This is a genomic window from Luteimonas rhizosphaericola, assembly GCF_029888045.1.
Lineage (GTDB): Bacteria > Pseudomonadota > Gammaproteobacteria > Xanthomonadales > Xanthomonadaceae > Luteimonas > Luteimonas rhizosphaericola.
Genome location: NZ_JARXRN010000025.1, coordinates 1 through 56,177, shown reverse-complemented (window position 1 = coordinate 56,177; position 56,177 = coordinate 1). Strand labels below are relative to the sequence as shown.

The following is a 56,177-nucleotide window of genomic DNA, read 5'->3' as shown; positions in this document are numbered from 1 at the left end:
CTCCCACTGCTCGGCCTGCGTGGGCTCCAGGCCCGGATTGCCGTCGGTGAAGCGGAACGAGCTCCAGCTGGCGGTGCGCTTGTAGGCCAGGTCGGTGAGCGCCGGGCGCATCAGGGTCTCGGAGGCCGCGGCGCGCAGCAGCAGGCCGTCGGCGAGTTCGGCGGTCGTGTTGAGCGACGGCAGCACGTTGGAATACCCGCCCGACTGCGACACCGGGTCCTCGGTGAAGCCCGGCGTGCCGTCGGGGTTCTGCACCGGGTGGTAGCCGAACGAAACCACCGAGGTGTCCACGTAGCGCAGGCCGGCGTTGAGCGAGACCGGCACCGGGCCGAGGTCGAAGGCGAAATCGGCCATCGCGTACACGCTCGTGGCCTCCTCGTCGACGCGGTAGTACTCGCCTTCCTGGAACGGGGTGGCGAAGCCGGGATAGCGGAAGGTGGCCCGCGCGTAGTCGTTGGAGACCTGGGCCCAGTCGAGCTCGCGCGCGCGGTAGTGGCCGCCGGGCACCAGCGATCCGATCGGACGCAGCTCGCTGTCGGCCAGGGTGCGCACGCCGGCCCACGAGGTGTCGCCCGGCCCCGGGCCGTGGATGTTGAGCACGCCGCGCTCGCGCTCCTTGGACTTGTCGGTGTGGCGCGCGCCGAACTGGATCGCGTGCAGCGCGGGCAGGAACGCCAGGTCCAGCGACCGGCGCGCGTTCACCTGCGCGGCGTACTTGTCGTCGCTGATCTGTTCGAGCGTGGTCTCGTAGGCCTCGAACAGGTAGCGTTCGGGCGCGTCGTACATGTCGATGGTGTCCGGATCGGCGCTGGGGATGGTCTCGCCGCCGGTGGCCGTCCAGCGCGTGCGCGAGGGCGCGTAGGCCACGTGCTTGAGGTTGGCGTAGTCGAGCCGCTTGTCGGCGCCCGAGTAGCCGGCCAGGGCATCGACGCTCCAGCGCTCGCCCATCCAGTCCATCGCCAGGCTGTACTGGCGGTAGTCGTTCTCGCCGATGCGCTCCTTGCTCAGGAACTCGTGCTGGGTCGCGGTGTAGGACACGTCGCGCAGCACCACGATGCCCTGCCCGGCCAGGGTGGTGTCGTCGTATTCGTGGACGGTGTCGAGCGTGCTGCGGCTGGAGGCCGAGTACGCGGCGGCGTCGTACTCGTCCTCGGTGGTGTCGTAGGCGCCGACCAGGGCGTCGAAGGTCAGGCTGAAACGGTTGCCGGGCCGGTATTGCAGCGAGGCGGTGGCGCCCCACTTCTCCTGTTCATTGAGAAACACGCGGTCGCCGACCTTGTCCTGGAACACGATCAGGTCGGTCTCGCCGGGATCGGTGCGGTCGGCGATGACCACGCCCGTGTCGCGCTCGAGCACCGCCTGCGCCTGCTCGCCGCGCTCGCCGGAGGCGCCGAGGAAGCGCGACAGCGGGCGGAAGTTGATGCCCGAGTTCGCGTCGGTGCGGTTGGTGCGCCTGCCGGCGGAGAACGACACCAGCGCGCCCCAGTCGCCGCGGGTGTCGCTGGCGAGGAACGAGGCCTTGGGATCGGTCTCGCCGGAGATGGAGTTGTGCGCGCCCTCGGCGGAGAGCACCAGCTTGCGCTCGCTGTAGTCGAACGGCCGCGCGGTCGAGATCTGCACCGAGCCGGCGATGCCGCCTTCCTCGTGCGCGGCGGTGGGCGACTTCTGCACCGTGACCTGCTGGATGATCTCGGAGGCGAAGATGTCGAACTCCACGTCGCGCCCGCCGCTGCCCGAGGCGGTGGCCAGGTCATTGATCGACACGTGGGTGTACTCGGACGGCAGCCCGCGCACGTTGACAGCCGTGCCCAGGCCCTTATTGCGCTCGATGGTCACGCCGGGCATGCGCTGCAGCGCCTCGGCCAGGTTCTGCTCGGGGAAATCGACCACGTCGGTGGCGACGATCGAATCGGAAAAGCCGATGTTGTCGCGCTTGAGGTCGACCGCCTGGTCGAGGCTGCGGCTGTAGCTGCCGCTCACGCGCACCGCGTCGAGCTCGGTCGCGGCCGCGGCGGCGGGCACCGCGTCCTGGGCCGCGGCCTGCAGCGGAACGCATGCCGCGCCCGCGGCCAGCAGGGCGGCGATCGCGCGGTTCAGGGGCGTGGGGCGAGGCGTGTGGGCGCGTGCACGCCGGGATGTCGGGCTCATGCGGGTCTCGTCGGGGAGGAAAGAAAGGCGCAGCGACACCCGGCCCGTGCCATGCAGGCCCGTTCGGTGCCACGTCGCAGGCGGGCAAGCCTAGGAGGTGAATGTGACGTCGAAGTTGCGTGACCGCTCGGCGACGCACGTGGACGCGCACGCTGTTGGCGTGTACGCGCAGGTGTATGCGGACGCGCCCGCGCGCGGTGCGTTTTGCCGGCCATCGCCGAACACGCGACAATGGCCCGCTGCCCCGCCGCCCCCGCGGCCACGGCCCCACCTCCGCTGCGCAGGAACCCGATGCCCATGTCCGACACGCCGAAGATCCTCTACACCCTGACCGACGAAGCGCCGTTCCTGGCCACCGCCTCGCTGCTGCCGATCGTGCAGGCGTTCGCCGGCGCGGCCGGGATCGCGGTGGAGACGCGCGACATCTCGCTGGCGGGCCGGATCCTGGCGCAGTTCCCCGACCGGCTCGGCGACGGCCAGCGCGTGGCCGACGACCTGGCCGAACTCGGCGAGCTGGCGAAGACGCCGGAGGCGAACATCATCAAGCTGCCCAACATCAGCGCCTCGGTGCCGCAGCTGAAGGCCGCGATCCGCGAACTGCAGTCGCAGGGCTACCCGCTGCCCGACTATCCCGACGAGCCGAAGGACGATGCCGAGCGCGAGCTGCGCGCGCGCTACGGCAAGGCGATGGGCAGCGCGGTCAACCCGGTGCTGCGCGAGGGCAATTCCGACCGCCGCGCGCCGAAGTCGGTCAAGGCCTACGCGCGCAAGCACCCGCACCGCATGGGCACGTGGTCGCCGGACTCGAAGTCGCACGTGGCGCACATGGACGACGGCGATTTCTACGGCAGCGAGCAGTCGGCCACGATGGCGCAGGCCGGCAGCCTGAAGATCGCGTTCACCGGCAACGACGGCAGCACCCAGGTGCTGAAGGACGCGGTGAAGGTGCAGGCCGGCGAGATCGTCGACGCCGCGCGCATGTCGCGCAAGGCGCTGGCCGCGTTCGTCGCGCGCGAGATCGCCGACGCCAGGGCGCGAGGCGTGCTGTTCTCGCTGCACCTGAAGGCGACGATGATGAAGGTCTCCGACCCGATCATGTTCGGCGTGGTGGTGGGCGAGTTCTACAAGGCCGCGCTCGCGAAGCACGCCGACGCGCTGGCGCGGGCCGGCTTCGATCCGAACAACGGCATCGGCGACCTGTACGCGCGCCTGGACTCGCTGCCCGAAGACGCGCAGGCCGCGATCCGCGCCGACCTCGACGCGGTGTACGCCGATGCGCCGGGCCTGGCGATGGTGAATTCCGACAAGGGCATCACCAACCTGCACGTCCCCAGCGACGTGATCGTCGACGCCTCGATGCCGGCGATGATCCGCGACGGCGGCGGCATGTGGAACGCGGAAGGCAAGCTGCAGGACGCCAAGGCGGTGATTCCGGACCGCTGCTACGCCGGCATCTACCAGGCCGTGATCGACGACTGCAGGGCCAACGGCGCGTTCGACCCGGCGAGCATGGGCAGCGTGCCCAACGTCGGCCTGATGGCGCAGAAGGCCGAGGAGTACGGCAGCCACGACAAGACCTTCCAGGCGCCGGGCGACGGCACCATCCGCGTCACCGACGACGCCGGCACGGTCGTGTTCGAGCACGCGGTGGAGGCCGGCGACATCTGGCGCATGTGCCAGACCAAGGACGCGCCGATTCGCGACTGGGTGAAGCTGGCCGTCGACCGCGCGCACCTGAGCGCCACGCCGGCGGTGTTCTGGCTGGACAAGGCACGCGCGCACGACGCGCAGGTGATCGCCAAGGTCGAGGCGTACCTGAAGGACCACACCACCACGTCGCTGGACATCCGCATCCTGCCGCCGGTGGAGGCGATGACGTTCTCGCTCGCGCGCATCCGCCGCGGCGAGGACACCATCAGCGTCACCGGCAACGTGCTGCGCGACTACCTGACCGACCTGTTCCCGATCATGGAGCTGGGCACCAGCGCCAAGATGCTCTCGATCGTGCCGCTGATGGCCGGCGGCGGCCTGTTCGAGACCGGCGCCGGCGGCAGCGCGCCCAAGCACGTGCAGCAGTTCCTGGAGGAGAACTACCTGCGCTGGGACTCGCTGGGCGAGTTCCTGGCGCTGGCCGCGTCGCTGGAGCACATCAGCCAGCGCTGGCTCAATTCCCAGGCCCCGACGCTGGCGAAGGCGCTGGACGAGGCCAACGCCCGCTTCCTGGACAACGACAAGTCGCCGGGACGCAAGCTCGGCACCATCGACAACCGCGGCAGCCATTTCTACCTGGCCCTGTACTGGGCGCAGGCGCTGGCGGCGCAGGACCAGGACGCGGCGCTGAAGGCGCGCTTCGCGCCGCTGGCCGAGGCGCTGGCCGGGCACGAGGCGGCGATCGTGGCCGAGCTCAACGGCGTGCAGGGGCGCGCGGTCGACATCGGGGGCTACTACCGGCCGGACGTGGCACGGGTGTCGGCGGCGATGCGGCCGAGCGCGACGTTCAACGAAGCGCTGGCGTCCCTGGCCGCGGGCTGAGGCCGCTCACCGCGCGAGGGCCGGGATTCTCTGCCGCCCTGGCGCGTGCCACGCACGGCGCCGGGGCCGCGACTCCGCACCCGGTCGCCGCATCGTGCGGCGGTCGCTCAGCGCCCGCGCAGCGGCAGGATCAGCGCAAGGGTGGCGCGCAGCCCGCGCCGCGGGCGATCGGCCGGGACGCCCTGCGCGATGTCCCTGCCCTGGGGGGACGGACCGCGACCGTCCGTCTCGACGGGTGCCCCGGCGAGCGATCGCGCCAGTCCGGGATCGGTGACGTGTCCCTGGTTGAACAGCAGTCCGGCGTAGATGTTCTTCATCGGGCACCTCCGACATGTCTTGAGTGCCTTGAAACATAGGCGCATGATCCGGGCCGAAAAAGCGAATCTTCCGCAACACAGGCTTGAAGGGATCTCAAGGCATGTCCCGTCCCCCGCTGCATGCGCTGCAGGGCTTCGTGGCCGCGGTCCGGCACGGCAACCTGACCCGCGCCGCCGAGTCGATGCACCTGACCGTCAGCGCGCTGAGCCACCAGATGCGCGCGCTGGAGCAGCGCCTGGGCTATCCCCTGCTGGTGCGCGGCGCGCGCGGCGTCACCGCGACGCCCGACGGCGAGCGGCTGCTGGAGCGCATCGGCCCGCACCTGGACGCGATCGCCGAAGCCCTGCACCCGTTCGCGGCGCCGCGCGGCAACGTGCTGTCGGTCAGCGCGCTGCCGTCGATGGCCTCGGCCTGGCTGGTGCCGCGGCTGTCCGGATTCCTGGCCGCCCACCCGACGATCGAGATCAACCTGCAGTCGACCGAGGCCGTGGCCGATTTCGTGCGCGACCCGGAGATCGACGCCGCCCTGCGCGTGGGCCGCGGCGAATGGCCGGGCACGATCGCCGAGCACCTGTTCGACGAATGGCTGGTGCCGATGGCCAACCCGGCGCTGGTCGAACGCATGGGCGGGGTGGACGCGGCGCCGTTGTCGCAGTGGCCGCTGGTGGGCGATCCGGACGGGCAGTGGAAGCGCTGGTTCGAACTGGTCGGGCAGCCGCCGCCGGCCCGCTACGTGGCCATGCTCGACGACACCGAAGCGCACCACCGCGCCGCGCTCGGGGGCGTGGGCGTGGCGCTGGGCCGGCTCACGCGCGCGCGCCTGCTGCTCGAATCGGGGCAGCTGGTGGCGCTGTCGCGGCAGCGGCTGCGGACCGCGGCCGGCCACTGGCTGGTGTATCCGGAACGCTCGCGGTCGCACGGCAGCTTCCAGGTGTTCCGCGAGTGGCTGCACGCGCAGGCGCGCGAGCACGCCAGGCACGTGGCCGCCGACGAGGCGTGACGCCGCGTGCGGCGGCGATGTGGCAGGCTTGGCGTCCCGTTTCCGCCCGGAGTCCACCATGCGCCGCTTCCAGACCGCTCCCCGCCTGTTGACCGCCTCCCTGCTCGCCCTGGCGCTGTCCGCCACCGGGCTGGCGGCCGTCGCCGACGACCACACCCCGGCAGCCGGCGCCGAAGCGGCCCAGCCGGACGCGGCGCTGGCCGCGGCGATCGCCGGCAACTGGCGCAGCGCCGAGCACCGCGCCCGCGACGCCTACCGCCACCCGGCCGAAACGCTGACCTTCTTCGGCCTCAAGCCCGGCCAGACCGTGGTCGAGGTCACCCCCGGCGGCGGCTGGTACACCGAGATCCTGGCGCCCTACCTGCGCGGCAACGGCACCTATGTCGCCGCGATCGTCGACCCGGCCGCGCTGCCCGAAGGCCGCGGCCGCGACTACCAGCAGCGCGGCAAGGACGCGCTGGCGAAGAAGTTCGAAGCCGCCCCGGCGCAGTTCGATGCCGCCACCACGGTCGCCTACGATCCGAAGGCGCCGGTGTTCGGTGCGCCCGGTTCGGCCGACCTGGTGGTGACCTTCCGCAACGTCCACAACTGGCGCGGCAGCGGCCAGGCCGAAGGCATGTTCAAGGGCTTCTTCGACGTGCTCAAGCCGGGCGGCGTGCTGGGCGTGGTCGAACATCGCGCGGCCACCGACGTGCCCGCCGACGACAAGTCGGGTTACGTCGGCGAGGCGCAGGTGATCGCGATGGCCGAGGCCGCCGGTTTCAGGCTGGACGCCAAGAGCGAGGTCAACGCCAACCCGAAGGACACCAAGGACCACCCCAACGGCGTGTGGACGCTGCCGCCGGGCAACAACCACGATCCGGAGGACGCGGCGAAGTACGCCGCCATCGGCGAAAGCGACCGCATGACGCTGCGGTTCGTGAAGTCGGCCGGCGAATGACCCGCAGGGCGACGGTCTGCCACCGCGCCCGCGGGTGATACGCGCTCCGTCGCCCGCTTTCGCTTCCGCTGCACCACCACGGGCGATGTCCCGTCCATCGCCCGCGTCCGGCCGGTTGACCGCCCGCGCACACGCGGGCGACGCACGGGTCGCGTCCGGCGCTCTTCGTGACCGCGCAGTGTGCGCCTGTCCAGTGGCGGCGGCAGATCGCCGCCAGCAGTCGTACGCGCACGTCGTGCGGGCCGCGCGCAACGCGACCGCAGCGGCCCTCGCTGTCATCCTTCTTCCATTGAGCGTCGGCACCCGCGCCGCCAGCCTGTCGTGCGCACAGCCGCAATCGCTCGCCGTCCTGACACCATGCTGATCGCCTTCAACAAGCCCTACGGCGTGCTGTGCCAGTTCACCGACCGCAGCACGCCGCCGCGGCCGACGCTGGCGGCGTTCGGGCTGCCGCCGCAGGTCTATCCCGCCGGGCGACTCGACCACGACAGCGAAGGCCTGCTGCTGCTGACCGACGACGGCGCGCTGGCGCACCGCATCACCGACCCGCGTCACAAGCTGCCCAAGACCTACCTGGTGCAGGTGGAAGGCACGCCGGCGCCGGCGCAGCTGGCGGCGCTGCGGCAGGGCGTGGCGCTGCGCGACGGCCCCACCCGCCCGGCCGAGGCCGAGGCGATCGATCCGCCCGACCTGTGGCCGCGCGATCCCCCGGTACGCATGCGCAAGACCGTGCCCGACGCCTGGCTACGGCTGCGCATCCGCGAAGGCCGCAACCGGCAGGTGCGGCGCATGACGGCCGCGGTCGGCCTGCCCACCCTGCGCCTGGTGCGGATCGCGATCGGCGCGCACACGCTCGACGCGCTCGCGCCGGGCGACTGGCGGCGGCTCGACGACGCCCGCGGGGAACCAGAGTGAACGCGCCGCGCCCGCCGCGGATTCCCGGGGCCTGAGCGGTCTGGTAACGTTTCCTGCCCAGGTTGCCACCGCCGGCAACGGGGATCCACGCAGGAACCGCCGGGGCGCATGCCGAACTCGAAACCCAATGCCGGGCGCGTGCTGGTCGTCGACGACCAGCCGTCCAACCTGCGCATCATCAGCGCACTGCTGTCCAGGCGGGGCTACTCGGTCTACACCGCCGACAGCGGCGAGGACGCGCTGCAGCGCCTGGAGAGCCAGCCCGCCGACCTGATGCTGCTGGACATGATGATGCCCGGCATGGACGGCTTCGACCTGCTGCAGGAAGTGCGCGAGAACCCGGCCTGGCGCGGCCTGCCGGTGGTGTTCCTGACCGCCGCGCACGATCGCGACCTGTTGCTGCGTGCGTTCGATTCGGGCGCGGTGGACTACGTGACCAAGCCGTTCATGCCGGAGGAACTGCTGGCACGGGTGCAGGCGCACATCGGCCTCAAGCTCACCCGCGACCGCCTGGAACGCGTCGCCCGCGAGCGCCAGGAGCTGGTGAACCTGGTCGCGCACGATCTCAAGAACCCGCTCACGAGCATCTTCTTCGCCAGCGACCTGCTGATCACCGGCCAGACGCGGGAGGACCGCGTGCCGCGCTACCTGCAGATGGTGCGCGACAGCGCCGAGGACGCGCTGGGCTACATCCGCCGCTACCTCGAGACCCAGGCCTCCGCACGCTCGCAGGCGCAGGCCGGGCCGGCGCGCGCGAGCCTGGGCGAACTGGTGCGCTGGGTGGAGCAGCGCTATGCGCTGCAGCTCGAGGACCGCGGCGCCCGGCTGCAGATCCTGGCGGTGTCGGAGGCGGACGTCGCGATCGATCCGCTGGTCCTGCGCCAGGTGTGCGAGAACCTGATCAGCAACGCGATCAAGTACGCGCCCGGCAGCGACATCGACCTGTCGGTGCAGGCCGGTGCGCCCGGCTTCCGCCAGGTGCGGGTGGAAGACCGCGGCCCGGGCATCCCGGCCGACCAGCAGTCCTCGCTGTTCAAGCCGTTCTTCCGCGCCAGCCCTGGCGACAGCGCGACCGATGCGGTGTCCACCGGCCTTGGCCTGTCGCTGGCACGCCAGATCGTCGGCGCACTGGGCGGCGAACTGCGCTACGAGGACCGCGAAGGCGGCGGCGCGAGCTTCGTGCTGGAACTGCCCGAAGCCTCGGCACCCGAAGCCTCGGCCACGGAACCCGAGGACACCGCCGGAACGGTGGCCTAAAAGCGGCGCGTCAGGCATCGCCCGCCGCGCCGCAGATCCTCAGCGGATTCGGATCCCGGTCCGCGCCGCGCTTGGCGGCCGGTCGCCCGTCATTCGTTGCCGCTGGTGCCTGCCTTGCTGCGCGTGCTGCGACGGGTGCCGGTTCCCGAGGTCTTGCGCGGTGCGCGTCGCGCGTCGATCCGGCGCGACTGGCCCTCGATCACCGCATCCTGGGCTTCCTGCTTGCGGCGGTGGCGGTTGACCGCATACCACGCCACGCCGGCCGCCGCCGCCGCCGCGACCAGCACCGCCGGATTGCGCCGCACCAGGGTGCCGACCACGCGCGTGCCGGCCTTGGCCGCACCCAGCGCCGCCCCGGTCTGCAGCCACTTGCCGGCGCTGCCGGGCAGCGAGGTCCGGAGGTTGTCGCCGACCTGGCCGACCAGGTCCATCATCTTGTCGGTGTACGAATCGAGTCTGCTCATGGTGGATCCTTGATGACCCCTGGGGCCTTGAGTCGCGAAGCGCAGTCTCTCCGCCGGGACGTCGTTACGCCGTGAGGAGCGGTTGCCGCGTCTCGAACCTTGGCGGATCATAGATGTGCCTACGGAGTTGCCATGATCCACGTTCTGAACAATGTGCTCGGCGCGGAGGAACTTCGGGCCATCAACGGTCTCCTGCCCGGCATCGGGTTCGCCGACGGACGCGTCACCAATACCGGTTCTAGCGTCAAACGCAACCTGCAGGCGCCGCAGGAGGATCCCGTCAATGCCCGCGTCGCGCAGATTGCGCGCGATGCACTTTTCCGACACCCGGAATTGCGGGTACTCGCGCAACCGCGCAGTGCGGCGCGAGCGACCGTCGTCCGTTACGAGCCGGGCATGACTTACGGGTGGCACGTCGACGAAGCCCTGTTCACCTCGACGCCGCCCATGCGCAGCGACCTGTCGTGCACGATCTTCCTCAGCCCGCGCGATGGGTACGACGGTGGCGAACTGGTCATTCAGCTCGGCGCACAGGAGCTGTCGTACAAGCTCGACCCCGGGCAGGCCATCCTGTATCCCTCGACCACGATCCACCAGGTGGCTCCGGTGACTCGGGGCGTACGCGTGGCCGCGATTACCTGGCTGCAGAGCTGGGTGGCGGACGCGCAGAAGCGCGAGTTGCTCGTGCAGCTCGAGGAAGCGCGCGCCCGGGCAGGCACGGCGGATCCTCGCCTGACGGTCCTGCTCGCATCGCTGAGGACCAACCTGTTCAGGATGTGGGCCGATACCTGACCGCCAGCGCTTTCGAACCTTCAGGCGGCACGGGACGCCGACGCGGCCCGCACCCAGCCGATGCCGCGTTCGATCTCGCCGGTGAACCTCGACATCGACAGACGCTGGTCGTGGAGCCTGTCTTCTATGCCGTAGGCATGTTCCCCGGCCTTTGCATACCGATTCCACCAGGACGAGGACATCGCGGAGTCGGTGGTCTCGTGGGCGAGACGGAGGTGGACGACAATACGCTCCAGCGTGTCGCGCGGCTGCTCCAGCATTCGCTCGAAATCGACACGCAGGGCGCGGCCATCGTGCCGGGCGATGTCCTCGAAGCGGACCTGTTCCGCCAGCCAGCCCATCGCACATGCTTCACCGGCCGACTGCGGCGATCGCAGCTGGGCGTCCGGCCAAGCCCGTCGCAGCAGTTGCCAGCGCTCGTCCGCGGCAGCAAGCGCATCTTTTACCGAAGCGGGTGACTTGAGCAGGGTCGCCAGGTACGGTCGGAGCGGCATGTCGAGCAGAACGATCCGATCGTCCGATCGCGTCGCCAGCAGCGGTCCGACCAGCGCGTTGCAGCTGCTTGTCGCCTTGACGAGGGTGGATCCGTGCGCGGCGACCGGCCTCGCCCAGAGTCGGGACAGCGCCTGGAGATACGGGCCCAGTCGATCTTCCGGACACGCGCCCACCACTGCGGCGGAAGCGAGGTCCCGAAGCGCGAGTGGCTCACGCAACACGTGCTGGACAGGCGATTCCAGCAGGCGCGAGAGGAGCGTGGAGCCACAGTGGCCGATGTGGAAGATCCAGTTCACCGGCAGGTCTGCGCATCGCAGGGACGCTTCTTCCGCGGCCTGCCACGGCACCCAGGCGCCAGCGGGACGACCTGCGCAGACACGTTCGTCGAGGAACGCCGCATCGGTCCTCTGCTGCGTCGACAGCCTGAGCAGCAACAGACGCCCCTCCGCAACGTCGAGCCGGAACGGCAGGTAATCGGGCTGCAGGAGAAGCTGGAGGTCGTCCGGCACGGGCAAAGTCGAGTTGGCGGTCGTGGCTGACCGTCACGTTCCAGGCATCGTAACGTGTCGCGATGGAAGGTGGTCGCTCGCGCCGCCGGGTTGGCGCCGCTGGCATCGCACACGGCGCGCCGGGAGCTCAGGTGCCGCGCGGTTTCGCGCGATGGGTGGCGGGCGCGTTCCAGGGATCTTCGGGCCACGGGTGGCGCGGGTAGCGGCCCTTCATCTCGCGGCGCACGTCGGGGTAGGTCCGTTCCCAGAAACCGCGCAGGTCGCCGGTGACCTGCAGCGGGCGGCCGGCGGGCGAGAGCAGGTGCAGCACGAGCGCGATGCGGCCGTCGGCGATCCGCGGCGTCTCGGCCAGGCCGAACAGTTCCTGCAGCTTGACCGCGAGCACCGGCGCCTCCGGCGCGCCATCGTGCGCCAGCGCATAGTCGATGCGCCGCTCCATGCCCGAGGGCACGACGATGCGTGCCGGCGCCAGCTGGTCCACGCGCTGGCGCAGCGCCCAGTCCAGGCGTGCGCGCAGTCCCTCGGCGAACGCGTCGCCCGCCAGCGCGTCGAGCCGGGTCAGGCCCTGGAACAGCGGCTGCAGCCACTGCGCGCGCGTGGCCAGCAGGGCGTCGTCGGACAGGTCCGGCAGGCCGAGGTCCGGCAGCCAGGCGCGCAGCGACTGCACCCGCGCACGCCACTGGCGCAGGCCATCGCTCCAGGGCAGCGCGTCGAGGCCGAGGTCCGCCACCGCGTCGGACAGCGCGCGCGCCGCCAGGTCCGGGTCCACGCGGCCGGCGGGCCGCGTGTCGAGCACGATGCCGTCGAAGCGGCGCACGCGTTCGGCCACCAGCGCGCGGCGTTCGGCACCCCAGCGCACCTCATCGCGCTCGACGAAGTGCGCGGCGAACGCCTGCCGCAGGTGCGCCTCGTCGACCGGCGCGGCGCGCAGCACCAGCGAGTCGCGCGCCTCGAAGCGCAGTTCGCTGGCCACCAGCCAGGGTTCGCCGCGCAGCGTACTGTCGTCGGCCAGACGCGCCATGCGTCCGTTCGCCAGCTGGTAGCGCTGCGGGTCGCGCGGATGGACGCGGGCGATGCGATCGGGGAAGGCGTGCGCGAGCAGGTCGCCCAGCGCATGCGGCGGCACGTCGTGCGGCGGCTCCGCCCGGGTGCCGGTGCGCCGTCGCCACTGGCGCGCGGCGGCATCGACCGTCGCCAGCGTGCCGCGGTGCGCATCGCCGGCGCGACCGGCGCGCGACCCGGCCAGCGCCAGCCAGCGCGCGCGCCAGCCGTCGTCGCGCTGGCGCAGCGGATCGCGCGCTTCGACCAGGGCCGCCAGGTCGCAGGCCAGGGCGCGGTCGCGATCGTCGCGCGCCGCGAGCAGCATCGCCGCCAGCCGCGGGTGGGTGCCCAGCGCCAGCATCGAGCGGCCGGCCGGCGTGATGCGGTGGTCGTCGTCGAGCGCGCCCAGCCGCTGCAGCAGATCGCGCGCGGCCGCCAGCGCGCCGGCCGGCGGCGGATCGACGAAGCGCAGGCCGGCGTGGCCCCACGCCGCCAGTTCCAGCGCCAGCCCGGCCAGTTCCACCTGCGCGATCTCGGGCCGTCGCTGCGGCTCCAGCCGCTGCGACTGCGGCCACAGGCGCCAGGCCCAGCCCTCGGCGACGCGACCGGCGCGGCCGGCGCGCTGGTCGGCCGAGGCCTGGGTGATGGCGACCACGTCCAGGCGCGAGAAGCCGCTGTTCGGGTCGTAGCGCGGCTCGCGCGCCAGGCCGCTGTCGATCACCACGCGCACGCCGGGCAGGGTGACGCTGGATTCGGCGACGTTGGTCGCCAGCACCACGCGCCGGCGACCGTCGGGCGCGGGCTGCAGCACGCGCGCCTGCTGCTCGACCGCAAGCTCGCCGTGCAGTTCCAGCACCTCGGCGTCGGTGTCCAGCCGCGCCAGCGCGGCCGCGGCGCGCCCGATCTCGCGCCGGCCGGGCAGGAACACCAGCACGTCGCCGGGATGCTGCGCCAGCGCCTGGTCCACCGCGCGGCGGACCTGGGCCTCGAGCGCTTCGTCGCGTCGCGCGGGCAGGTGCGCGACCTGCACCGGGAACGCCCGGCCCGCGCTCGACAGCCGCGGCGCGTCGAGCAGCGTCGCCAGCCGCTCGCCGTCGAGCGTGGCCGACATCACCACGATGCGCAGGTCCTCGCGCAGGCCCGCCTGCACGTCCAGCGCCAGTGCCAGGCCGAGGTCGCCCGCCAGGTGGCGTTCGTGGAACTCGTCGAACAGCAGCGCGCCGACCCCGTCGAGTTCGGGATCGTCCTGCAGCATACGGGTGAGGATGCCTTCGGTGACCACTTCGATCCGGGTGCGCGCGGACACGCGCGACTCGAACCGGATGCGGTAGCCGACCAGGCCGCCGACTTCCCCGCCCAGCTGCCGGGCCATGAACATGGCCGCGCTGCGGGCGGCGACGCGACGCGGCTCGAGCATCACGATCCGGCGGCCCGCCAGCCACGGCGCGTCGAGCAGCGCCAGCGGCACCTGGGTGGTCTTGCCGGCGCCCGGCGGCGCCTCCAGCACCAGGCGCGGATGCGCGTCGAGGCTGCGCACGATCTCCGGCAGCAGCGGTGCGATGGGAAAGACGGGCGTGTCCACGCGCGCAAGTGTACGAGCCGGCAGGCGGTAGACTGCGCGGCTTGCCGCCCGCCGCGACCGTGATCGTGCGTGGACTGCCTGCCGCGCGTGCGCAGCTCCGGCATCGCGCGCTGCGCCAGTCCGTCGCGCGGCCGCGCGCCGCCAGCGCGTCAACCCCGCTTCGAACATCTCCGGATCGCAGTCCCGTGCAGCTCATCGACATCGGCGCCAACCTCACCCACGACAGCTTCGACCGCGACCGCGACGCGGTGCTCGACCGCGCGCGCGCCGCCGGCGTGTCCCGCCTGGTGGTCACCGGCGCAAGCCGCGAGCATTCGCCGCGGGCGCTGGCGCTCGCGCAGGCGTACCCGGGCCTGCTGTCCGCCACCGCAGGCGTGCATCCGCACCACGCCACCGAGTACACCGAGGAATGCGACGCCGAACTGCGCGCGCTGCATGCGCACGCCGAAGTCGTCGCCGTGGGCGAGACCGGGCTGGACTACTTCCGCGACTTCTCGCCGCGTCCCGCACAGCGCCGCGCGTTCGAGCGCCAGCTGCAGATCGGCGTCGACACCGGCAAGCCGCTGTTCCTGCACCAGCGCGACGCGCACGCCGACTTCCTCGCGATCATGAAGCAGTTCGACGGCCGGCTCGGCCCGGCGGTGGTGCACTGCTTCACCGGCACGCGCGAGGAGCTGTTCGACTACCTCGACCGCGACTGGCACATCGGCATCACCGGCTGGTTGTGCGACGAGCGCCGCGGCCGGCACCTGCGCGAGATCGTCGGCAACATCCCCGCCAACCGGCTGATGGTGGAGACCGACGCGCCCTACCTGCTGCCGCGCACGCTGGTGCCGATGCCGAAGGACCGCCGCAACGAGCCGTCGTTCCTGCCGCACATCGTCGAGGAACTGGCGCGCGACCGCGGCGAGGACGTGGCCGTCACCGCCGCCGCGACCACCGCCACGGCGACGGCGTTCTTCCGCCTGGAAGACTGATCCACCGCGAGGCACGGGGCCGGGTGCACCTGCCGCCGCACCCGTTGCAGCGACCGTAACGCGGATCAGGCCTGCTGCGGATCGCGCGATGCCGCGTAGCACTGCAGGTGCACCCACCCCGCCTGCAGCAGTGGCGCGGCGAGGCCGGCATCGCGCGCGCGATGCCAGAGGTCGCCGACGATGTGCGCGGCCTCGACCCGGTGGCCGGCTTCGAGGTCGCGCAGCATCGAGGCCTTCACGTCTGAGGCCGCGTCGAGCAGTCCCGCGCGCGCGGTGTCGCGCGCCTGCGCCGGCACCGGGTGGCCCGCGGCAGCGGCGACCGCGAGGCATTCGTCGTGCAGGGCCGCCATGCATGCCGCCCCGCCTTCGGTGCCGGCGATGTCGCCCACGCTGGCGCGCATCAGGCAGGTGCCGGCGGCGAGCGCGGCGAGGAAGCTGAACTTGATCCACTGCGCCTGGGCGATGTCGTCGCTGGCGCGATGGTCGATGCCGACGCGTGCGCACAGCGCGGCGAAATCGGCCACGCGCGCACCGGCGCCGCCGTCGCGTTCGCCGAAGGTGATCGACGCCGGGCGCCCGAGGTGCACGACCGTGCCGTCCGCCGCCAGCGTGGCGCTGATGAAGCACAGGCCGCCGAGCACGTTCGCACGGCCGAAGCGCGCGTCGAGCGCGTCGTAGTGCAGCAGGCCGTTGAGGATCGGCAGCAGGGTCGTGCCTTCGCCCATCGCCGGCGCGACCGCCGCGATCGCGGATGCCAGGTCGTAGGCCTTGCACGACAGCAGCACCAGGTCGAACGGCGTCTGCCCGACCATGGCCGCCAGCGCATCGGCGGTCACGGTGCGCACCGCCACGTCGGCATCGCCCAGCGGGCTGCGGATGCGCAGGCCATCGCGCGCCAGTGCCTGCGCACGCGCGGGGCGGACCAGAAACGTCACGTCCGCGCCGGACTGCGCCAGCCGCCCGCCGAAATAGCCGCCGGTGGCACCGGCGCCGAGCACCAGCACGCGCATCAGCTGCGCAGCCCGACGCCCTTGTGCAGCAGCCACAGCGCCAGGCTGCCGAGCCCGGCGACGAACGCGGCCATCAGCGCGAAGGCGATCCACACCGGCACGTCGCTCACCCCGAGCAGGCCGTAGCGGAACGCGTTGACCATGTAGAACACCGGGTTGAAGTGGGTCGCGGTCTCGGCCCACTGCGGCAGCAGGGTCACCGAATAGAACACGCCGCCCAGATACGTGAGCGGAGTCAGGATGAAGGTCGGCACGATCGCGACGTCGTCGAACTTCTTCGCGTACACCGCGTTGACGAAGCCCGCGAGCGAGAAGATCGTCGCGCCCAGCAGCACGGTGGCGAAGGTCACCAGCGGATGCGGGATCTGCACCCGGGTGAAGCACATCGCGATCAGCAGCACGATCACGCCGACCATCAGCCCGCGCAGCACCGCGCCGGCGACGTAGCCGCCGAGGATCACCCAGCCCGGCATCGGGCTGACCAGCAGTTCCTCGACGTGGCGCCCGAACTTGGCGCCGAAGAAGCTCGAGGAGATGTTGCCGTAGCTGTTCTGGATCACGCTCATCATCACCAGCCCGGGAACGATGAACTCCATGTAGCTGAAGCCGCCCATGTCGCCGATGCGGCTGCCGATCAGGCCGCCGAAGATCAGGAAGTACAGCGTCATCGTGATCGCCGGCGGCACCAGGGTCTGGCCCCAGATGCGCAGGATGCGCATCACCTCGCGCCGGGTGACGGTGAGCAGCGCGGTCCAGTTGCGGTGCGCGACGCTCCCCTCGGGCGGCATCGCCTCGCGTGCGTCGGCGCTCATGCGGCCTGCTCCCGGCGAGCCTCGGGCCCGGTCAGGCGCACGAACAGTTCCTCCAGCCGGTTCGAGCGCGTGCGCATCGAACGGACCCGGATGCCGGCGCCGTCGAGCGCGGCGAACACGCGGTTGAGGTCCATCGCGCGCGGCATGTCGATCTCCAGGGTGTGGTCGTCGCTCGCCGCCAGGGTGGCGCCCTCGATCGCGGGCAGCGCCGGCGGCAGCCGGCCATCGATGTCGAACACGAAGCCTTCCACGTCGAGCTTGGCCAGCAGCGCGCGCATCGGACCCTGCTCGACGATCACCCCGCGGTCGATGATCGCCAGGTGGCGGCACAGATGCTCGGCTTCCTCGAGGTAGTGGGTGGTGAGGATGATCGTCGTGCCGGCGGCGTTGATCTCGCGCAGCGTCTGCCACATGCCGCGGCGGATCTCGATGTCGACGCCGGCGGTGGGTTCGTCGAGGATCAGCAGGCGCGGGCGGGTCATCATGGCGCGGGCGATCATGAGCCGCCGCTTCATCCCGCCCGACAAGGTCCGGCTCATCACCCTGGCCTTGTCCCAGAGGAAGGCGCGCTTGAGTTCGGTCTCCGCGCGCGCCAGCGCCTCGGCGCGCGGCACGCCATAGAAGCCGGCGTAGTTGACCAGGATGTCGATCGGCTTCTCGAACAGGTTGAAGTTCAGTTCCTGCGGCACCAGGCCCATCAGCCGCATGGCCGCGTCGCGGTGCGCGTGCAGGTCGACGCCGAACAGCGACACCTCGCCCGCGGTCTTGTTCACCAGCGAGGAGACGATCCCGATCAGCGTGCTCTTGCCCGCGCCGTTGGGGCCGAGCAGGGCGTAAAAGTCGCCCGGCAGCACGTCCAGCGAGACGCCCTTGAGCGCCTCCACGCCGTTGGCGTAGGTCTTGCGGAGGTCGCGGATCCGCAGCGCGGGCGCGCCCGGAGCCGGGTCGGAAGCAGGAGTCATACCGTCGTGGGACCTTGGCCGCGTCTCGCGGCAAGGGGCTAGTATAGGCGCCCCATCGGCCCGCCTTCCGGGCCAGAGCGTCCCATTTTCCCTTGGCCATCGTCCAGTTTCCGCTCAAGCTCACCGGCCGGCGCATGCTTGCGCCATCGGTGGCGCACCTGACGTTCACCCGCGACGACGGCGAGCCGCTGGACTTCATCCCGGGGCAGTTCATCCAGGTGCATTTCCAGTACGCCGACGGCACCGCGACCAAGCGTTCCTATTCGCTGGCCACCATCCACGACCATGCGCTGGGACCGGGCGACGCGGTGGAGATCGCGGTGAGCTACGTGCCCGGCGGCGCCGCGACCGCGCTGTTCGAAGGCCTGGACGAAGGCGGCACGGTGCAGGCGAGCGGCCCGTTCGGACGCTTCTGCCTGATGCCGGCCGACGCCAACCGCCGGTACCTGCTGATCGGGACCGGCACCGGCGTGACGCCCTACCGCGCGATGCTGCCGCTGCTGGCGCAGGCGATGGCCACGCGCGGGGTGGACGTGGTGCTGCTGTTCGGCGCGCGCACGCCCGACGAGCTGCTGTACGGCGACGAGTTCCGCGCCTTCGCCGACGCCCATCCGCGCTTCCGCTTCGTGCCGTGCTTCTCGCGCGAACTGCCCGCGGCCGGGTCGGCGCAGGCGCACGCAGACGTGCGCCACGGCTACGTGCAGCAGTTCCTGGCCGAGTTCGCGCCCGACGCCGAGGGCGACATCGCCTACCTGTGCGGCAACCCGAACATGGTCGACGCCTGCTTCGAAGCGCTCAAGGAGGCGGGGTTGCCGGTGCCGCGGATCCGGCGCGAGAAGTACGTCAGCAGCAAGTAGGCGCGGGCGCCGGATCTCCTGCCGCACGCAGCGCGTGCGGCGCGCCCACGCCATGCGAGGCATGCCTCGCCACCATGGCGTGACCGCCCAGCGCGAGAAGTACGTCAGCAGCAAGTAGGCGCGGGCGCCGGATCTCCTGCCGCACGCAGCGCGTGCGCGAGACGTACGCCAGCTACCCATAGTCCCGGCTCAGGGCGCCTGCGGCAGCGCCTGCAGCGTCGCCACCGGCGGCGGCTCCCATTGCATGAGCGACTGTTCGAGCGCGGCGCCGTTCGCCTGCAGCCATGCACCGATGTCCCGCGCCGCCGATTCGCCGTAGGCGCGGCGCGAGCGGACGACGATCAGTCCGGCGCCATCGTGCAGCAGCAGGCGAGCGAACGCGGCCTCCGCCATCGGCCCGCCGCCGAGGATGGCCACCGACAGGTGCTCGGCCGGCTGGTCCGGCGTTGCCGGCCGCGAATCGGTGCGCAGGATGACCCCGGCGCCTTCGTAGTTGGCGAGCACCCCGTTCGCCAGCGCCGCCAACGCCTCGCCGTCGGCGACCTCGGGCCGCGTGATGAGGGTCAGCATGTCGTCCCAGCGCGCCAGATCCTCCTGGCCGGGCGGCGTGTACTCGTGCTGGCCGCTCTTCGACCAGCGATGCTCGTACGCGACCCCGTCCAGCACCAGCGGCTCGGGCGGGACCGCCGACGCGCCGCCTGCCGTTGCCAGCAGCACGCCCAGCCACACGCCGCGCCACGCGCGGCTCCACCTGTCGATCGACATCGTTCCACTCCCTGGATGATCGAGCTGCGACTGTAACGCAGTTCCCTGCCGGCACCCGGGCGCGCGTGGCTGGACTGGGTGTCAAGGGTGCTTGACATGCGCCGCGGCCCGGAGCATGCTCTGTCAAGCATCCTTGACACGCTCCGTCATGCCTGTTCCCGCCGGTCAGCCCAACCAGCCCAACCAGTCCGACCATGCCCGCCACGCGCGTGTGAGCGCCGCGCGGATCATGGCGGTGGCCGGGGTCCTGGTCGCCGCGCTCGGCGTCGCGCTGCCGATCCTGGCTCCGGGCACGCCGGATGGCGTCACGGCCATCCTGGTCTGCACCGGGCTGATACTGCTGGCGCTCGCGTTCGCCTGGCGGCGCGACGCGTTCGACGGCTGCGACACCGCCAGCCCCTCCCTGCAACGCCGCTACACGCGGTCGCTCATGGCATCGATGGGCGTGTATGCCCTGGTGCTGTTCGCGTCCATGTGGCTGCTCCAGCGGGTGGACGCCTTGCCGCTGCGGTTCGCGATCGCGCTGGCGCCGGTAGTGCCGATCGGATTCGCGGTGCGCGCGATGATCCGCTTCGTCCGCGACCTGGACGAGATGCAGCAGCGGATCGAACTCGAGTCGGTCGGCATCGCCACGCTCAGCGTGTCGATGCTGTACATGACCGGCGGCCTGCTGCAGCAGGCGCAGCTGCTGCAGGTGCCTGGCGGGGTGGCGATGATCTGGGTGTTCCCGCTGGTCTGTTTCACGTACGGTCTCGCCAAGGCCTTCGTGATGCGGCGCTACCGTTGAGGGCCGCGGCATGAGAAGCCGCGTGCGCGAGCTGCGCGAAGCGCGCGGCTGGTCACAAGCGCAGCTGGCCGAGCGTCTGGAGGTGTCCAGGCAGACGGTCAACGCGATCGAGACCGGCAAGTACGATCCGAGCCTGCCGCTGGCATTCCGGATCGCGGCCGAGTTCGACGCGACCATCGAATCGATTTTCTTCCCGGAGGCATCCGCATGAAGTCCGCGCTGTTCCCCCTCTCCCTGCTCGCCGGCGCGCTGCTGCTCGCCGCCTGCGACGGCGGCACCCGCCCGCAGGCCGGCCCGCGCGCCGACGCCCAGGGCAAGCTGCGCTACGGCGAGCTGACGTTCGAACCCTGCGCGCTGAGCGCGCCCGGCGGCGACGCGGTCGAGGCCCAGTGCACCACGCTCGAGGTGCCCGAGAACCACGACGCGCCCGACGGCCGCCGGATCGGACTGGCGATTGCGCTGGTGCCCGCGCGCGGCATGGCCGAGGCCGACCCGATCTACATGATCGCCGGCGGTCCGGGCCAGTCCGCGCTGGAGAGTTTCCCGATGGTGCGCGACGCGTTCTCCGACGTGCGTCGCAACCGCCACATCGTGCTGGTGGACGCACGCGGCACCGGCGGCTCGCATCCGCTGCACTGCCCCGACTTCAGCGACGAGGACATCATCGCCGACCCCGCCAACGACAGCCCCGAAGCGCTGGTGCGCCTGACCGAAGCCTGCCGCGACCGCCTGCAGCAGGACGCGGACCTGCGCTACTACACCACCGGCGAACACGTGCGCGACCTGGACCTGGTGCGGCGCGCGATCGGGGTGGAGCGGATCAACCTGGTCGGCGTGTCCTACGGCACCCGCGTGGCGCAGCAGTACGCCGCGGCCTACCCGCAGCACACCCGCAGCCTGGTGCTCGATTCGGTGGTGCCCAACTCGCTGGTGCTGGGACAGGACCACGCCCGCAATCTCGAAGACGCGCTCGACGCGCAGTTCCAGCGCTGCCGCGCGAACGAGGCCTGCCTGACCAACCTCGGCGATCCGCGCCAGCAGCTCACCCTGGTGCGCGAGCGCCTGCAGGCCGGCGGCATCGCGCCCGTGCGCTACCGCGACCCGGTCACCGGCGAATGGCGCGAGGAAGTGCCGCGCTACGCGCACCTGGCCAGCCTGCTGCGCCTGTACGCCTACCAGCCCTCGATGGCCGCCACGCTGCCGCTGGTGCTGCACGAGGCCTCGCAGCAGCGCTACGAAAGCCTGCTCGCGCAGTCGCGCATGCTCAGCACCCAGATGGGCGAGGCGATGGCGATGGGCATGGGGCTGTCGGTGAGCTGCAGCGAGGATGCCCTGGAGTTCGGGCCGGAAACCGCAGACGACGGCACCGTGCTGGGCTCGCTGCTGGTGGACACGCTGCGCGAGCAGTGCGCGATCTGGCCCAGGGGCGGCCGCGCCGACACCTTCCGCCAGCCACTGGGCGGCGACGTGCCGGTGCTGGCGATCAGCGGCGAACTCGATCCGGTGACTCCGCCGCGCTATGGCGACGAGGTGGTCCAGACCCTGCCCAACGGCCGTCACCTGGTGCTGCCCGGCCAGGGCCACAGCGTGCTCGGCACCGGCTGCATGCCCAAGCTGTTCGCCCAGTTCATCGAGACCACCGACGCGAGCGCCCTCGACGCCGGCTGCCTGGAACGCCTGAGCGCGCAGCCGCCGTTCGCGGGCAACTACGGCTGGGAGCCGTGAACGCGGAGATTCGCGAGCCGTGACCGGACCGGGCAAGCGCCCGCCCGCGTCACGCCGCGCCGTCGAATCACCCGTCATCCATCCACGAATCACGGAATCTCCATGATCCTCCTCGAGAACCTGCACAAATCCTTCAAGGCCCGCACCGGCACCGTGCACGCGGTGAAGGGCGTGGGCTTCGAAGCCCGCGACGGCGAGATCACCGGCCTGCTCGGTCCCAACGGCGCGGGCAAGACCACCACCCTGCGCATGCTGTACACGCTGATGCGCCCCGACCAGGGGCGGATCCTGGTCGACGGCGTCGACGTGGTCGCCGATCCGACCGCGGTGCGCCAGTGCCTGGGCGTGCTGCCCGATGCGCGCGGGATCTACAAGCGCCTGACCGCGCGCGAGAACATCGCCTACTTCGGCCGTCTGCACGGGCTGGACGAGGCCACCATTCGCGCGCGCACCCAGGCGCTGGCGAAGACCCTGGTGATGGAGGACTTCCTCGACCGCCGCACCGAGGGCTTCAGCCAGGGCCAGCGCACCAAGACCGCGATCGCGCGCGCGCTGGTGCACGATCCGAAGAACGTGATCCTCGACGAGCCCACCAACGGCCTGGACGTGATGACCACGCGCGGGCTGCGCGGGGTGCTGCGCCAGCTGCGCGACGAAGGCCGCTGCGTGATCTTCTCCAGCCACATCATGCAGGAGGTCGCCGCGCTGTGCGACCGCATCGTGGTGGTGGCGCATGGGCAGGTGCGCGCGATCGGCTCGCCCGACGAACTGCGCGAACAGACCGGGCTGGCCGACCTGGAGGACGTGTTCGTGCGCCTGGCCGACCTGGAAGCCGAAGCGGAGATGGGAGCACGCGCATGAAGTCGATCTGGACCGTGGCGAAGAAGGAACTGCTGGACCTGTTCCGCGACCGCAAGACCGTGGCCCTGGGCCTGCTGGTCGGGCCGATCGTGATGCCGGCCCTGATCCTGGGCATCGGCATGCTGGCCGAGAAGAAGATGCGCACCCAGCTCGAGTCCACGCTCGAACTGCCGGTGGTCGGCGCCGAGCACGCACCCAACCTGGTGGCCTTCCTCAAGGGCCGCAACATCGAGGCGAAGGATCCGCCGCCCGATCCCGACCAGGCCGTGCGCGACCAGGACTACGACGTGGTCCTGAAGATCGATCCGGAGTACGGCGAGCAGTGGCGCGCCAGCCGCGCGGCGCGGGTCGAGCTGATCTACGACAGTTCGCGCCAGGATTCGCAGGTGCCGGTGAACCGGCTGCGGGGCGTGCTGCTCGAATACAGCCGCACGGTGGGCGTGCTGCGTGGAATCAACCGCGGGGTCAGTCCCGAGGCCGGGTTCGCGGTGCAGATCGGCCAGCGCGACGTGGCCACGCCCGAGGCGCGCCGCGGCATGCTGCTCGCGTTCCTGCCCTACCTGCTGATCCTCTTCAGCTTCCTCGGCGGCGCGGCCCTGGTGATCGACGTCACCGCGGGCGAGCGCGAGCGGCAGTCGCTCGAGCCGCTGCTGGCCACGCCCGCGGCGCGCAGCGCGATCATGAGCGGCAAGATCCTCGCCGCGACCCTGTTCGGCATGCTCTCGCTGCTGCTGATCGTGCTCGCGTTCAAGCTCGCCTTCCAGCTCGCGCCCGGTCCGCTGCAACTGGTGGACGTGTCGCTGCCGGTGATGGCCAAGCTGCTGCTGGTGCTGCTGCCCATGGTGCTGATCGGCACCACGCTGCTGACCTTCATCGCCGCCAGCGTGAAGTCGGTGAAGGAGGCGCAGAGCTACATGAGCGTGCTGATGTTCCTGCCGCTGGTGCCGACGATCATGCTGATGGTCAATCCGGTGAAGGACGAGCTGTGGCAGTTCGCGGTGCCGTTCCTGGCGCAGAACCAGATGATCCTCAAGCTGATCCGCAGCGAGGCGATCGCTGCCCAGGAATGGGGCGTTTACCTGGCCGCCGGGTTCGGGCTGGGGCTGGTGCTGTGGATGCTGGCCGCGCGCCTGTACCACCAGGAAAAGCTGGCGATCTCGGCCTGACGATCCTCGCCCCCGGCCGGCTGCGCGTGTCCTGGCCTGGACCGCGCAGCCGCCACGGCAGCGGCGCCGGCGGCTGACGCACGCCGCAACCTCCGCAAACACGAAGCCCGGCATTCGCCGGGCTTCGTCGTCGTGGCGCAGGCGTCGGGCGCTTACTGCGACGGGCTGAAGTTGATCGTGCGCCGGGTGGTCACCGCGGACGGCACGGGCTCGAAGCGCCAGCGGCGCACGGCGTTGAGCGCCTCGCGGTCGAACGTGCGCGGCGGATCGGCGCGCACCACGCGCGCGGCGCTGACCGAGCCGTCGACCGCCACCGTGAACTCCACCTGCACCTCGCCGGCGGTCCCGGAGCGCAGGGCATCGGGCGGATAGCGCGGCGCCGGCGTGCTGATCGCGCGCAGTTCGGTGGCGCTCGCGGCCGGGCGGTTGACCGGCGCGGGCGCGGCCGCCTGCTGGCGCGCCGCTTCCTGGCGCGCCGCCTCCTGTCGGGCGGCCTCCTGGCGGGCGGCTTCCTGCCGCGCCGCTTCCTGGCGCGCGGATTCCTGGCTGGCCTGCTGCTGCTCGGCCAGCTCGCGCGCGGCCTGTTCCTGCGCCTGGCGCTGCTGCTCGAGCCGCTCGCGCTCGAGCTGCTGCTGCCGCTGCGCTTCCTGCTCGGCGGTCAGCTGCTCCTGCTCGGCGCGACGTTCGGCGTCGGTCTCGGCGCTGGCGATGGTGGTCTTGAGCCGCTCCACCGCCGGATAGGACGAGTCGGTCTTCTCGATCAGCGCCAGCAGGCGGCGGGCCTCGTCGAAATCACCGCGGTCGCGGCTCTGCTCGGTCGCGATCACCGTCATCGGCAGCAGGTCGACCAGCGCACTGGAGACGCCGGCGTCGGCCGGTTCCTTGTCGCGCAGCGCGAGGTAGTACTCCATCGCGTTGTCGCCGCCGGGCGCGTAGAGCCGGCTTTCCTGGTAGGCCTTGGACGCTGCGGCGCGCAGCTGCTCCGAGCTCAGCGCCGCCACTTCGGCCGACACCGCCTCGGCCGGGACCTGCGGCGTGGCCGGCGCGGCGGCGGCGGGCGTGTCGTCACCGGCGGCCGGTGCGGCGGACTCGGGAGCCTCCTGCTTGCAGGAGGCCAGCAGGACGCCCAAGCCCAGGGCCAGCGTGATGGCGGACGCGAGACGACGCGGCCCCCTCCGGCCGGTCGCGGTGGTGTTCGTGGACATCGATGTTCCCCTGTGATGACGGATCACGTACGCGCGTAGGACGCGACAGGCCGTGGCGTTTGTCAACTGTGCGGCCGTGGGCACGGAGTCTGGAAGACCGCCGAGCGCGAAACTGTGACCGGCTTCGCGAAAGTCCGCTGGCTGGCACGCGCTGCAGAAAGTGACGCCGCGCGCCTACTTGCCGATGCAGAAGCTGGCAAAGATGTGTCCCAGCAGGTCGTCTGGCAGGGTCCGGCCGGTGATCTCGCCGAGTGCGTCGTGGGCCAGCCGCAGGGCTTCGGCGGCGAGGTCGAGCTGTTCGGCCTGCAGCGCGAGGGCGGCGTCCTCGCACGCGGCGGCGGTGCGGCGCAGCGCCTCGACGTGGCGCGCGCGCGCGCTGAACGCACCTTCGCCGGCGTCGATCCCGGCGGCCTCCGCGCGCAGCCGTGCATGCAGCGCCTCGAGCCCGGCGCCGGTGCGAGCGGACACGGCGACGCCGTCATCGGGAGGCGGCGCGTCGGGCGGCAGCAGGTCGGACTTGTTGTGCACCACCAGGCGCTGCGGCACCGCGTCCAGGTCATCGGCCAGCGCGCGCAGCCCGGCGGCCGGATCGCACGCGTCGACCACCACCAGCGCGAGGTCCGCGCGCGCGAGTTCGGCGCGCGCCCGGCGCATGCCCTCGCGTTCGATCGCATCGCCACCCTCGCGCAGGCCGGCCGTATCGACCAGGGTGAGTTCGACCCCGTCGATGCGCAGGGTCTCGTGCAGCAGGTCGCGGGTGGTGCCGGCCAGCTCGGTGACGATCGCGCGCTCGCTGCCGGACAGCGCATTGAGCAGCGAACTCTTGCCCGCGTTCGGCGGACCCACGATCACCACATGCAGTCCGTCGCGCAGGCGGCGGCCGCGCTCGGCCGCGGCCAGCAGCGCCTGCAGCTGCGCGCGCGCCTCGTCCAGCCGCTGGCGCAGGGCCTCGCCGCCGAGGGTGTCGAGCGGTTCGTCGGCGAAATCGATTGCCGCCTCCACGTGGATCCGGATCGCCAGCAGGGTGGCGGCCAGCGCGTCGACGCGGGTCGAGAACGCGCCCTCCAGCGAACGGCGCGCGGCGCGCGCCGCCCGCGCGTCGGCGGCCGCGATCAGGTCGGCGACCGCCTCGGCCTGGGCCAGGTCGAGGCGGCCGTTGAGGCAGGCGCGCTCGCTGAACTCGCCCGGCCGCGCGTCGCGCGCACCCAGCGCGCGGCAGCGGTCGACCAGCGCACGCAGCACGGGCAGGCTGCCGTGCGCCTGCAGTTCCACCACATCCTCGCCGGTGTAGCTGGCCGGCGCGGCGAACCACAGCGCGATGCCGTCGTCGATGCTGCGGCCGTCGTCCTCGCCGAACCGCACATGGTGGGCATGCCGCGCGCGCAGGCGCCGGCCGCACACGGTGGTGGCGATCCGGACGGCGTCGGGTCCCGACAGGCGCACCACGCCGATGCCGCCGGCGCCGGGGCCGGGGCCGGTGGCGATCGCGACGATGGTGTCGGTGGCAGGCGCGGTCATCGGCAGGCGTATCGGGTCGGAATCGGGAATCGGGAATCGGGAATCGGGAATCGGGAATCGGGAATCGCCAGAGCGTAGCGCGATCGCGGTGCGTGCCTGCGGCGTCGGCATCGCGACCGTCGCGCGCGGCGCCATTAGGCTCGCGCGTGGCGCCGCACGCGGTGGCTCCCGGCCCCACCAATGCGAAGCCCGCCAGGCGGCGGGCTTCGGGCGGGCTTCGGGCGGGAACCGGTCAGGCCTTGGCCGTCGGGGCGTCGGCGTACTTCTTCAGCATGTACCACTGCTGCAGCAGGCCCAGGCCGCCATTGGTGACCCAGTACAGCACCAGGCCGGCCGGGAAGAACACCATCATCACGCCGAACACCACCGGCATCATCTGCATGATGCGCTGCTGCATCGGATCCATGCCGGTCATCGGCGAGAGCTTCTGCGTGGCCCACATCACCGCGATGTTGAGCACCGGCAGGATGAACCACGGATCGCGCGCGGTGAGGTCCTGGATCCAGCCGATCCACGGCGCGTGGCGCAGTTCCACCGATTCGAGCAGCACCCAGTACAGGGCGAAGAAGATCGGCATCTGCAGCAGCACCGGCAGGCAGCCGCCGGCGGGGTTGATCTTCTCCTTCTTGTACAGCTCCATCATCGCAACCTGGAACTTCTGCTTGTCGTCGCCGTAGCGCTCCTTGAGCTGCTGCATGCGCGGCTGGAACTTGCGCATCTTCGCCATCGACTTGTACTGCGCGGTCGCCAGCGGGAACAGCAGGATCTTCACCAGCACCACCAGGCCCACGATCGCCCAGCCCCAGTTGCCGAACAGCCGGTGCAGCTTCTCCAGCACCCAGAACAGGCCCTCGCCCAGCCAGGCCATGATCGAGAAGCGGCTGTAGTCCACCACCCGCTCGAGCCCGGGGACCTGCTGCGCCTGGATCTGCTCGACCAGCTTCGGGCCCACCCACAGCCGCGCCGACGTGGTGGCCTGCTGACCGGGCGGGACCACGACCGGCGCGGCCGCCATCTCGCGGATCAGGTAGCGCGGCGCGCCGGCGCTGGTGTCGGTGTCGAGCGCGATCGCGTTGCGCGCGGCGCCGGCGCCGTCCGGCAGCCAGGCGCTGAAGAAGTGGTGCTGGACGAAGGCAATCCAGGTATTGCTGTCGGTGGCGTTGACCGGACCGTCGTCGTAGTCGGTGAACCAGCGCCGCAGGTAGCCCTGGCCGTCGCCGAACCAGGTCGCGCCGGTGAGGCTGAAGGATTCGGGGTTGGTCATGCCGCGCTTGACGTCGGGCGTTCCGCGCAGCAGCTGGCGATAGGGGAAGCCCTGCCAGGCGGCGTCGCCGGCGTTGACCACCTGGTCGCGCACGGTGATCGCGTAGTGGCCGCGGGTGAGGACGTACTCGCGGCGGATGCTCACCCCGTCCGGACCCTGCCACACGAACGGCACCACCAGTTCGTCCTGGCCCGGCGCCAGCGCGAAGCGGCGCTCGGCGGTGGGGGGCACGAAGCCCTGCTGGTGGTTGGGCGCGGCGCCGCCGGTGCTGACCCATCCGCTCTGCGCCGCGTAGAAGCGCGCCGGGTCGGTGTCGAAGAGCACCACCGGCGCACTGCCCGGCTCGCGGGTCTGCGGATAGCCCAGCAGTTCGGCGCGCAGCACGCTGCCGCCATCGACCACCAGGCGCAGCACGTCGGTCTCGATCTCGACCGCGCTGGCCGCCGCCGGTGCGGCGCGGGTCTCGGCGCCCGCGCCGGGCGCCTGCGGCACCGCGGGTGCGTCGGGCACGGTCGCGGGAACGGGCGCGGTCGTGCTGGGCGCCGCCGGTACCGCTGCGGCCGCGTCCGCGGTCGGCGCGGCGGCGGTGGTCGGCGCAGCCGGCGGAGGCGCGGCCTGTTCCTTGTTCCACTCCATCCACAGCAGCACCGCCACCATCAGCCAGGCGAGGATCAGGAAGGTGCGGGTCTGGTTCATCGGGCAGGCAGGCTCATTCGCCGTGGGAACGCGGCGCGACAGGGGAAGGCGGGAATGCCGGGCGGGAATCCGCGGCCGGCATTGTGCCGTCCGCGGCAGGGGGCGGCAACGCACCGGCACGGCGCAGCAGCGCAGTGAACGCGTCGCGCAGCGCCGCCGGCGTCGCCGACGCGGCTGCGGGGCGGGCGACCAGCACGTAGTCGCCGGCGTCCAGTCGGGTGCGGAGTTCGCGGAACTGCGCGCGCAGGATGCGCTTGATGCGGTTGCGGCCGACGGCCCGCGGGTCGACCTTGCGCGAGACGGCCAGGCCCAGGCGCGTGGTGGCCCCGGGATGCCAGTGCAGGGCGAGCATGGGCAGCGCGACGCGGCGGCCGTCGCGGAAGATGCGGTCGAAATCGGCGCGCGCCCTGACCCGCGCCGTTCGCGGGAAGCGCGCCATCGTCATGTCGGACACGGGGCCCGGCAGCGCGCCGGGCGGAAGGACAGCCGCGTGGCGGCTCAGGCCGAGAGGCGCTTGCGGCCCTTGGCGCGGCGACGGGCCAGGATCTTGCGGCCGTCGGCGGTCTTCATCCGCGCACGGAAGCCGTGGTCGCGCTTGCGCTTGAGGTTGCTGGGCTGGTAGGTGCGCTTGGTGGCCATGGCGGTCTGCGACGATGCGGCGGGCGGAAAGAACCGGCGATTCTAGCGGTGGCCCGGCGCCGTGGTCAACCCGGGCCCGTCGCTGGCAGGCGGGCCGCCGCGGGTGCGCACCCCGGGTGCGGGTGGTAGGCTGCCCTCCCCTCGACCCCCCGACGACCGGCCGCACCGCGCGCCGGCCGCCCCCGCTTTCGCCGTCATTGACCGCTATGGATGCCTGGCCCCGCTGCCTCGAACGCCTGGAAGCCGAACTGCCGGCCGAGGACGTGCACACCTGGCTCAAGCCGCTGCAGGCGCGCAGCCACGACAGCCGCACCGTGCTGTACGCGCCGAACGCGTTCGTGCGCGACGAGGTGGAGAGCCGGTACCTGGGGCGGATCCGCGAACTGCTGACGCATTTTTCCGGCAGCGGCGAGGTGGCGCTGGAGATCGGCTCGCTGCCGCGCGCGGCGAGTGCGCCGGCACCGGCCGCGGTCGGCGCGGTGAGTGGGCCGGCACCCGAGGCCTTCGCCGGCCACCTGGATGGCCACTACACCTTCGACAACTTCGTCGAAGGCCGCAGCAACCAGCTCGGGCGCGCCGCCGCGTGGCAGGCCGCGCTCAAGCCGGGCGACCGCGCCCACAACCCGCTGCTGCTGTACGGCGGCACGGGCCTGGGCAAGACCCACCTGATGTTCGCGGCCGGCAATGCGATGCGCCAGGCCAACCCGGCCGCGCGCGTGCTGTACCTGCGCTCGGAGCAGTTCTACAGCGCGTTCTTCCGCTCGCTGCAGGAAAAGAACACCGACCGCTTCAAGCGCCAGTTCCAGCAGGTCGACGCGCTGCTGATCGACGACATCCAGTTCTTCGCCGGCAAGGACCGCACCCAGGAAGAGTTCTTCCACACCTTCAACGCGCTGTTCGAGAGCCGGCAGCAGATCATCATGACCTGCGACCGCTATCCGCGAGAGGTCGACGGCCTGGAGCCGCGGCTGAAGTCGCGGCTGTCGTGGGGCCTGTCGGTGGCGATCGATCCGCCCGACTTCGAGACCCGCGCCGCGATCGTGCTGGCCAAGGCGCGCGAGCGCGGCACCCTGGTGCCCGACGAGGTCGCGTTCCTGCTGGCCAAGAAGATGCACGGCAACGTGCGCGACCTGGAGGGCGCGCTGAACTCGCTCGCCGCGCGCGCGAACTTCACCGGTCGCGCGATCACCGTCGACTTCGCCCAGGAAACCCTGCGCGACCTGCTGCGCGCGCAGCAGCAGTCGATCGGCATCCCCAACATCCAGAAGGTGGTGGCCGACTACTACGGCCTGCAGATCAAGGACCTGCTGTCCAAGCGCCGCACGCGCTCGCTGGCGCGCCCGCGCCAGATGGCGATGGCGCTGGCCAAGGAACTCACCGAGCACAGCCTGCCCGAGATCGGCGACGCCTTCGCCGGCCGCGACCACACCACGGTGCTCCACGCCTGCCGCCAGATCCGCAACCTGATGGAAACCGACGGCAAGTTGCGGGAAGACTGGGACAAGCTGATCCGCAAGCTCTCCGAGTAGCCCCCTGCCCGCTCCGGAACGCGTGCCGGTCGTCTGCCGGCCGCCACAACCCGTAGCCCGGATAAGTGCAGCGCATCCGGGTAAGCCGTCCCTGGGGCCCTCAGCCGAACCGCTCCTGGCACCGGCACACTGGCGGTGCATCGCCGGTCCGGGGCGACTGTCATCCCGCGAGCAGCGCGACCGGCGGCCATGGACGACACGTGGCCCTCCTCGGCATGCGCATCGCGGCCTGTCGCACCCCGCCCCTGTCCGACCACGCACCCGCCTGCCCCGCACGCGCACGATCGGTTCGTTCCCGGGCTCGTGACCCCGCGGTCCGGTCGTGCGGATGCGGCCACCCGACGCCCGCCAGCGCCTGCCGCATGCGCGCTCCGTGCCCGCACCCACCCACCGGCCGCGACGTCGGCACGAGCCGGCGACGCCGCGCGCGAGCGCCCTCCACCGCACGACATCGGCGGGGGCCACGCGACGCGGCCCCGCGGTCTGCAACCTTCGCTACACTAGATATTGTGGTGCCCGTGGACAGCGTTCGCACAAGCTGTGGACAACGCGACGCGCTGGAATCCATCCACAGGCAGCCCGCACCGGGCACGGCAAGTTACCCACAACGCGAACGCATCAGAAAAGTTATTAAAAACAGGCACATACGCGACTTGTGCCCGTTGTGCAGGCCCCCCAGCACCACCGCTTTTAAAGTTCTTACCGTTCAAAAAGCCTTGCTAGAAGGAACTCCCCGCATGCGTTTCAGCCTGCAACGCGAAGCCCTCCTGAAGCCGCTCGCCCAAGTGGTCAACGTGGTCGAACGGCGGCAGACGCTGCCGGTCCTGGCCAACCTGCTCACCCAGGTGTCCGGTGGCCAGCTCTCCCTGACCGGCACCGACCTGGAAGTGGAGATGGTCGCGCGCAGCAGCGTCGACGACGCCCAGGACGGGGAAAGCACGATTCCCGCGCGCAAGCTGTTCGACATCGTTCGTGCCCTGCCCGACGGCAGCAAGGTCACGCTCTCGCAGTCGGGCGACAAGATCACGGTCCAGGCCGGGCGCAGCCGCTTCACCCTGTCGAGCCTGCCGGCCAACGACTTCCCCTCCGTGGACGAAGTGGAAGCGACCGAGCGCGTCAGCGTGCCGGAGGCAGCGCTCAAGGAGCTGATTGAGCGGACCGCATTCGCGATGGCGCAGCAGGACGTGCGCTACTACCTCAACGGCCTGCTGTTCGACCTGGCCGACACCCGCCTGCGCTGCGTGGCCACCGACGGGCATCGCCTGGCGCTGTGCGAGACCGCGCTCGACGAGGCGGTGCCGACCAAGCGCCAGATCATCGTGCCGCGCAAGGGCGTGCAGGAACTGCAGCGCCTGCTCGAGGGCGGCGACCGCACCCTGGTGCTGGAGATGGGCCGCAACCACATCCGGGTCAAGCGCGACGATGTCACCTTCACCAGCAAGTTGATCGACGGCCGGTTCCCGGACTACGAGGCGGTGATCCCGATCGGCGCGGACCGTGAGGTACAGATCGATCGCGAGGCGCTGCGGGCGTCGCTGCAGCGGGCGGCGATCCTGTCCAACGAGAAGTATCGCGGCGTGCGGCTGGAGGTGTCCCCGGGCCTGGTGCGCATCAACGCCCACAACCCCGAACAGGAAGAAGCGCAGGAAGAGGTCGAGGCCGACACCAAGGTCGACGGCCTCGCCGTGGGGTTCAACGTGAACTATCTGCTCGACGCGCTCAGCGCCCTGCGCGACGAGCACGTGGTGCTGCAGTTGCGCGACGCGAATTCCTCGGCCCTGGTGCGGGAAGCCGGCAGCGACAAATGCCGCCACGTGGTGATGCCGCTCCGCCTGTGACCGGAGCGCTGTTCCACGTGAAACCCCCCGTTTCGCCCGGCTTGCGCCGGGCGAAGTCTTTTTGCGCCTTGGGTGCCGCCATCCGCCACGTTCCACGGGAAACCGCGACATGCGGCTGACGCGGCTCACCGCGCAGGGCGTGCGCAACCTCGCTCCGCTGGATCTGCAGCCCGGTCCCGGCCTGAACCTCGTGCTCGGGGATAACGGCGCCGGCAAGACCAGCCTGCTGGAAGCCGTGCACCTGCTCGCCTATGGCCGCAGCTTCCGTGGGCGCGTCCGCGACGGGCTGGTCCAGACCGGGGTGGATGCCCTGGAGGTGTTCGCGGAGTGGGAGGAGCCCCGGGACGTCCGCCGCCGCGCCGGGCTCCGGCATACCGGACAAGTCTGGACGGGGCGGCTCGATGGCGAATCGGTGCAGCAACTCGGCGACCTGTGCGCGGCGCTGGCGGCCATCACCTTCGAACCCGGCAGCCACACCCTGGTCGCCGCCGGGAGTGAGGCCCGCCGGCGGTATCTCGACTGGGGACTGTTCCACGTGGATCGCGACGGCGACCAGGCGTTCCGTCCGGTCTGGCGCCGGTACGCCCGGGCCTTGAAGCAACGCAATGCCCTGCTGAAGCAGCGGGCACCCGCACGCCAGCTCGATGCCTGGGATGCGGAACTGGCATCAGCGGCCGAACAGCTCGATCGCCAGCGCAGCGCCTACGTCGAGCGCCTGCAGCCGAGCCTCGAGACGCTCTCGCTCGAACTCCTGCCGCAGCTGGGCGGCGGGCAGTTCGCGTACCGCCCGGGCTGGCGCCGCGACCAGCTGGCGCTGGCCGATGCCCTGCTGCTGGCCCGGGAGCGCGACCTCGCGGCCGGATTCACCTCGGTGGGGCCGCATCGGGCCGACTGGCGGATCACGCACGCCGCGCGTCCGGCGGGCGAGGCGCTGTCGCGTGGGCAGGCCAAGCTCACCGCGCTCGCCTGCCTGCTGGCCCAGGCGGAGGATTTCGCGGCGCAGCGCGGCCACTGGCCGGTGTTCCTGCTCGATGACCTCGCCGCGGAACTGGACCAGACCCACCAGACCCGCCTGCTCGAGCGCCTGCACCGCAGCGGCGCCCAGGTGTTCGTCACCGGCACCCAGGCGCCGGCGGCGCTCGCGTCCACGGACTGGCCGACCGTCGTGTTTCACGTGGAACAGGGGCGGATCGGCCGATCGGACGTTCGATGAACGCCGTGCACGGTTCCAGCCGCCGCCCGCCTCCGGCGTCCGCGCACACGGGTGTGCCCGGGCGCCACGCGCTATAATTCCGCCTCAGTCCCTATAACTAATGTGTCGTACCGCGTGGCGCCTCTGCGCGCCGCGCGCCGCCACGGTGGTGCGAATGACCGAACATCCCGAAGTGCCCGGCGGCCAGCCCGCCCAGACCTACGATTCCAGCCGGATCACCGTGCTGCGCGGCCTCGAGGCCGTGCGCAAGCGGCCCGGCATGTACATCGGCGACGTCCACGACGGCACCGGCCTGCACCACATGGTGTTCGAGGTGGTCGACAACTCGATCGACGAGGCCCTGGCCGGCCACGCCGACGACGTCATCGTGACCATCCACGAGGACGGTTCGGTCTCGGTGTCCGACAACGGTCGCGGCATTCCGGTCGACATCCACAAGGAAGAAGGGCGCTCGGCGGCCGAGGTGATCCTCACCGTGCTGCACGCCGGCGGCAAGTTCGACGACAACAGCTACAAGGTATCTGGCGGCCTCCACGGCGTCGGCGTTTCAGTCGTCAACGCGCTGTCGTCGAAGCTGATGCTCGACATCTGGCGCGACGGCTTCCACCACCAGCAGGAATACGCGCTTGGCGAGCCGGTGTACCCGCTCCGGCAGCTGGACGCCTCGACCCGCCGCGGCACCACGCTGCGCTTCTGGCCGGCGGCCGAGATCTTCACCGACACCGAGTTCCACTACGACATCCTCGCCCGTCGCCTGCGCGAGCTGTCGTTTCTCAACTCCGGCGTGCGCATCACCCTGGTGGACGCGCGCGGCGAAGGCCGCCGCGACGTGTTCCAGTACGAGGGCGGCATCGCGAGCTTCGTCGAGCATCTGGCGCAGCTGAAGACGCCGCTGCACCCGAACGTGATCTCGGTGACCGGCGAGCAGAACGGCATCACCGTGGACGTCGCCCTGCAGTGGACCGATGCCTACCAGGAAACGATGTTCTGCTTCACCAACAACATCCCGCAGAAGGACGGGGGCACCCACCTGCAGGGCTTCCGCTCCGCGCTGACCCGCACGCTGACCAACTACATCGAACAGAACGGGATCGCCAAGCAAGCCAAGGTCACCCTGTCCGGCGACGACATGCGCGAAGGCATGATCGCGGTGCTGTCGGTCAAGGTGCCGGATCCCAGCTTTTCCTCGCAGACCAAGGAGAAGCTTGTCTCATCGGATGTGAGACCGGTCGTTGACGCCACGTTCGCTGCACGTCTGGAGGAGTTCCTGCAGGAACACCCCCAGGAAGCGCGTGCGATCGCGGGCAAGATCGTCGATGCCGCGCGCGCGCGCGAGGCCGCGCGCAAGGCGCGCGACCTGACCCGCCGCAAGGGCGCGCTCGACATCGCCGGCCTGCCCGGCAAGCTGGCCGACTGCCAGGAGAAGGATCCGGCGCTGTCGGAGCTGTTCATCGTCGAGGGCGACTCGGCCGGCGGCTCGGCCAAGCAGGGCCGCAACCGCAAGAACCAGGCGGTGCTGCCGCTGCGCGGCAAGATCCTCAACGTCGAGCGCGCGCGTTTCGACCGCATGCTCTCCTCGGCCGAGGTGGGCACGCTGATCACCGCGCTCGGCACCGGCATCGGCAAGGACGAGTACAACCCGGACAAGCTGCGCTACCACCGCATCATCATCATGACCGACGCGGACGTGGACGGCTCGCACATCCGCACCCTGCTGCTGACCTTCTTCTACCGGCAGATGCCCGAACTGCTCGAGCGCGGCCACGTCTACATCGGCATGCCGCCGCTGTACAAGATCAAGCAGGGCAAGACCGAGCTCTACCTCAAGGACGACGCGGCCCTGGACGCCTACCTGGCCGGCAACGCGGTCGAAGGCGCGTCGCTGGTGCCGGCGAGCGGCGAGCCGCCGATCGAGGGCGCCGCGCTGGAGAAGCTGCTGCTGGCCTATGCCGGCGCGCGCGACGCCATCGCCCGCAACGCGCACCGCTACGACCCGCTGCTGCTCGAGGCGCTGATCGACTACACCCCGCTCGAGCCCGAGACCCTGAGCGCCAATACCGACGAGCGCCACGAGCTCGAGGCGCTGGAACGGCGGCTCAACCGCGACGGCCTCGGCCGGCCGCGCTACCGGCTCGAATGGCAGCCGGCGCGCGAAGGCCAGCCCGCGGCGCTGGTTGCGCACCGCCGCCACATGGGCATGGAGCTGGTGCAGGTGCTGCCGCTGTCGGCCTTCGAAGGCGGCGAGTTGCGTGCGCTCAAGGACGCGGCCGCCCTGCTGCATGGACTGGTCCGCGAGGGCGCGCAGATCCTGCGCGGCAACCGGGCCCAGCCGGTGTCCAGCTTCGCCCAGGCCCAGGCCTGGCTGCTGGAGGAAGCCAAGAAGGGCCGCCAGATCCAGCGCTTCAAGGGCCTTGGCGAGATGAACCCCGAGCAGCTCTGGGACACCACCGTCAATCCGGAGACCCGGCGCCTGCTGCAGGTGCGGATCGAGGATGCGGTGGCCGCCGACCAGATCTTCAGCACCCTGATGGGCGACGTGGTCGAACCGCGCCGCGCATTCATCGAGGACAACGCGCTGAAGGTCGCCAACCTCGACGTCTGACGCGCCGCGGCAGCGGCGCGCACCCGGCCGTCACGCGCCCGGGTGCAGGCTCGCGGCAGGAAGAATCGCAACGGACCCTGCGACCCGCGGACGGCCGCCATCGGCCGCACGCGGTTGACGAAAATTTAAGACGGCCGCCGCCAAACTCGCCGCCTTCGGTCAGGGAACAGGGTCCATGAAGCACGCTTTCGCCATGCTGGTCATCGTCGCGTCGCTCGCCGCGTGCGCGACCACGACCTCCTCCACGGGACGTACCCAGTACGTGGGCGCGGTCTCGCAGGAGCAGCTCAACCAGCTTGGCGCGCAGGCCTTCACCGAGGCCAAGCAGAAGGGCCCGCTCAGCACCAATTCCGGCCAGAACGCCTACGTGCGCTGCGTGGTCAACGCGCTGGTGCAGCAGCTGCCCGGCGACCAGCGCGCCATGGCGTGGGAAAGCGCGGTGTTCGCGGTCGACGAGCCGAACGCCTACGCACTGCCCGGCGGCAAGGTCGGCATCAACACCGGGCTGTTCAAGGTCGCCAAGGACCAGGACCAGCTGGCCGCCGTGGTCGCGCACGAGATCGGGCACGTGGTCGAGCGCCACCACGACGAGCGCATCACCCGGCAGATGGGTGCCGCCGGCGCGGTGCAGCTGCTGGGCGCGGTCGCCGGCGACTACGGCCAGCTCGCCACCCAGGGCGGCAGCATGCTCGCGCAGACCGGATTCCTGCTGCCCGGCTCGCGCGTCCAGGAAACCGAGGCCGACGTGGTCGGCCAGCGGATGATGGCGCAGGCGGGCTTCGACCCGCGCGCCGCGGTCGGGCTGTGGCAGAACATGATCGCCGCCGGCGGCAGCCGCCCGCCGCAGTGGCTGTCGACCCATCCCGACCCGCAGAGCCGCATCTCCGAACTGCAGGCGCGCGCCACCCAGCTGGTGCCCACCTACGAACAGGCGCGCGCCGCCGGCCGCCGGCCGGCCTGTCGCTGACCGCGCTGCATCCCATCCACGCAACGATCCGTTCCAACCCTGCCGCGGATGCGCGGCATGACCCGAGGTGAGCCCATGTCCAAGACCCACGCCCCGACCCGCCTGCTGACCGCGATGATGGCCACTGGCCTGATGCTGGCCACCACTGCCGCGCTCGCGCAGAGCACGCGCGCGGAAGAGCGTCGTGCCGAGCGGGCCGCCAAGGCCGAGGACCAGGCCGCGGAGCGTCCCGCCCGCTTCCCCGACGCCACCCGCGAGGAGCCGGAGACCAAGCCGTCGTCGCGGTCCAGCAGCACCCGCCTGGGCAAGCTGTCGGACGCGTACGAGGCGCAGGATGTGGCGCAGACCCAGGCGATCGCCGACGAGATCATTGCCGATCCGAAATCCAATGCCTACGAGAAGTCGCTCGCGGGCCGCATCGCCGGCGCGCTGCTGATCGGCCAGGACGACGCCAAGTCGCTGCAGTACCTGCAGGGCGCGCTCGAGGCCAACGGTCTGGGCAACGAAGAACATTACGAAGTGATGAGCATCGTCGCCCAGCTGCACGCGCAGGAAGAGCGCTACGACGAGGCGCTGGCCACGATCGACCGCCTGCAGACCGAGACCCGCACCCAGGATCCGGACATCGCCGCGATCAGGGGCAACATCTTGCTGCGCCTGGAGCGCTACCCGGAAGCGATCGCCGCGCTCAAGCCGCTGGCCGAATCCCCCGAGGCCAAGCCCGAATGGCGCCAGATGCTGATGGCCGCCTACGCCGAATCGGGCCAGGGCGCCGAGGCGACCCGGCTCGCCGAACAGATCGCCTCGAGCACGCCCGACGACAAGCGTTCGCAGCTCAATCTCGCCGCCACCTATCTGCAGACCGAGCAGTACGACAAGGCGGCCGCGGTGTACGAGGCGCTGCGCGCGCGCGGCGAGCTCACCGACGAGCGCGAGTACCGCAACCTGATGGCCTCCTACCTGAGCCTGGACGACGGCCAGGCGAAGGCGATCGAAGTGATCAACGAGGGCCTGGAGAAGAACATCCTCAAGCCCGACTACCAGACCTACGTCGCGCTCGCCCAGGCGCACTACTTCGGCGAGCCGCAGCAGATCGACGAGGCGATCGCCGCCTACCAGAAGGCAGCGCCGCTGGCGCCCAACGGCGAGACCTACCTCAACCTGGCCAAGCTGCTGGCGAACGAGGGCCGCATGGCCGAGGCCAAGCAGGCCGCGCAGCAGGCGATCGACAAGGGCGTCAGGGCGCCGGACGAAGCCAAGGGCATTCTGGCCCGCTCGCAGTAGCACGTTCCAGTGACACGATCGGGACAGGACACCGGTTGGTATCGCGCCAGCGGATTGGTATAAGCTTGGAAGTTCCCGTCGCCGAAAACCGGCGACGGCATGACACGACCACGGGCAACCCGCTGCCCGGCCAGACTTGAGTTCAACGCATGACCGACCGCTTGCCGACGACCGACAAGAAAGACGAAGACGAAGGTCTGGACTGGGCGCGAATCGCCGGATTCACCCTGGTGGTGGCGATCCATGCCGCAGCGCTGCTGCTGCTGCTGGCGCCCGCCACCCCACCCCAAGCCGAACAGCAGGACGACGACGCCACCCGCGTGGTGATCATCGAACCGCCGCCGCCTCCCCCGCCGCCGCCGCCGCCGCCGCCCGAGCCGCCGAAGCCGCAGCCGATCAAGGAGCTGGTCCCGCCGCAGCCCACGCCGCTGCCGCCGCCGCCTGAAGAGCCGCCGGTGGTGTTCGACGAACCCTCGCCGGTCGACACGCCCGCGCCGCCGCCGGCACCGCCCGCGCCGCCCGCGCCGTCGCCTGACATCGGTGCCAGCGTCGACATCTCCTCGCGCGCCATGAACCCGCCGCAGTACCCGCCGGCCGCCCTGCGCGCAGGCATCCAGGGCACCGTGATCCTGGTGGTGAGCGTCGATGCACAGGGCAACGTCACCGACGTGTCGGTGGAGAAGTCCAGCCGCAACCGCGACCTCGACCGGGCAGCCATGCAGGCCGCCCGTCGCTGGCGCTTCAATCCCTCGATCGTCAACGGCCAGCCGGCCGCCGGTCGGGTGCGCGTCCCCGTCGACTTCAACCTCGGCGGTTGAGCGACACGCTCCACGATTTCCAATCGCTACACCCGTTCCACTTCCTACACTCAACAACATCTAGAAGGTAAGCGTCATGCTGCAGGAAACCACCGCCGCCCCGGTGACCGGAGGCAACAACGCCGAGGCCCTGACCCAGATGGGCTTCGCGAACCTGATGGAACACATGACAGTCGTGAACTGGATCGTGTTCCTGGTCCTGGTCCTGATGTCGGTTCTCTCGATCTACTGGATCATCTACAACTTCATCAAGAACATCCGCCTGAAGAAGAACTCGGACCGGGTGATCGCCACGTTCTGGGAAACCCCGAACGCGCAGGACGCGATCCGCTTCATGGAAGAGCAGCCCAAGAGCGAGCCGTTCTCCAAGGTCGCGCTCGATGCCGCCCAGGCCGCCGCGCACCACCAGCGCCACGACGGTTCGCGCCTGGCCGAATCGCTCAGCCGCTCCGAATTCGTCGACCGCGCGCTGCGCCAGGCCGTGACCCGCGAGTCGCTGGGCCTGGAAGCCGGCCTGACCGTGCTCGCCACCGTCGGTGCGACCGCGCCGTTCGTCGGCCTGCTCGGTACGGTGTGGGGCATCTACAACGCGCTGATCCGCATCGGTGCCACCGGCCAGGCCGACATCGGCGCGGTCGCGGGTCCCGTGGGCGAGGCGCTGATCATGACCGCGATCGGTCTGGCGGTCGCGATCCCCGCGGTGCTGGGCTACAACTTCTTCGTGCGGCTCAACCGCAGCACGAACAACAAGCTCGACACCTTCGCGCACGACCTGCACGACTTCTTCGCTACGGGTTCGCGCGTCGGCGACGTCGCGCGCTGATCGAAACACTGACGGAGATTCGACATGGCCTTCAGTTCAGGCGGTGACGGTCACGACAAGGTCAACGCCACGATCAACATCGTGCCGCTGGTCGACGTGATGCTGGTGCTGCTGATCATCTTCATGGTCACGGCGCCGCTGATGGCGCACAAGGTCAAGGTCGACCTGCCGCAGGCCAACCTCGATGAACGTCCCGACGAGAAGCCGGCGGCGCCGCCGCTGACGATCGCGATCACGTCCAACGGCAACCTGTACCTCAACGACCAGCCGGTGACGATGGACCTGCTCGACAGCACGCTGGCGGTGGAAGCGCAGAAGACGCCGCAACCACCGGTCAACGTGCGTGGCGACGCGACGACGCCGTACCGGGTCGTCAACGAGGTGGTCAACCTTGCGCAGTCCAAGGGCATGCGCAAGGTGGGCTTCGTCTCGGCCCGCGAAAAGAACTGATCCGGAGAACGCACGATGGCTTTTTCATCAGGTGGTGGCGATGGCGCGCCGATGGCGGACATCAACATCATTCCGCTGTGCGACATCATGCTGGTGCTGCTGATCATCTTCATGGTCACCGCGCCGCAGGTGTCCTATCCGATCGACGTCGACCTGCCGCAGCGTTCGCTCAACCCGCCCGACAATCCGGTCGAGCCGCCGGAGCCGATCCGCCTGCGGATCGACGCCGGTGGCACCATCTACTGGAACGACAGCCCGACCCCGGTCACGGCCCTGCGCCAGATGATGGATGCCGAGGTCCAGCGCGATGTCACCAACCAGCCCACGCTGGAGATCGACATGAGCGAGGACGCGGAGTACGGCATCCTGGCCAAGGTGCTGGCGTCGGCCAAGAACGCGCACATGCAGAAGATCGGTTTCGTCAAGAAGTAACCGCACGACCGACCGGCGTCGCCTGCAGCGCGCCGGCCGCTTACCGAAACGCAAGTTTGAACGCCGCCTCCGGGCGGCGTTTTTTTGTGTCCCGTGGGCATGCCAGCGGACCCGCTGCGCGCAGTGGGCCGCGCGGCCGACGGCCTGCCGCATGCGCCGCCCGGCCCTGGGCCGGGACCCGGCCGGCGCCCGGCCTCGCGCCGCCGTACTCGACCATGGTCTCGATTGCCGCCACCCCGCGCCGGGCGTAGCGTCGGAGGCGACCCCCACCCGTCCACGGAGGTGAGTCATGGCTTTCGCTGATGCGACCCACCGGGCCACGCCCGCAATCGCCGAAATCAACATCATCCCGTTGTGCGACGTCCTGCTGGTGCTGTTGATCATCTTCATGGTCACCGCACCCGCGCTCTCGCAGCAGATCGACCTCGACCTGCCGCAGCCGACGGACGCACCGCTGCCGCCACCGGCGCCGATCGACCTGCGTATCGATGCCGCAGGCCAGCTGGCCTGGAACGGGAGCGCGATCGATCGCGCCGCGCTGCCCGCCCGGATGCGGGACGCCATTGGCGGCGGACGCCAGCCGCTGCTGCGCATCGAGGCCGACGGTGACTGCGACTACCAGGCCGTCGCCACGGTGCTGGCCACGGCCCGCAACGCGGGCCTGTCCAACATCGGCTTCGTCCGGCAGTAGCGCCCGGGTTCAACGTCCCGAGATGATCGCCAGGTAGCGGCGCACCGTGGTCGCCAGGCCGTCGTAAAGGGCCTCGCCGATCAGCGCGTGGCCGATCGAGACCTCCTCGACGCCCGGCACCGCGTCGAGGAACGCGCCGAGGTTGGCCTGGCTGAGGTCGTGCCCGGCATTCACCCCGAGCCCGGCCGCGCTTGCCGCGCGCGCGGTGGCGATGAAGCCGGGCAGGGCGGTGCCGGGGCGTCCGGCCGCGAAGGCTTCGGCGTACGGGCCGGTGTAGAGCTCGATCCGGTGCGCGCCGATCGCCGCCGCGCGTGCGACATCGCTGCCCGCATCGGCGAACAGGCTGACCCGGCAGCCGAGATCCGCCAGCCTCGCGACCAGCGGCCGCAGCGCGGCCTCGTCGCGGCCGAAGTCGAAGCCGTGGTCGGAGGTCAGCTGGGCATCGTCGTCGGGCACCAGCGTCGCCTGGGCGGGCCGCACCAGTTCGCACAGCGCGAGGAAGCCGGCATAGCCGCTGCGCGGCGGGGCGAACGGATTGCCCTCGAGATTGAACTCGACCCCGTAGTCGCGGCACACCCCGGCCAGCGCCAGCACGTCATCGTGGCGGGTGTGGCGCGCATCCGGGCGCGGATGCACGGTGATGCCGTGCGCGCCGGCGTCCAGGCAGGTACGGGCGGCGCGCACCAGGTCGGGTTCGGCGCCGCCGCGCGAGTTGCGCAGCACCGCGACCTTGTTGAGATTGACGCTGAGGCGGACGCTCACGCGTCGCCTCGCCTGGCGCGACGCATCGCTCAGGGCGCCCGCGGTTCGTCCATGGCGGTCGGGCCCGGTGCGACCGCCGGCTCGGCGCGACGCGCCTCGGCGAGCTCGCGCAGCCGCTGCAGTTCGCGCGGGTCGAGCATCTGCGCGTCGTCGCGGCTGCGGGTGTCGATGCGCTGCGACAGCAGCCCCAGGATCCACAGCCCCAGCAGCACCAGCGCCGCGACCAGGCTGAGCACCACCACCGTCATCGACGCGGTCATGAAGGCGATCGCCAGGGCCGCGATCGCGAGCAACAGGAACAACCAGGGCATGGGCAGGCTCCGCTGCTGGGACACCGGCCAAGTCTACCCGCAACCCGGGACGGCGCATGCCGCCGGGAGGCTTGCGGCTACCGCCGGTCCGTCGGGCCTCCGGACACGTGTCGTCTGCGCCCCGCCGATGGAATCGCCGACGCGCCCGGACGTGTCCGGATCACCGCGCGTCCTCCGCGCGGCGGCGGCATCCCGCCTCCGGCGTCGCCCGCCCCCGGCCGGTGCGACGAATGCCGACTCCCGCCGCCGAACCCGCGCTAGAGCAGCGGCGACAACAGCCGGGCCAGCGCCTCGGGCAGGCGCGCGGTCAGCAGGCCGCGGTGCCGCCCCTGCCGCACCCGTGGCGCGTGCGCCAGTTCGCCCTCGATCAGCTGCGCCAGCGACGCCACCAGCGCGGCATCGTCGAACAGCACCGAGACCTCGAAATTGAGCCGGAAACTGCGGTGGTCGAAGTTGGCGCTGCCGACCACCGCCAGCGTGTCGTCCACCAGCAGCGCCTTGGTGTGCAGCATGCGCGGGCCGTACTCGTAGACCTTCACCCCGGCCACCAGCAGCGGCCCGAAGTAGGAGCGGGCGGCCAGCGTCACCAGCCGCGAATCGCTCATCCGCGGCACCAGCAGGCGCACGTCGAGCCCGGCCAGCGCGGCCGAGGTCAGCGACATCATCGCCGCCTCGCCCGGCACGAAGTAGGGCGTGGTCAGCCACACCCGCCGCCTGGCCGCATGGATCGCGCCGACATGGGCGCGGTGGATCGCCTCCCACGGCGAATCCGGACCCGAGGTGATCACCTGGGCGCGCACCGTCCCGCGCGGCAGCTCCGGCGTCTGCCGCACCACCTCGCCGATGAACTCGCGCCCGCCGGTGGCGTAGGCCCAGTCCTCGACGAACACCTGCTGCAGCTCGCGCACCGCGTTGCCTTCCAGGCGCAGGTGCAGGTCACGGTACGCGGCCGGGTTGACCGTCTCGTTCTGGTCGTCGGTCACATTCATGCCGCCGGTGTAGCCCACGCGGCCGTCGATCACCACGATCTTGCGGTGGGTGCGCAGGTTGGTCCACGGCCGCTGCCAGACGTGGCCGAAGCGGGTGGGGTGGAACCAGGCCAGTTCGCCGCCGGCCTGCACCAGCTCGCCGAAACACCTGCGCGCGCCGGAGGCGCCGATGGCGTCGAGCAGCAGGCGCACGCGCACGCCGGCACGCGCGCGTTCCACCAGCGCGGCGCACAGGGCGTCGCTGCTGTGGCCGCGGTCCCAGATGTAGTACTCGAGGTGGATGTGTTCGCGCGCGGCGCGGATGTCGTCCAGCAGCGCGCGGTACTTGGCGGCACCGTCCACCAGCAGGCGCACGTCGCTGGCGGTGGTCATCGGCAGTTCGGTGGTGGCGCGCGCCATGCGCGCCAGCTCGGCCACCTCGTCGTCCTCGGCGAAGGCCTGGGCCGGCAGGTCGCCGCGCACCCGCGCCCGGCGCAGCCGCTGGCGCTCGATCCGCTGCGGGCCGAACACGTGATAGACGAGGAATCCCACGTAGGGCAGCAGCGCCAGCCCCAGCAGCCAGCTCAGGGTCGCCACCGGCTCGCGCTTCTGCAGGATGATCCAGCCGCCCAGCAGCACCAGGTACAGCGCCCAGCCCAGGGTCAGGTACAGGCGCAGGTAGGGCACGCCGGCGAGCGCGTCCCAGCCCTGCTTGAACACGTCGAGGATCGGCACGGCGGCTCCGTCGTCGCGACCGTTGCGACGCCCGGGGCGTAGGCTAGCGGGATGTCGATGGCGACGAAAGCGCGTGCGCCGGCGACCGCGGCGCTGAAGGGCCGCGGCGCGGCCTCCTACGTGTCCGGGCGCTTCGAGACCGCCACCACCCACGCCGAGGATGACGGCTGGGACAGCCTGCAGGCGCGCGACGACACCGATCCCGAACCGCACCCCGACACCCGGGTGCACGAGGAGCGCGCGCGCAGCATCGTCAGCCGCAACGATTCGCCGGACATCGGCTTCGGCCAGTCGGTCAATCCCTATCGCGGCTGCGAGCACGGCTGCGTGTACTGCTTCGCGCGGCCCTCGCACGCCTACCTCAACCTGTCGCCGGGCCTGGATTTCGAGACCCGGCTGTTCGCCAAGACCAATGCCGCCGAGCGGCTGCGGGCCGAGTTCTCGCGCAAGGGCTACCGCTGCTCGCCGATCGCGCTGGGCATCAATACCGACGCCTACCAGCCGATCGAGCGCCGCTACCGGATCACCCGCAGCCTGATCGAGGTGATGGCCGAATGCCGGCACCCCTTCAGCCTGATCACCAAGAACGCGCTGGTCACGCGCGACATCGACCTGCTCGCGCCACTCGCGCGGCAGCGCCTGGTGACGGTGTACTTCTCGGTCACAACGCTCGACAACCGGCTCTCGGCGAAGATGGAGCCGCGCGCCGCGGCGCCGCACGCGCGCCTGCGTGCGATGCGCGAACTGTCCGAGGCCGGGGTGCCGGTCGGAGTGATGGTGGCGCCGGTGATCCCGGCGCTGAACGACCACGAGATCGAGGCGATCCTGGAGGCCGCGCACGCGGCCGGCGCCCGCGCCGCCGGCCATGTCCTGCTGCGGCTGCCGCACGAGCTCAAGGACGTCTGGCGCGAATGGCTGCAGCTGCACCACCCCGACCGGGCCGCGCACGTGATGAGCCTGGTGCGGCAGATGCGCGGCGGCCGCGACTACGACAGCCGCTTCGGTTCGCGCATGCGCGGCGAGGGCCCGTTCGCCGACCTGCTCGCACAGCGGTTCGAGCGCGCCCGCAGGCGGCTCGGATTCACCCGCCTGCCGACGCTCGAGACCTCGCTGTTCCGCCCGCCCGAGGCACCCGGCGACCAGGGACAGCTGTTCTGAACCGCAGCCGTGCGGCGGCCCGGAACGCCCGCGCGTTCATCGACCTTGCACCGAACTTGCACACCGATGTTCCGTAGACTGGCGCCCGTACGCCCGTCCCCGCGTGATCCAGAACCGCCGTGGAAGCTCCAGCCCAGCCCTCCTACCGCCTGGCGTTCGACGGCGTCGACGCCGCGTTGGCCGTGCTGTCTCCGCAGGGCGACTGGCTGGCCGCCAATGCCGCGCTGTGCCGGCTGGTCGGGCGGGATGCCGATGCACTGGTGGGTGCGCGGGCGCACGCGGAGCTGTTCGAGCCGTCGCTCCGCGGGCGCGTGGCCAACGCGCTCGCCACGGCCGGGACCGCGCCGCAGCGACAGGTTCTGGAAAGCGACGGGACCCTCGACGCAGCGGACGGCACGGATCGCGCAGCCGCCTGGCGCGTGACCCTGTCCCCGCTTGCCGATGGCACCTGGCTGCTGCACTGCGAGGACATCGCCGCCGAACGCCGCCGCGCGCGCGAGGACGCGGAAGCGGCGCGGCTGCAGGAGCACCTCGCGCACGGCCTGTCGCATGATCTGCGGGCTCCGCTGCGGGGCATCGCGGGCTTCGCCGCCAGGCTGGACGAATCCGGCGCCGTGGGCGAGGCGGGCAAGTCCGATCTCGTCCGCATCCGCGCCGCGGCCATGCGTGCCGAACGCCTGGTGCAGGCGCTGCTCGAGCTGCTGCGCGCCGCGCGCCAGCCGCTGCGTGCGCAGGAGGTCGACGTGAGCCTGCTGTGCGAATGGGTGGCGGCCGAGCTGCAGGACGCCGATCCCGCACGCGCGGCCACGGTCGACGTGCCGGCGGGATTGACGGCGCATGGCGACGAACACGCGCTCAAGCTGCTGCTGCAGCAGGTATTGCACAACGCCTGGAAGTTCTCGGCCGGGCGCGAACGCGTGGAGATCACCGTCGACGGCGCGCACGCGGGCGATCGCCTGCGCCTGTCGGTCCACGACCGCGGCTGCGGTTTCGACATGCGCTATGCTGACAAGCTGTTCCTTCCGTTCCAGCGCCTGCACGGCGCCGAACAGGGCGGCGGCGACGGCCTGGGCCTCGCGATCGCGCAACAGGTGGCCAGGCGCCATGGCGGCCGCATCTGGGCCGATTCGCAGCCCGGGGAGGGCAGCACCTTCTTCATCGAACTGCCGGCGGTGGCCGGCGAGGGCGGGGAATACAGGCCATGAACCAGAGCAACATCCTGCTGATCGAAGACAACCCCGACGATGCGGAGCTCACCCGTATCGCGTTCGCGGAGGCGGGAATCGATCGTCAGCTGGTGGTGGTACGCGACGGCGCCGAGGCGCTGGACTACCTGTTCGCGCGGGGCGTGCATGCCGGCCGCGATGCGCGCGACCTGCCCGCGATCGTGCTGCTCGACCTCAACCTGCCCAAGCTCGACGGGCGCGAAGTGCTGCAGGCGATCCGCGGCGACGCGCGGACCCGCTCGCTTCCGGTGGTGGTGCTGACCACCAGCGACGAGCCCTTCGACGTCGAAGCCACCTACGCGCTCGGCGTCAACAGCTACATTCGCAAGCCGGTCGCTTTCGGGCAGTTCGTTGATGTGGTCAAGCAGATCGGGCTGTACTGGCTGGTGCTCAACCAGCCGCGCGTCGCCGGCTGATCGGGCGCCAAGGTACCGGCGGTTCCTCCTCCCGCTCGTGGGAGAAGGCGCCGGAGGCGGACGAGGGCGCGCTGCGGGCGCTGGACTCGCGCGGCGACGCGATTCCCGGATGCGCTGCGCTTATCCGGGCTACGCACCGTGGGATGCGTGGAGAGTGCGGGCAGTCGAGGCGACCGCCCGCAGCCGGAAGCCGGCCGCAGCCGCCTGTGCCTCAGGCGGGATACAGCGCTTCGGCGCGCTGGAACAGGATCCAGCTGGTGGCGATGAACTTGTCGCCGCCCTCGGGCCGGTTGCCGCGATGGGTGTGGGTGAACGCGGTCGGCGCCAGCAGCAGGTCGCCGGTGCGCGGCGCGACCTTGCGCTGCTGGAAGAGGAACTCGGTTTCGCCGGCGCTGAAGCCGTCGTTGAGATAGACCGTCCACAGCAGGTGGCGGTGCAGCGTCTCGCAGTCCGCCGCGCGCGGGAACAGTTCGCAGTGCCAGTACGGATAGCCGCCTTCGCCGGCGCGATACCACTGCAGGTTGATCGCGCCGGGGCGCAGGCAGGTGCGTGCGAGCTGGCCGAGTGCGCGATCGTCGAGCGCGGCGATGTCGCCGGCCGAGAGGCGGCGCAGGCCGCCCTGGCCATCGGGTTGCTGCAGCATCAGCGGCGCCACCAGCGCCTGCGGATACCGGCGCAGGTATGCCAGCAGGCCGGCGTAGACGGCGACGTTCAAGGTCTGGGCGACATCGGCCCAGTCGGCGCGGTCGCTGATCGACAGGTCGCGGCTGCGCTTGAGCTCCGGATACACGCCACCGCCGACCTGCCCCGGCGAGAGCGCATCGCTGGCGCGCATGCGCGCGACGATCGCGTCGCACGTCACCGCATCGAGCGCGGCGGAATAGACCTCGATGAAATCGGCGGGCGCGTCCATGCCTGGATTCTAGCGGTCGCCCGTGGCGCGGGCGACGACGACGCGTCGGCGGGCGGGTGCGGGCCACGCCGACGTCGCCGGCGTGGACGGCGCGCCACGCCTTGCGGCCGCACGGCCGCACCGGCGGCGCGGGACCCTCCTCAATCCATTCCCGCCTGCCAGTCCCAGCGCAGCCCGAGCAGCACGCCACGGCCCGGCGCGGGTTCGTAGTAGCGGCCGTTGCCCTCGTTGACGATGACCGAACCGATATGGGCGCGGTCGAACACGTTGTCGACGCGCACGAACGCCCGCCACCGCCCGTGTCCCGTGTTCCACGTGCGCGCCGCGTCCGCATGCGCCACGACGTGGCCCGGCGCCTGCTCGCTGCCGGTATCGTCGACGCCGATGCGGCCCACGCCCACCGCTTCGAACGCGAATCGCCAGTCGCCCGGCTGCCACTGCAGGCGCGCGGATGCCTGGCGACGCGCGGTGCCGGGAATCGGCGTGCCGGCCGGCACCTGCACGGTCGGATCGGTGCAGCCGGCGCCGGTGCAGATCGGGAACGCATCGCGGAAGCGGGCGTCCAGCCAGGTCGCGGCGAGCGCCAGCGACCAGTCCGTGCCCAGCGGCAGCAGCGCCGCCAGTTCCGCGCCCTCGCGGCGCGCGCTGCCGACATTGCGGTAGCTGCTGCGGCCGCCGACATTGCGCGCGACCGCCAGTTCGTCGTCGGTGTCGGCGCGGAACAGCGCGGCCTCCAGCCGCACGCCGCGCGCGTTGCGCCACTTCGTGCCGAGTTCCACGTTGGTGCTGGTGGCGGGCAAGAGGTCGAAGGCCAGGCCCGCGCCGCCGTCGGCGCGATAGCCCAGCTCGTTGAAGGTCGGCGTCTCGAAGCCGCGGCCGGCTGAAGCGTAGAGCCGCCAGTCGTCGTGCGGCGCGAACGTCAGGCCCACCACCGGGGTGGTTTCGCCGTAGTCGACGCGCCCGCTGTCGTCGGGGTTGCCGGTGGCGACATAGCCGTCGCGCGAGCGGAAGCGGACGTCGCTGTGGCGCACGCCGGCCAGCAGCGACCAGCGCGGCGCGAACTGCCACCATGCCTGCGCGTACTGGTCGAGGTTCTGCACCCGGTTGCGCTCGTCGCGCCGCAGCGCGCCGCGCACGCCCAGCGTGTCGCCGACGAAATTCTCGTAGCCGCGGCGATGCTGGCGCTGGCGGTCGGCATTGGCGCCGGCGGTGAATTCCAGCGTGCGCCCGGCCAGGCTGCCGGCCCAGCGCCAGCGCAGGTCGAGCCCGCCGTAGTCGTTATCCAGGTCGATCACGCCGCCGGAGCTGAGCGGATTGGACTGCGCGCCCACCGGCACCGACAGGAACTGCTCGATCTCGCGCCGGCCCGCGTACGCCATCGCTTCCAGCGCATGGCCGCCGCCGAGCGGCTGCTCGAGGCGCAGCCCCAGCTGGTCCTGGCGCGCGGACTTGCGGGTGTCGTACTGCCGCGCGACCGCGGTGGCCTGGCGCGGATCGTCCCGCACCTGCTCCGCGGTGAGCCCGAGCGGGTCCTGCGCATCGGGCGCGTCGAAGTGGTTGCCGACCAGCTGCACGCGGCCCCCACCGGGTAGGTCGGCATGCAGTTTCGCGTTGAGCGAGGTGCGGCGCGCGGCGCTGTGGTCGCGCCAGCCGTCGGTGTCGAAGCGGCTGGCGGCGAGCGCGCCGCCGAACACGTCGCCTGCGCCGCGCACGCTGGCCGACAGCACGCGGCTGTCGTCGCGGCCGGCGCTGGCCTGCGCGTGGCCCTGGGTCGGGTCGACGCCGTCCGCGCTCCAGATCTGCACCACGCCGCCGGATGAATTGCCGTGCAGCGCCGAGAACGGGCCGCGCAGCACCTCGATCCGCTCCGCGCCCGCGAGGCTGAAGTGCGACACTTGGCCCTGGCCGTCTGGCATCGTCGCGGGAATGCCGTCGGCATACAGGCGCAGGCCGCGCACGCCGAAGGTCGACCGCGCGCCGAAGCCGCGGATCGACAGCTGGGTGTCCTGGGCGAAGTTCTGGCGCTCGCGCGCCGCCAGACCGGGCACGCCGCCGAGCGCTTCGGAGACGCTCACGCCCGGCGTGGCGGCGCTGCCGTCGAGGGTGATCGTGCTCAGCGAGGCGGGCACGTCGAACGCGGCGACCGCCTGCAGGCGCGCGGAGGTGACCTGGACGCGGTCGAGCGTGACCGGATCCGGCGAGGCGTCCTGCGCGCCCGCCTGGTGCGCGGACAGGGCCACCGCCAACCCCGCGAGCAGGGTGCAATGGCGCAGGGGCGAGGGCGCGCGGCCTGCGCGCATCAGGAAGACACCGGGAAGCACATCATCGGCGCGCAGTCTCCGCGATCGGGAATGAAGACACCGTGGCCGCGATGCTGGCAGACGCCGCGCGCCGCGTGCACACGCGGCCGCGCGCGATGCGGCGAACCGGCCCCGCCGTGCGACGAGCCGGGCGGCGATGGCGCATCGCGCGGGCGCGTACGGCCTGCGCGCGCGGACGACGTATCAGCTGACGGCCGCGACCGCCTTCGCCACGTAGTCGAGGTTGCCGGCGCTCAGCGCCGCCACGCAGATGCGCCCAGTCCCGACCGCGTAGATGCCGAACTCGTCGCGCAGCCGCTCGACCTGTCCGCGCGACAAGCCCGAGTACGAGAACATGCCGGCCTGGCGCTGGATGAACCCGAACTGCGGCGCGCCGTGTGCGGCCAGCCGCTCCACCAGGCCGGCGCGCAGGGCGTGGATGCGCTCGCGCATCTGCCCCAGCTCTTCCTCCCACTGCGCGCGCAGCGCCGGGTCGTTGAGCACGCCCGCCACCAGCGCCGCGCCGTGCGTGGAGGGGCTCGAATAGTTGGCGCGGATCAGGCGCTTGACCTGCGACTGCACGCGCCGGGCCTCGTCGGCCGAATCGCTGACCACCGTCAGCGCGCCGACGCGTTCGCCGTACAGCGAGAACGACTTCGAGTACGAACTGGCGACCACGAAGTTGCGGATCGGCGAATCGGCCAGCAGGCGGATCGCCAGCGCATCCTCGTCGATGCCGCGGTCGAAGCCCTGGTAGGCCATGTCGATGAAGGGGAACAGCCCGCGCTCGTGCAGCAGCGCGACCACGCGTTCCCACTGCGCGGGCGTGAGATCGGCGCCGGTCGGGTTGTGGCAGCAGGCGTGCAGCAGCACCACGGTGCCGGGTTCGAGCGCGGCCAGGTCGGCCAGCATGCCGTCGAAATCCAGCCCGTGCGCGGCGGCGTCGAAATAGGTGTAGTCCACCACCTCGAACCCGACCGCGCCGAACACCGCGCGATGGTTCTCCCAGCTCGGGTTGCTGATGGCGATGCGCGCGAACGGCAGCGCCTTCTTCAGCAGTTCCGCGCCCACGCGCAGCGCGCCGCTGCCGCCGATGGTCTGGGTGGTGACGGCGCGGCCTTCGCCGACCAGCGGCGACCGGGCGCCGAACAGCAGGTCGCGGGTGGCGCGGGTGTAGTCGGGCAGGCCGTCGATCGGCAGGTAGCCGCGCGGCTTGCTCTGCTCGGCCAGCTGGCGCTCGACCTGCTGCACCGCGCGCAGCACCGGGATGCGCCCGGACTCGTCGTAGTAGATGCCGACGCCGAGGTTGACCTTGGTGTCGCGGGCATCGGCGTTGTAGGCCTCGGTCAGGCCGAGGATCGGATCACCGGGAACGAGTTCGACGCGGGCAAAGAAGGACACGGCGGCAGTGGTCGCAGGCAGGAGGGAAGGGCGCCGCGCACGCGGCGAAAAACCGCGTGATTCTAGCAGTCGCGCGGGCGCGCGGCCGGGTCGTTGCGGACGGAACCGTCGCCCGCGCCGCGCTCAGACGTCGCCGTCGCTCGCCCAGCCTTCGCCGGTGCCGCGCTGGAACACGGCATCGGTGTCCAGCACGTCGCCCGCGGCGATCGACGGCTGCCCGGCCAGGCGCGCGTAGACCGGGGTGAAGTCCGGCGCGGTGGCGTCGATCAGCTGCTGGAAGCTGTCGATCACGAAATACGTCTTCTGGTAGGTGTCGATGCGGTAGCGGGTGCGCATGATCCGCTCCAGGTCGAAGCCGATGCGGTTGGGCGCGGCGCTTTCCAGCGCGTGCAGCGATTCGCCCTTCGACGAGACGATGCCGCTGCCGTAGATGCGCAGGCCGCCGTCCTCGCGGATCAGGCCGAACTCCACCGTGTACCAGTACAGGCGCGTGAGCGCCTGCAGCGCCTCGGCACCGATGGCGTGCGCCTTGACGCCACCCTGGCCGTAGGCCTGCATGTAGTCGGCGAACACCGGGTTCATCAGCAGCGGCACGTGGCCGAACAGGTCGTGGAACAGGTCGGGTTCCTCGATGTAGTCGATCTGTTCGGGCGTACGGATCCACCAGGTGACCGGGAAGCGCCGGTTGGCCAGGTGGTCGAAGAAGTCGAGTTCGGGCAGCAGGCCCTCGACGCCGATCAGCTGCCAGCCGGTGGCCTCGCCCAGCACGGCGTTGAGCTCGGCGTACTTCGGGATCGCGTGCGGACTCATGCCCATCGCGTCCTGGGCCTGCAGGAACCGGGCGCTGGCGCGGCCCACCAGCACCTCGCGCTGGCGCGCGAACAGGGTGGCCCAGGTGGCGTGGTCCTCGGCGCTGTAGTCGTCCCAGGGCTGCTCGACGATGCCGGTGGCGTAGACGGGCACCTTGCCCTTGTCGGTGTGCAGGTTCTCGACGCGGCGGGGCGGGGCGGACATGGCGATCTCCAGCGCAGGCGGCCGGTGCGGCAACGGCCGGGGGGAACGGGTTCCCGCAGCGTAACCGCAGCCACGCGCAACAGGTTTGCGAAGTTGCGCGGAGAACGGCAGGCGGCGCATCATCATTGCCTGAGATACGAGTCTGGCGCACGAAATGACCGCATCCACGCTCGACCGCACCGATCTGCAGCTGCTGGCCGAACTCCAGCGCGCCGGCCGCCAGACCAATGCCGAACTGGCCGAACGCGTGCACCTGTCGGCCTCGGCCTGCCTGCGCCGGGTGCAGCGGCTGGAGCGCGAGGGGATGATCGCCGGCTACCGCGCCGAACTCGACGGCGAGCGGCTGGGCCTCGGGCTGCAGGCGTTCGTGCGCGTGCAGCTGGCCAGACATGACGCGGCGTCCGTGGCCACGTTCGCCGAGCAGGTGAACCAGTGGCCGGAAGTCGTGGCCTGCCATGCGCTGACCGGCGACATGGACTACCTCCTGCACATCGCCGTGGCCGACCTGGAGCACTTCTCGCGCTTCCTGCTCGACCGGCTGCTGGCCCAGGCCGGCGTGGCCGACGTGAACTCCAGCTTCGTGCTGCGCACGGTCAAGGCGTTCCGGGGGCTGCCGCTGCCGTCGGCGTGAGCGCCAGGGATGCACCGCCGGATGCGCGGCCGCGATGGGCGCTGCGGAAGGTTTCGATCGCGCCGCGGTCCTGCAGGGTCACGAACACGCTGCGTCCATCCCTGCCGCCGAAGGCGAGGTTGGTGGGCTTGCGTCCCGCCAGCGCCACCTCGCGCAGCAGGGTGCCCTGCGGGGAGACGATCGCGACCGTGCCCGCGCCGTAGCGCGCGATGTAGAGGTTGCCGCGTTCGTCGGTGCGCATGCCGTCCAGGCCGTGGTCGTCGAAGGCGATCAGCAGGCGCTTGCCGGACACGCCGCCGCCTGCATCGATGTCGTAGGCCCAGACCCGGCGCTGCACGCTCTCGTTGACGTACAGCCGGCGCCCGTCGGGCGAGACCTCGATGCCGTTGGTCGTGCCCATGCCGGTTTCCAGCAGGTGGACCTGGCCATCGCGGTCGATCCGCCACAGCTGGCCATCGCCGTGCGACCAGCGCGGATCGCTGGCGTAGAGCGTGCCATCGGGCGCGATGGCGAGGTCGTTGGGCTGGTGCATGCGTGGATCGTGCGCGTGTACCGCCACCGCACGCGTGCGCGGATCGATCCGCAGGATCGCGTGGCCGGTGTAGTCGGCGACGTACATCCGCCCGCCCGCATCGAACACGATGCCGTTTCCGGTGCGCCCGGCAGGCAGCTGCACGAACAGGTCCACGCGCGCATCGCCGTGCCCGCCGGTCACGCGGCCGATGGTGCCTTCGCGCTGGAAGTTCACCGCGTACAGCGCACCATCCGGCCCGGTGGCCGGTCCTTCGATGCTCGCGGTGAAGCTGCCGTCGCCGACATGGTCGGTGGTGACGTAGAGCGGTTCGCAGATTGCCGGCGACACGAGCAGGGCGAGTATCGGCAGGATGCGCCGCAGCGGCTTCGGATGCAGCGGGAGGATGGGCATCGCGGGCGACGCTAGCATGCGAATCGCGCGCCGTGGGCAGCGTCGGCGCGGTTGACCGATGCATTGCGCAAAGCAGCCACCAGGACGTCAGGACGGAGACTTTCGCCCCGCACCCGCGAGCAGCGACGGGACGTGGCGCTGCCAGGCGATGTCCCGGCCGTCGGGGCCGCAGACAAGTCATTCCGCGCGCGGGCACACGATGTCGACCCGGGACCCGCAACGCGCACCTGCTTCAAATGCTCCACGTCGTGACACCACCGAACGACGCGGGGACTCAGCGGTCGAGCGGACTCAGCACCCCGCCGGCGCCACGGTTCAGCACGTGCGTGTAGATCTGCGTGGTCGCCACATCCTTGTGGCCCAGCAGTTCCTGGATGGTGCGGATGTCGTACCCGGCCTCGAGCAGGTGCGTGGCGAAGGAGTGGCGCAGCGTATGCGGCGTGACGGGCTTCACCAGCCCCGCGCGCGCCGCTGCGCGCCTGATCGCGCGCTGCAGCACGTTCTCGTCCAGGTGATGGCGCTTGGCCCTGCCGTCGCGCGGATCCCGGGCACGCCGCGCAGCGGGAAACACGTACTGCCACGCCGCGGACGTGGCGGCATTCGGATACTTGCGTGCAAGGGCATGCGGCAGCGCGACTTCACCGAACCCGGATGCCACGTCTTCCGCATGCACGAGCGCCACCTGCTCGATCTGACGCTGCAGCGGTTCGCGCAGCCGCGACGGGAGCACCGTGCGCCGGTCCTTGCTTCCCTTGCCTTCACGTACCGTCAGCTCTCCACGCGCGAAATCCACGTCCTTGATCCTCAGCCGCAGGCATTCCATCAGGCGCAGGCCGCTGCCGTAGAGCAGGCCCGCCATCAGCGCATCGCGACCGGCCAGCTGCGCGAGCAGGCGGTCGACCTCGCCCACCGACAGCACGACCGGCAGGCGCGGGGGCCGCTTCGCGCGCACGACGTCCTTCATCCACGGGAGCTCCATCGCCAGGACTTCGCGATAGAGGAACAGCAGGGCCGACAAGGCCTGGTTCTGGGTGCTGGCCGCGACGTTGTCCTGGGAGGCCAGGCGTGTCAGGAACGCCTCGACCGCGCTACCGTCCAGAGTCCGCGGGTGGCGCATGCCGCAGCTGCGGATATACCGGCGAATCCAGTACACATAGGCCTGCTCGGTGCGCAAACTGTAGTGTTTGACCCGCAACCGGGCTCGAACTTCGTCCAACAGGCGCGGCCGCCCCTGGGCGCCCTGCGCTGCCGATACGCCGGCATGCTCGCGGTCATATCGCATTACTCGGCCTCCATGCCGGATATCCACGCCATCATCCGGGACCCGCCAACCGATCCTATCGGCGCAAGCCCCTGTTTCCGGTAGGAAACACCTGATTGACTCCCTTACCGCCCGCGCGCAAAGTCGCGCTATGCCCCGGCGTGGGGTCTATTAGTAGTTAGGCGGCAGGAGAGTTTCTGGTGGCTTTAGACGTGACCGACTTCTTAGAGCTTCTGCTTGCTCCAAGATTTGCTGTTTCACTCGGCGTTGGC

51 protein-coding genes (1 of these 51 running past the window's edge) are annotated in these 56,177 nt (G+C 71.2%); 28 read left to right on the top strand and 23 right to left on the bottom strand.

Annotation, left to right across the window (positions count from 1 at the left end; genetic code table 11):
* On the bottom strand, positions 1–2,148 hold the 5' portion of the coding sequence (locus tag QFW80_RS09615) for a TonB-dependent receptor (protein ID WP_280601605.1). It extends 651 nt beyond the left edge of the window; the window shows 2,148 of its 2,799 coding nt (coding positions 1–2,148); the start codon lies at positions 2,146–2,148; the stop codon falls past the left edge of the window.
* A 297-nt stretch (positions 2,149–2,445) separates the two neighbouring features.
* Here QFW80_RS09615 and QFW80_RS09610 point away from each other — a divergent pair, with 297 nt between their 5' ends.
* Positions 2,446–4,680 (top strand): NADP-dependent isocitrate dehydrogenase, encoded by a 2,235-nt coding sequence (locus QFW80_RS09610; protein WP_280601604.1) that lies wholly within the window; start codon positions 2,446–2,448, stop codon positions 4,678–4,680.
* A gap of 107 nt (positions 4,681–4,787) precedes the next feature.
* Here QFW80_RS09610 and QFW80_RS09605 read toward each other — a convergent pair whose 3' ends face one another.
* A complete protein-coding gene (locus QFW80_RS09605; protein WP_280601602.1) occupies positions 4,788–4,997 on the bottom strand; it encodes a hypothetical protein in 210 nt (69 codons plus the stop codon).
* A gap of 101 nt (positions 4,998–5,098) precedes the next feature.
* Between QFW80_RS09605 and QFW80_RS09600 the strand changes: the two genes are divergently transcribed.
* The 4 genes from QFW80_RS09600 (at position 5,099) to QFW80_RS09585 (ending at position 9,110) form a co-directional block, all read left to right on the top strand.
* Entirely contained in the window at positions 5,099–5,998 is a 900-nt protein-coding gene (locus QFW80_RS09600; RefSeq protein WP_280601601.1) for a LysR substrate-binding domain-containing protein, read from the top strand.
* 58 nt (positions 5,999–6,056) lie between these two features.
* Positions 6,057–6,938: a class I SAM-dependent methyltransferase gene (locus QFW80_RS09595; protein WP_280601599.1), complete on the top strand. Its 882-nt coding sequence runs from the start codon at positions 6,057–6,059 to the stop codon at positions 6,936–6,938.
* A 357-nt stretch (positions 6,939–7,295) separates the two neighbouring features.
* Positions 7,296–7,853, top strand: coding sequence for a pseudouridine synthase (locus QFW80_RS09590; RefSeq protein ID WP_280601598.1), 558 nt, complete (start codon positions 7,296–7,298; stop codon positions 7,851–7,853).
* Between the two features lie 108 nt (positions 7,854–7,961).
* Complete coding sequence (locus tag QFW80_RS09585; protein ID WP_280601597.1) at positions 7,962–9,110, top strand: hybrid sensor histidine kinase/response regulator; 1,149 nt, start codon at positions 7,962–7,964, stop codon at positions 9,108–9,110.
* An 89-nt stretch (positions 9,111–9,199) separates the two neighbouring features.
* On the opposite strand, the gene QFW80_RS09580 is transcribed toward QFW80_RS09585, so the two are convergent.
* On the bottom strand, positions 9,200–9,574 hold the full coding sequence (locus QFW80_RS09580) for a hypothetical protein (protein WP_280601596.1): 375 nt from the start codon (positions 9,572–9,574) through the stop codon (positions 9,200–9,202).
* A gap of 132 nt (positions 9,575–9,706) precedes the next feature.
* Between QFW80_RS09580 and QFW80_RS09575 the strand changes: the two genes are divergently transcribed.
* Positions 9,707–10,366 carry a Fe2+-dependent dioxygenase gene (locus QFW80_RS09575; RefSeq protein WP_280601595.1) on the top strand — a complete coding sequence of 220 codons (660 nt, stop codon included), beginning with the start codon at positions 9,707–9,709 and terminating at the stop codon, positions 10,364–10,366.
* A gap of 20 nt (positions 10,367–10,386) precedes the next feature.
* Here QFW80_RS09575 and QFW80_RS09570 read toward each other — a convergent pair whose 3' ends face one another.
* Both QFW80_RS09570 and hrpB read right to left on the bottom strand, forming a co-directional pair.
* A complete protein-coding gene (locus QFW80_RS09570; RefSeq protein ID WP_280601593.1) occupies positions 10,387–11,370 on the bottom strand; it encodes a hypothetical protein in 984 nt (327 codons plus the stop codon).
* A gap of 127 nt (positions 11,371–11,497) precedes the next feature.
* The gene (gene hrpB / locus QFW80_RS09565; protein WP_280601591.1) at positions 11,498–13,993 is read right to left on the bottom strand and encodes an ATP-dependent helicase HrpB; all 2,496 of its coding nucleotides are present in this window, start codon (positions 13,991–13,993) and stop codon (positions 11,498–11,500) included.
* A 185-nt stretch (positions 13,994–14,178) separates the two neighbouring features.
* On the opposite strand from hrpB, the gene QFW80_RS09560 reads away from it, so the two are divergent.
* Positions 14,179–14,970 carry a TatD family hydrolase gene (locus QFW80_RS09560; RefSeq protein ID WP_280601590.1) on the top strand — a complete coding sequence of 264 codons (792 nt, stop codon included), beginning with the start codon at positions 14,179–14,181 and terminating at the stop codon, positions 14,968–14,970.
* 65 nt (positions 14,971–15,035) lie between these two features.
* Here QFW80_RS09560 and panE read toward each other — a convergent pair whose 3' ends face one another.
* The 3 genes from panE to QFW80_RS09545 are packed head-to-tail and all read right to left on the bottom strand — an operon-like array spanning position 15,036 to position 17,754.
* Positions 15,036–15,980, bottom strand: a complete 945-nt coding sequence (gene panE, locus QFW80_RS09555; protein WP_280602206.1) for a 2-dehydropantoate 2-reductase — start codon at positions 15,978–15,980, stop codon at positions 15,036–15,038.
* Entirely contained in the window at positions 15,980–16,792 is an 813-nt protein-coding gene (locus QFW80_RS09550; protein ID WP_280601588.1) for an ABC transporter permease, read from the bottom strand. Before QFW80_RS09550 ends, panE begins: the two co-directional genes overlap by 1 nt.
* Positions 16,789–17,754, bottom strand: a complete 966-nt coding sequence (locus QFW80_RS09545) for an ABC transporter ATP-binding protein (protein ID WP_280601585.1) — start codon at positions 17,752–17,754, stop codon at positions 16,789–16,791. Before QFW80_RS09545 ends, QFW80_RS09550 begins: the two co-directional genes overlap by 4 nt.
* Before the next feature lie 92 nt (positions 17,755–17,846).
* Here QFW80_RS09545 and QFW80_RS09540 point away from each other — a divergent pair, with 92 nt between their 5' ends.
* On the top strand, positions 17,847–18,611 hold the full coding sequence (locus QFW80_RS09540) for a ferredoxin--NADP reductase (protein ID WP_280601583.1): 765 nt from the start codon (positions 17,847–17,849) through the stop codon (positions 18,609–18,611).
* A gap of 189 nt (positions 18,612–18,800) precedes the next feature.
* On the opposite strand, the gene QFW80_RS09535 is transcribed toward QFW80_RS09540, so the two are convergent.
* A complete protein-coding gene (locus tag QFW80_RS09535) occupies positions 18,801–19,376 on the bottom strand; it encodes a hypothetical protein (protein ID WP_280601582.1) in 576 nt (191 codons plus the stop codon).
* A 148-nt stretch (positions 19,377–19,524) separates the two neighbouring features.
* On the opposite strand from QFW80_RS09535, the gene QFW80_RS09530 reads away from it, so the two are divergent.
* The 5 genes from QFW80_RS09530 to QFW80_RS09510 all read left to right on the top strand — a co-directional run bounded on the left by QFW80_RS09530 (position 19,525) and on the right by QFW80_RS09510 (position 23,915).
* The gene (locus QFW80_RS09530; RefSeq protein ID WP_280601581.1) at positions 19,525–20,163 is read left to right on the top strand and encodes a hypothetical protein; all 639 of its coding nucleotides are present in this window, start codon (positions 19,525–19,527) and stop codon (positions 20,161–20,163) included.
* 10 nt (positions 20,164–20,173) lie between these two features.
* Positions 20,174–20,374: a helix-turn-helix transcriptional regulator gene (locus tag QFW80_RS09525; protein WP_280601580.1), complete on the top strand. Its 201-nt coding sequence runs from the start codon at positions 20,174–20,176 to the stop codon at positions 20,372–20,374.
* A complete protein-coding gene (locus QFW80_RS09520) occupies positions 20,371–21,888 on the top strand; it encodes an alpha/beta hydrolase (protein ID WP_280601579.1) in 1,518 nt (505 codons plus the stop codon). The genes QFW80_RS09525 and QFW80_RS09520 overlap by 4 nt, the downstream gene beginning before the upstream one ends.
* Positions 21,889–21,990: 102 nt before the next feature.
* Positions 21,991–22,749 (top strand): ABC transporter ATP-binding protein, encoded by a 759-nt coding sequence (locus tag QFW80_RS09515; protein ID WP_280601578.1) that lies wholly within the window; start codon positions 21,991–21,993, stop codon positions 22,747–22,749.
* On the top strand, positions 22,746–23,915 hold the full coding sequence (locus tag QFW80_RS09510) for an ABC transporter permease (RefSeq protein WP_280601577.1): 1,170 nt from the start codon (positions 22,746–22,748) through the stop codon (positions 23,913–23,915). Before QFW80_RS09515 ends, QFW80_RS09510 begins: the two co-directional genes overlap by 4 nt.
* A gap of 152 nt (positions 23,916–24,067) precedes the next feature.
* Here the strand turns inward: QFW80_RS09510 and QFW80_RS09505 are convergent, their stop codons facing one another.
* The 5 genes from QFW80_RS09505 to rpmH all read right to left on the bottom strand — a co-directional run bounded on the left by QFW80_RS09505 (position 24,068) and on the right by rpmH (position 29,237).
* Positions 24,068–25,120 (bottom strand): energy transducer TonB, encoded by a 1,053-nt coding sequence (locus QFW80_RS09505; RefSeq protein ID WP_280601576.1) that lies wholly within the window; start codon positions 25,118–25,120, stop codon positions 24,068–24,070.
* A 174-nt stretch (positions 25,121–25,294) separates the two neighbouring features.
* Positions 25,295–26,638 carry a tRNA uridine-5-carboxymethylaminomethyl(34) synthesis GTPase MnmE gene (gene mnmE, locus QFW80_RS09500; RefSeq protein WP_280601574.1) on the bottom strand — a complete coding sequence of 448 codons (1,344 nt, stop codon included), beginning with the start codon at positions 26,636–26,638 and terminating at the stop codon, positions 25,295–25,297.
* 232 nt (positions 26,639–26,870) lie between these two features.
* Positions 26,871–28,598, bottom strand: coding sequence for a membrane protein insertase YidC (gene yidC, locus QFW80_RS09495; RefSeq protein WP_280601573.1), 1,728 nt, complete (start codon positions 28,596–28,598; stop codon positions 26,871–26,873).
* Positions 28,599–28,611: 13 nt separating this feature from the next.
* Complete coding sequence (gene rnpA, locus QFW80_RS09490; protein WP_280601571.1) at positions 28,612–29,043, bottom strand: ribonuclease P protein component; 432 nt, start codon at positions 29,041–29,043, stop codon at positions 28,612–28,614.
* Positions 29,044–29,096: 53 nt separating this feature from the next.
* Entirely contained in the window at positions 29,097–29,237 is a 141-nt protein-coding gene (gene rpmH / locus QFW80_RS09485; RefSeq protein ID WP_024892171.1) for a 50S ribosomal protein L34, read from the bottom strand.
* Positions 29,238–29,443: 206 nt separating this feature from the next.
* Here rpmH and dnaA point away from each other — a divergent pair, with 206 nt between their 5' ends.
* The 11 genes from dnaA (at position 29,444) to QFW80_RS09430 (ending at position 41,884) form a co-directional block, all read left to right on the top strand.
* Positions 29,444–30,766: a chromosomal replication initiator protein DnaA gene (gene dnaA, locus QFW80_RS09480; RefSeq protein WP_280601570.1), complete on the top strand. Its 1,323-nt coding sequence runs from the start codon at positions 29,444–29,446 to the stop codon at positions 30,764–30,766.
* 737 nt (positions 30,767–31,503) lie between these two features.
* The gene (gene dnaN, locus QFW80_RS09475) at positions 31,504–32,604 is read left to right on the top strand and encodes a DNA polymerase III subunit beta (RefSeq protein WP_280601569.1); all 1,101 of its coding nucleotides are present in this window, start codon (positions 31,504–31,506) and stop codon (positions 32,602–32,604) included.
* 109 nt (positions 32,605–32,713) lie between these two features.
* Positions 32,714–33,817, top strand: a complete 1,104-nt coding sequence (recF, locus tag QFW80_RS09470; RefSeq protein ID WP_280601568.1) for a DNA replication/repair protein RecF — start codon at positions 32,714–32,716, stop codon at positions 33,815–33,817.
* Positions 33,818–33,971: 154 nt separating this feature from the next.
* Positions 33,972–36,419 carry a DNA topoisomerase (ATP-hydrolyzing) subunit B gene (gene gyrB / locus QFW80_RS09465; RefSeq protein ID WP_280601566.1) on the top strand — a complete coding sequence of 816 codons (2,448 nt, stop codon included), beginning with the start codon at positions 33,972–33,974 and terminating at the stop codon, positions 36,417–36,419.
* A 175-nt stretch (positions 36,420–36,594) separates the two neighbouring features.
* Positions 36,595–37,386, top strand: coding sequence for a M48 family metallopeptidase (locus QFW80_RS09460; protein WP_280601565.1), 792 nt, complete (start codon positions 36,595–36,597; stop codon positions 37,384–37,386).
* Between the two features lie 75 nt (positions 37,387–37,461).
* Complete coding sequence (locus tag QFW80_RS09455; RefSeq protein ID WP_280601564.1) at positions 37,462–38,670, top strand: tetratricopeptide repeat protein; 1,209 nt, start codon at positions 37,462–37,464, stop codon at positions 38,668–38,670.
* 149 nt (positions 38,671–38,819) lie between these two features.
* Positions 38,820–39,488, top strand: a complete 669-nt coding sequence (locus QFW80_RS09450) for an energy transducer TonB (protein WP_280601563.1) — start codon at positions 38,820–38,822, stop codon at positions 39,486–39,488.
* Between the two features lie 76 nt (positions 39,489–39,564).
* Positions 39,565–40,311 carry a MotA/TolQ/ExbB proton channel family protein gene (locus tag QFW80_RS09445; protein WP_280576506.1) on the top strand — a complete coding sequence of 249 codons (747 nt, stop codon included), beginning with the start codon at positions 39,565–39,567 and terminating at the stop codon, positions 40,309–40,311.
* A gap of 24 nt (positions 40,312–40,335) precedes the next feature.
* Positions 40,336–40,761: an ExbD/TolR family protein gene (locus QFW80_RS09440; protein WP_280601562.1), complete on the top strand. Its 426-nt coding sequence runs from the start codon at positions 40,336–40,338 to the stop codon at positions 40,759–40,761.
* A gap of 15 nt (positions 40,762–40,776) precedes the next feature.
* The gene (locus QFW80_RS09435) at positions 40,777–41,193 is read left to right on the top strand and encodes an ExbD/TolR family protein (RefSeq protein WP_280601560.1); all 417 of its coding nucleotides are present in this window, start codon (positions 40,777–40,779) and stop codon (positions 41,191–41,193) included.
* A 289-nt stretch (positions 41,194–41,482) separates the two neighbouring features.
* A complete protein-coding gene (locus QFW80_RS09430; protein WP_280601558.1) occupies positions 41,483–41,884 on the top strand; it encodes an ExbD/TolR family protein in 402 nt (133 codons plus the stop codon).
* Positions 41,885–41,893: 9 nt separating this feature from the next.
* Here the strand turns inward: QFW80_RS09430 and QFW80_RS09425 are convergent, their stop codons facing one another.
* The 3 genes from QFW80_RS09425 to cls form a co-directional block, all read right to left on the bottom strand.
* A complete protein-coding gene (locus QFW80_RS09425; RefSeq protein ID WP_280601557.1) occupies positions 41,894–42,646 on the bottom strand; it encodes a pyridoxine 5'-phosphate synthase in 753 nt (250 codons plus the stop codon).
* Positions 42,647–42,675: 29 nt separating this feature from the next.
* Complete coding sequence (locus QFW80_RS09420; RefSeq protein WP_280601556.1) at positions 42,676–42,957, bottom strand: hypothetical protein; 282 nt, start codon at positions 42,955–42,957, stop codon at positions 42,676–42,678.
* Between the two features lie 257 nt (positions 42,958–43,214).
* Entirely contained in the window at positions 43,215–44,660 is a 1,446-nt protein-coding gene (gene cls, locus QFW80_RS09415; protein ID WP_425603541.1) for a cardiolipin synthase, read from the bottom strand.
* 51 nt (positions 44,661–44,711) lie between these two features.
* Here cls and QFW80_RS09410 point away from each other — a divergent pair, with 51 nt between their 5' ends.
* The 3 genes from QFW80_RS09410 to QFW80_RS09400 all read left to right on the top strand — a co-directional run bounded on the left by QFW80_RS09410 (position 44,712) and on the right by QFW80_RS09400 (position 47,460).
* Positions 44,712–45,818 carry a PA0069 family radical SAM protein gene (locus QFW80_RS09410; protein ID WP_425603540.1) on the top strand — a complete coding sequence of 369 codons (1,107 nt, stop codon included), beginning with the start codon at positions 44,712–44,714 and terminating at the stop codon, positions 45,816–45,818.
* Between the two features lie 119 nt (positions 45,819–45,937).
* Positions 45,938–47,023: a sensor histidine kinase gene (locus tag QFW80_RS09405; protein WP_280601554.1), complete on the top strand. Its 1,086-nt coding sequence runs from the start codon at positions 45,938–45,940 to the stop codon at positions 47,021–47,023.
* Positions 47,020–47,460, top strand: coding sequence for a response regulator (locus tag QFW80_RS09400; RefSeq protein WP_280601552.1), 441 nt, complete (start codon positions 47,020–47,022; stop codon positions 47,458–47,460). Before QFW80_RS09405 ends, QFW80_RS09400 begins: the two co-directional genes overlap by 4 nt.
* A 211-nt stretch (positions 47,461–47,671) precedes the next feature.
* Here the strand turns inward: QFW80_RS09400 and QFW80_RS09395 are convergent, their stop codons facing one another.
* The 4 genes from QFW80_RS09395 to phhA all read right to left on the bottom strand — a co-directional run bounded on the left by QFW80_RS09395 (position 47,672) and on the right by phhA (position 53,088).
* On the bottom strand, positions 47,672–48,373 hold the full coding sequence (locus QFW80_RS09395) for a 2OG-Fe(II) oxygenase (RefSeq protein ID WP_280601550.1): 702 nt from the start codon (positions 48,371–48,373) through the stop codon (positions 47,672–47,674).
* Positions 48,374–48,513: 140 nt separating this feature from the next.
* Positions 48,514–50,673 carry a TonB-dependent receptor family protein gene (locus QFW80_RS09390; RefSeq protein ID WP_280601548.1) on the bottom strand — a complete coding sequence of 720 codons (2,160 nt, stop codon included), beginning with the start codon at positions 50,671–50,673 and terminating at the stop codon, positions 48,514–48,516.
* Between the two features lie 204 nt (positions 50,674–50,877).
* Complete coding sequence (locus QFW80_RS09385) at positions 50,878–52,074, bottom strand: amino acid aminotransferase (protein ID WP_280601546.1); 1,197 nt, start codon at positions 52,072–52,074, stop codon at positions 50,878–50,880.
* 123 nt (positions 52,075–52,197) lie between these two features.
* Entirely contained in the window at positions 52,198–53,088 is an 891-nt protein-coding gene (gene phhA / locus QFW80_RS09380; protein WP_280601544.1) for a phenylalanine 4-monooxygenase, read from the bottom strand.
* A 154-nt stretch (positions 53,089–53,242) separates the two neighbouring features.
* Between phhA and QFW80_RS09375 the strand changes: the two genes are divergently transcribed.
* Positions 53,243–53,719 (top strand): Lrp/AsnC family transcriptional regulator, encoded by a 477-nt coding sequence (locus tag QFW80_RS09375; protein WP_280601542.1) that lies wholly within the window; start codon positions 53,243–53,245, stop codon positions 53,717–53,719.
* Here QFW80_RS09375 and QFW80_RS09370 read toward each other — a convergent pair.
* A complete protein-coding gene (locus QFW80_RS09370; protein ID WP_280601541.1) occupies positions 53,682–54,644 on the bottom strand; it encodes an SMP-30/gluconolactonase/LRE family protein in 963 nt (320 codons plus the stop codon). The genes QFW80_RS09375 and QFW80_RS09370 overlap by 38 nt on opposite strands.
* A 274-nt stretch (positions 54,645–54,918) precedes the next feature.
* Entirely contained in the window at positions 54,919–55,926 is a 1,008-nt protein-coding gene (locus tag QFW80_RS09365) for an integron integrase (RefSeq protein ID WP_280601539.1), read from the bottom strand.
* Between the last annotated feature and the right edge of the window lie 251 nt (positions 55,927–56,177).

What these genes read in the sequence shown, in the direction of transcription:
- QFW80_RS09535 (WP_280601582.1), bottom strand. Translation starts at nt 19,376, where the DNA reads ATGTCGATCGACAGGTGGAGCCGCGCGTGGCGCGGCGTGTGGCTGGGC.
- QFW80_RS09515 (WP_280601578.1), top strand. Translation starts at nt 21,991, where the DNA reads ATGATCCTCCTCGAGAACCTGCACAAATCCTTCAAGGCCCGCACCGGC.
- QFW80_RS09435 (WP_280601560.1), top strand. Translation starts at nt 40,777, where the DNA reads ATGGCTTTTTCATCAGGTGGTGGCGATGGCGCGCCGATGGCGGACATC.
- QFW80_RS09400 (WP_280601552.1), top strand. Translation starts at nt 47,020, where the DNA reads ATGAACCAGAGCAACATCCTGCTGATCGAAGACAACCCCGACGATGCG.
- QFW80_RS09595 (WP_280601599.1), top strand. Translation starts at nt 6,057, where the DNA reads ATGCGCCGCTTCCAGACCGCTCCCCGCCTGTTGACCGCCTCCCTGCTC.
- phhA (WP_280601544.1), bottom strand. Translation starts at nt 53,088, where the DNA reads ATGTCCGCCCCGCCCCGCCGCGTCGAGAACCTGCACACCGACAAGGGC.
- panE (WP_280602206.1), bottom strand. Translation starts at nt 15,980, where the DNA reads ATGCGCGTGCTGGTGCTCGGCGCCGGTGCCACCGGCGGCTATTTCGGC.
- QFW80_RS09600 (WP_280601601.1), top strand. Translation starts at nt 5,099, where the DNA reads ATGTCCCGTCCCCCGCTGCATGCGCTGCAGGGCTTCGTGGCCGCGGTC.
- QFW80_RS09530 (WP_280601581.1), top strand. Translation starts at nt 19,525, where the DNA reads ATGCCTGTTCCCGCCGGTCAGCCCAACCAGCCCAACCAGTCCGACCAT.
- QFW80_RS09550 (WP_280601588.1), bottom strand. Translation starts at nt 16,792, where the DNA reads ATGAGCGCCGACGCACGCGAGGCGATGCCGCCCGAGGGGAGCGTCGCG.
- yidC (WP_280601573.1), bottom strand. Translation starts at nt 28,598, where the DNA reads ATGAACCAGACCCGCACCTTCCTGATCCTCGCCTGGCTGATGGTGGCG.
- QFW80_RS09520 (WP_280601579.1), top strand. Translation starts at nt 20,371, where the DNA reads ATGAAGTCCGCGCTGTTCCCCCTCTCCCTGCTCGCCGGCGCGCTGCTG.
- rnpA (WP_280601571.1), bottom strand. Translation starts at nt 29,043, where the DNA reads ATGACGATGGCGCGCTTCCCGCGAACGGCGCGGGTCAGGGCGCGCGCC.
- QFW80_RS09590 (WP_280601598.1), top strand. Translation starts at nt 7,296, where the DNA reads ATGCTGATCGCCTTCAACAAGCCCTACGGCGTGCTGTGCCAGTTCACC.
- QFW80_RS09585 (WP_280601597.1), top strand. Translation starts at nt 7,962, where the DNA reads ATGCCGAACTCGAAACCCAATGCCGGGCGCGTGCTGGTCGTCGACGAC.
- QFW80_RS09455 (WP_280601564.1), top strand. Translation starts at nt 37,462, where the DNA reads ATGTCCAAGACCCACGCCCCGACCCGCCTGCTGACCGCGATGATGGCC.
- QFW80_RS09505 (WP_280601576.1), bottom strand. Translation starts at nt 25,120, where the DNA reads ATGTCCACGAACACCACCGCGACCGGCCGGAGGGGGCCGCGTCGTCTC.
- rpmH (WP_024892171.1), bottom strand. Translation starts at nt 29,237, where the DNA reads ATGGCCACCAAGCGCACCTACCAGCCCAGCAACCTCAAGCGCAAGCGC.
- QFW80_RS09365 (WP_280601539.1), bottom strand. Translation starts at nt 55,926, where the DNA reads ATGCGATATGACCGCGAGCATGCCGGCGTATCGGCAGCGCAGGGCGCC.
- QFW80_RS09610 (WP_280601604.1), top strand. Translation starts at nt 2,446, where the DNA reads ATGTCCGACACGCCGAAGATCCTCTACACCCTGACCGACGAAGCGCCG.
- QFW80_RS09605 (WP_280601602.1), bottom strand. Translation starts at nt 4,997, where the DNA reads ATGAAGAACATCTACGCCGGACTGCTGTTCAACCAGGGACACGTCACC.
- QFW80_RS09370 (WP_280601541.1), bottom strand. Translation starts at nt 54,644, where the DNA reads ATGCCCATCCTCCCGCTGCATCCGAAGCCGCTGCGGCGCATCCTGCCG.
- QFW80_RS09580 (WP_280601596.1), bottom strand. Translation starts at nt 9,574, where the DNA reads ATGAGCAGACTCGATTCGTACACCGACAAGATGATGGACCTGGTCGGC.
- QFW80_RS09575 (WP_280601595.1), top strand. Translation starts at nt 9,707, where the DNA reads ATGATCCACGTTCTGAACAATGTGCTCGGCGCGGAGGAACTTCGGGCC.
- QFW80_RS09545 (WP_280601585.1), bottom strand. Translation starts at nt 17,754, where the DNA reads ATGACTCCTGCTTCCGACCCGGCTCCGGGCGCGCCCGCGCTGCGGATC.
- dnaA (WP_280601570.1), top strand. Translation starts at nt 29,444, where the DNA reads ATGGATGCCTGGCCCCGCTGCCTCGAACGCCTGGAAGCCGAACTGCCG.
- QFW80_RS09430 (WP_280601558.1), top strand. Translation starts at nt 41,483, where the DNA reads ATGGCTTTCGCTGATGCGACCCACCGGGCCACGCCCGCAATCGCCGAA.
- QFW80_RS09445 (WP_280576506.1), top strand. Translation starts at nt 39,565, where the DNA reads ATGCTGCAGGAAACCACCGCCGCCCCGGTGACCGGAGGCAACAACGCC.
- QFW80_RS09410 (WP_425603540.1), top strand. Translation starts at nt 44,712, where the DNA reads ATGTCGATGGCGACGAAAGCGCGTGCGCCGGCGACCGCGGCGCTGAAG.
- QFW80_RS09420 (WP_280601556.1), bottom strand. Translation starts at nt 42,957, where the DNA reads ATGCCCTGGTTGTTCCTGTTGCTCGCGATCGCGGCCCTGGCGATCGCC.
- dnaN (WP_280601569.1), top strand. Translation starts at nt 31,504, where the DNA reads ATGCGTTTCAGCCTGCAACGCGAAGCCCTCCTGAAGCCGCTCGCCCAA.
- QFW80_RS09510 (WP_280601577.1), top strand. Translation starts at nt 22,746, where the DNA reads ATGAAGTCGATCTGGACCGTGGCGAAGAAGGAACTGCTGGACCTGTTC.
- QFW80_RS09390 (WP_280601548.1), bottom strand. Translation starts at nt 50,673, where the DNA reads ATGCGCGCAGGCCGCGCGCCCTCGCCCCTGCGCCATTGCACCCTGCTC.
- QFW80_RS09395 (WP_280601550.1), bottom strand. Translation starts at nt 48,373, where the DNA reads ATGGACGCGCCCGCCGATTTCATCGAGGTCTATTCCGCCGCGCTCGAT.
- recF (WP_280601568.1), top strand. Translation starts at nt 32,714, where the DNA reads ATGCGGCTGACGCGGCTCACCGCGCAGGGCGTGCGCAACCTCGCTCCG.
- QFW80_RS09375 (WP_280601542.1), top strand. Translation starts at nt 53,243, where the DNA reads ATGACCGCATCCACGCTCGACCGCACCGATCTGCAGCTGCTGGCCGAA.
- QFW80_RS09525 (WP_280601580.1), top strand. Translation starts at nt 20,174, where the DNA reads ATGAGAAGCCGCGTGCGCGAGCTGCGCGAAGCGCGCGGCTGGTCACAA.
- gyrB (WP_280601566.1), top strand. Translation starts at nt 33,972, where the DNA reads ATGACCGAACATCCCGAAGTGCCCGGCGGCCAGCCCGCCCAGACCTAC.
- QFW80_RS09450 (WP_280601563.1), top strand. Translation starts at nt 38,820, where the DNA reads ATGACCGACCGCTTGCCGACGACCGACAAGAAAGACGAAGACGAAGGT.
- QFW80_RS09440 (WP_280601562.1), top strand. Translation starts at nt 40,336, where the DNA reads ATGGCCTTCAGTTCAGGCGGTGACGGTCACGACAAGGTCAACGCCACG.
- QFW80_RS09460 (WP_280601565.1), top strand. Translation starts at nt 36,595, where the DNA reads ATGAAGCACGCTTTCGCCATGCTGGTCATCGTCGCGTCGCTCGCCGCG.
- mnmE (WP_280601574.1), bottom strand. Translation starts at nt 26,638, where the DNA reads ATGACCGCGCCTGCCACCGACACCATCGTCGCGATCGCCACCGGCCCC.